Annotated in this window: 47 protein-coding genes and 1 pseudogene (1 of these 48 running past the window's edge); 26 read left to right on the forward strand and 22 right to left on the reverse strand. The window is 68.3% G+C overall.

Features of this window, described 5'->3' with window-relative positions; genetic code table 11:
• Together E2F46_RS02500 and E2F46_RS02505 are read right to left on the reverse strand one after the other, a co-directional pair.
• Window positions 1–266: pseudogene (locus tag E2F46_RS02500) on the reverse strand (chorismate transformation enzyme, FkbO/Hyg5 family); the annotation flags it as partial.
• Window positions 263–1,597, reverse strand: coding sequence for an NAD(P)/FAD-dependent oxidoreductase (locus E2F46_RS02505; RefSeq protein WP_165967348.1), 1,335 nt, complete (start codon window positions 1,595–1,597; stop codon window positions 263–265). The gene E2F46_RS02505 and the pseudogene E2F46_RS02500, both read right to left, overlap by 4 nt.
• A gap of 184 nt (window positions 1,598–1,781) precedes the next feature.
• Here E2F46_RS02505 and E2F46_RS02510 point away from each other — a divergent pair, with 184 nt between their 5' ends.
• From E2F46_RS02510 to fabG, 9 genes are all read left to right on the forward strand, one after another.
• Complete coding sequence (locus E2F46_RS02510) at window positions 1,782–2,051, forward strand: phosphopantetheine-binding protein (RefSeq protein ID WP_133320608.1); 270 nt, start codon at window positions 1,782–1,784, stop codon at window positions 2,049–2,051.
• A 6-nt stretch (window positions 2,052–2,057) separates the two neighbouring features.
• Window positions 2,058–2,741: a COG4648 family protein gene (locus tag E2F46_RS02515; protein ID WP_243720276.1), complete on the forward strand. Its 684-nt coding sequence runs from the start codon at window positions 2,058–2,060 to the stop codon at window positions 2,739–2,741.
• Between the two features lie 90 nt (window positions 2,742–2,831).
• Window positions 2,832–3,599, forward strand: coding sequence for a lysophospholipid acyltransferase family protein (locus E2F46_RS02520; RefSeq protein ID WP_133320942.1), 768 nt, complete (start codon window positions 2,832–2,834; stop codon window positions 3,597–3,599).
• Entirely contained in the window at window positions 3,596–3,913 is a 318-nt protein-coding gene (locus E2F46_RS02525; protein ID WP_133320609.1) for an ApeI family dehydratase, read from the forward strand. Before E2F46_RS02520 ends, E2F46_RS02525 begins: the two co-directional genes overlap by 4 nt.
• Window positions 3,910–4,896, forward strand: a complete 987-nt coding sequence (locus tag E2F46_RS02530; RefSeq protein ID WP_133320610.1) for a lysophospholipid acyltransferase family protein — start codon at window positions 3,910–3,912, stop codon at window positions 4,894–4,896. The genes E2F46_RS02525 and E2F46_RS02530 overlap by 4 nt, the downstream gene beginning before the upstream one ends.
• Complete coding sequence (locus E2F46_RS02535; protein ID WP_133320611.1) at window positions 4,829–5,500, forward strand: LolA-related protein; 672 nt, start codon at window positions 4,829–4,831, stop codon at window positions 5,498–5,500. The genes E2F46_RS02530 and E2F46_RS02535 overlap by 68 nt, the downstream gene beginning before the upstream one ends.
• Before the next feature lie 23 nt (window positions 5,501–5,523).
• Window positions 5,524–7,893, forward strand: coding sequence for an MMPL family transporter (locus E2F46_RS02540; protein ID WP_243720303.1), 2,370 nt, complete (start codon window positions 5,524–5,526; stop codon window positions 7,891–7,893).
• Window positions 7,890–8,318, forward strand: a complete 429-nt coding sequence (locus tag E2F46_RS02545) for a hotdog family protein (protein ID WP_133320612.1) — start codon at window positions 7,890–7,892, stop codon at window positions 8,316–8,318. Before E2F46_RS02540 ends, E2F46_RS02545 begins: the two co-directional genes overlap by 4 nt.
• A gap of 523 nt (window positions 8,319–8,841) precedes the next feature.
• Window positions 8,842–9,573: a 3-oxoacyl-ACP reductase FabG gene (fabG, locus tag E2F46_RS02550; protein WP_133320613.1), complete on the forward strand. Its 732-nt coding sequence runs from the start codon at window positions 8,842–8,844 to the stop codon at window positions 9,571–9,573.
• Between the two features lie 335 nt (window positions 9,574–9,908).
• On the opposite strand, the gene E2F46_RS02555 is transcribed toward fabG, so the two are convergent.
• The 4 genes from E2F46_RS02555 to E2F46_RS02570 are packed head-to-tail and all read right to left on the reverse strand — an operon-like array spanning window position 9,909 to window position 14,347.
• On the reverse strand, window positions 9,909–11,555 hold the full coding sequence (locus E2F46_RS02555; RefSeq protein WP_133320614.1) for an NAD(P)/FAD-dependent oxidoreductase: 1,647 nt from the start codon (window positions 11,553–11,555) through the stop codon (window positions 9,909–9,911).
• The gene (locus tag E2F46_RS02560) at window positions 11,555–12,376 is read right to left on the reverse strand and encodes a glycosyltransferase family 2 protein (protein ID WP_133320615.1); all 822 of its coding nucleotides are present in this window, start codon (window positions 12,374–12,376) and stop codon (window positions 11,555–11,557) included. Before E2F46_RS02560 ends, E2F46_RS02555 begins: the two co-directional genes overlap by 1 nt.
• Window positions 12,369–13,148, reverse strand: coding sequence for a beta-ketoacyl synthase chain length factor (locus E2F46_RS02565; RefSeq protein WP_133320616.1), 780 nt, complete (start codon window positions 13,146–13,148; stop codon window positions 12,369–12,371). The genes E2F46_RS02560 and E2F46_RS02565 overlap by 8 nt, the downstream gene beginning before the upstream one ends.
• The gene (locus E2F46_RS02570) at window positions 13,145–14,347 is read right to left on the reverse strand and encodes a beta-ketoacyl-[acyl-carrier-protein] synthase family protein (protein WP_133320617.1); all 1,203 of its coding nucleotides are present in this window, start codon (window positions 14,345–14,347) and stop codon (window positions 13,145–13,147) included. The genes E2F46_RS02565 and E2F46_RS02570 overlap by 4 nt, the downstream gene beginning before the upstream one ends.
• Window positions 14,348–14,455: 108 nt before the next feature.
• On the opposite strand from E2F46_RS02570, the gene E2F46_RS02575 reads away from it, so the two are divergent.
• The 3 genes from E2F46_RS02575 to E2F46_RS02585 are packed head-to-tail and all read left to right on the forward strand — an operon-like array spanning window position 14,456 to window position 16,165.
• Complete coding sequence (locus tag E2F46_RS02575; RefSeq protein WP_133320618.1) at window positions 14,456–15,154, forward strand: YdcF family protein; 699 nt, start codon at window positions 14,456–14,458, stop codon at window positions 15,152–15,154.
• 49 nt (window positions 15,155–15,203) lie between these two features.
• Window positions 15,204–15,638 (forward strand): DUF1801 domain-containing protein, encoded by a 435-nt coding sequence (locus E2F46_RS02580; RefSeq protein ID WP_133320619.1) that lies wholly within the window; start codon window positions 15,204–15,206, stop codon window positions 15,636–15,638.
• A gap of 56 nt (window positions 15,639–15,694) precedes the next feature.
• A complete protein-coding gene (locus E2F46_RS02585) occupies window positions 15,695–16,165 on the forward strand; it encodes a hypothetical protein (RefSeq protein WP_133320620.1) in 471 nt (156 codons plus the stop codon).
• Window positions 16,166–16,220: 55 nt separating this feature from the next.
• Here E2F46_RS02585 and E2F46_RS02590 read toward each other — a convergent pair whose 3' ends face one another.
• Window positions 16,221–18,458 (reverse strand): S9 family peptidase, encoded by a 2,238-nt coding sequence (locus E2F46_RS02590; protein WP_133320621.1) that lies wholly within the window; start codon window positions 18,456–18,458, stop codon window positions 16,221–16,223.
• Between the two features lie 127 nt (window positions 18,459–18,585).
• On the opposite strand from E2F46_RS02590, the gene E2F46_RS02595 reads away from it, so the two are divergent.
• Entirely contained in the window at window positions 18,586–19,038 is a 453-nt protein-coding gene (locus E2F46_RS02595; protein ID WP_133320622.1) for a hypothetical protein, read from the forward strand.
• A gap of 72 nt (window positions 19,039–19,110) precedes the next feature.
• Here E2F46_RS02595 and E2F46_RS02600 read toward each other — a convergent pair whose 3' ends face one another.
• The gene (locus E2F46_RS02600) at window positions 19,111–19,824 is read right to left on the reverse strand and encodes a glutathione binding-like protein (RefSeq protein WP_133320623.1); all 714 of its coding nucleotides are present in this window, start codon (window positions 19,822–19,824) and stop codon (window positions 19,111–19,113) included.
• A gap of 177 nt (window positions 19,825–20,001) precedes the next feature.
• Window positions 20,002–22,593, reverse strand: a complete 2,592-nt coding sequence (locus E2F46_RS02605) for a glycoside hydrolase family 3 protein (protein ID WP_425599792.1) — start codon at window positions 22,591–22,593, stop codon at window positions 20,002–20,004.
• Between the two features lie 168 nt (window positions 22,594–22,761).
• On the opposite strand from E2F46_RS02605, the gene E2F46_RS02610 reads away from it, so the two are divergent.
• Window positions 22,762–23,775 carry a LacI family DNA-binding transcriptional regulator gene (locus E2F46_RS02610; RefSeq protein WP_425599793.1) on the forward strand — a complete coding sequence of 338 codons (1,014 nt, stop codon included), beginning with the start codon at window positions 22,762–22,764 and terminating at the stop codon, window positions 23,773–23,775.
• A 224-nt stretch (window positions 23,776–23,999) separates the two neighbouring features.
• Window positions 24,000–26,690 carry a TonB-dependent receptor gene (locus tag E2F46_RS02615; protein ID WP_243720278.1) on the forward strand — a complete coding sequence of 897 codons (2,691 nt, stop codon included), beginning with the start codon at window positions 24,000–24,002 and terminating at the stop codon, window positions 26,688–26,690.
• A gap of 22 nt (window positions 26,691–26,712) precedes the next feature.
• Here E2F46_RS02615 and E2F46_RS02620 read toward each other — a convergent pair whose 3' ends face one another.
• Complete coding sequence (locus E2F46_RS02620; protein ID WP_133320626.1) at window positions 26,713–27,957, reverse strand: cation:proton antiporter; 1,245 nt, start codon at window positions 27,955–27,957, stop codon at window positions 26,713–26,715.
• 93 nt (window positions 27,958–28,050) lie between these two features.
• Entirely contained in the window at window positions 28,051–29,517 is a 1,467-nt protein-coding gene (locus E2F46_RS02625; protein WP_133320627.1) for an MFS transporter, read from the reverse strand.
• 947 nt (window positions 29,518–30,464) lie between these two features.
• Between E2F46_RS02625 and E2F46_RS02630 the strand changes: the two genes are divergently transcribed.
• The 6 genes from E2F46_RS02630 to uvrD all read left to right on the forward strand — a co-directional run bounded on the left by E2F46_RS02630 (window position 30,465) and on the right by uvrD (window position 40,217).
• Window positions 30,465–33,659 carry a TonB-dependent receptor gene (locus tag E2F46_RS02630; protein ID WP_243720279.1) on the forward strand — a complete coding sequence of 1,065 codons (3,195 nt, stop codon included), beginning with the start codon at window positions 30,465–30,467 and terminating at the stop codon, window positions 33,657–33,659.
• Window positions 33,660–33,824: 165 nt separating this feature from the next.
• Entirely contained in the window at window positions 33,825–34,574 is a 750-nt protein-coding gene (locus tag E2F46_RS02635) for a SapC family protein (protein ID WP_133320628.1), read from the forward strand.
• The gene (locus tag E2F46_RS02640) at window positions 34,571–35,593 is read left to right on the forward strand and encodes a cupin-like domain-containing protein (protein WP_133320629.1); all 1,023 of its coding nucleotides are present in this window, start codon (window positions 34,571–34,573) and stop codon (window positions 35,591–35,593) included. Before E2F46_RS02635 ends, E2F46_RS02640 begins: the two co-directional genes overlap by 4 nt.
• Before the next feature lie 87 nt (window positions 35,594–35,680).
• The gene (locus tag E2F46_RS02645) at window positions 35,681–37,264 is read left to right on the forward strand and encodes a tryptophan halogenase family protein (RefSeq protein ID WP_133320630.1); all 1,584 of its coding nucleotides are present in this window, start codon (window positions 35,681–35,683) and stop codon (window positions 37,262–37,264) included.
• A 6-nt stretch (window positions 37,265–37,270) separates the two neighbouring features.
• On the forward strand, window positions 37,271–37,972 hold the full coding sequence (locus E2F46_RS02650) for a DUF6445 family protein (RefSeq protein WP_133320631.1): 702 nt from the start codon (window positions 37,271–37,273) through the stop codon (window positions 37,970–37,972).
• A 64-nt stretch (window positions 37,973–38,036) separates the two neighbouring features.
• Window positions 38,037–40,217: a DNA helicase II gene (gene uvrD, locus E2F46_RS02655; RefSeq protein WP_133320632.1), complete on the forward strand. Its 2,181-nt coding sequence runs from the start codon at window positions 38,037–38,039 to the stop codon at window positions 40,215–40,217.
• Window positions 40,218–40,301: 84 nt separating this feature from the next.
• On the opposite strand, the gene E2F46_RS02660 is transcribed toward uvrD, so the two are convergent.
• The 4 genes from E2F46_RS02660 to E2F46_RS02675 are packed head-to-tail and all read right to left on the reverse strand — an operon-like array spanning window position 40,302 to window position 44,811.
• Window positions 40,302–40,688 (reverse strand): hypothetical protein, encoded by a 387-nt coding sequence (locus E2F46_RS02660; protein ID WP_133320633.1) that lies wholly within the window; start codon window positions 40,686–40,688, stop codon window positions 40,302–40,304.
• A gap of 30 nt (window positions 40,689–40,718) precedes the next feature.
• The gene (locus E2F46_RS02665; protein ID WP_133320634.1) at window positions 40,719–42,590 is read right to left on the reverse strand and encodes a S8 family serine peptidase; all 1,872 of its coding nucleotides are present in this window, start codon (window positions 42,588–42,590) and stop codon (window positions 40,719–40,721) included.
• A complete protein-coding gene (locus E2F46_RS17775; RefSeq protein ID WP_165967328.1) occupies window positions 42,587–42,808 on the reverse strand; it encodes a prolyl oligopeptidase family serine peptidase in 222 nt (73 codons plus the stop codon). Before E2F46_RS17775 ends, E2F46_RS02665 begins: the two co-directional genes overlap by 4 nt.
• Complete coding sequence (locus tag E2F46_RS02675; protein ID WP_165967329.1) at window positions 42,805–44,811, reverse strand: prolyl oligopeptidase family serine peptidase; 2,007 nt, start codon at window positions 44,809–44,811, stop codon at window positions 42,805–42,807. Before E2F46_RS02675 ends, E2F46_RS17775 begins: the two co-directional genes overlap by 4 nt.
• A 160-nt stretch (window positions 44,812–44,971) precedes the next feature.
• Between E2F46_RS02675 and E2F46_RS02680 the strand changes: the two genes are divergently transcribed.
• From E2F46_RS02680 to E2F46_RS02690, 3 genes are all read left to right on the forward strand, one after another.
• Window positions 44,972–46,117: a PAS domain-containing protein gene (locus E2F46_RS02680; protein WP_165967330.1), complete on the forward strand. Its 1,146-nt coding sequence runs from the start codon at window positions 44,972–44,974 to the stop codon at window positions 46,115–46,117.
• 83 nt (window positions 46,118–46,200) lie between these two features.
• Window positions 46,201–47,106 (forward strand): phosphogluconate dehydrogenase (NAD(+)-dependent, decarboxylating), encoded by a 906-nt coding sequence (gnd, locus tag E2F46_RS02685; protein ID WP_133320638.1) that lies wholly within the window; start codon window positions 46,201–46,203, stop codon window positions 47,104–47,106.
• 95 nt (window positions 47,107–47,201) lie between these two features.
• Window positions 47,202–47,651, forward strand: coding sequence for a universal stress protein (locus tag E2F46_RS02690; RefSeq protein WP_133320639.1), 450 nt, complete (start codon window positions 47,202–47,204; stop codon window positions 47,649–47,651).
• On the opposite strand, the gene E2F46_RS02695 is transcribed toward E2F46_RS02690, so the two are convergent.
• Window positions 47,652–48,698: an oxidoreductase gene (locus E2F46_RS02695; RefSeq protein WP_133320640.1), complete on the reverse strand. Its 1,047-nt coding sequence runs from the start codon at window positions 48,696–48,698 to the stop codon at window positions 47,652–47,654.
• Window positions 48,699–48,701: 3 nt separating this feature from the next.
• The gene (locus E2F46_RS02700) at window positions 48,702–48,995 is read right to left on the reverse strand and encodes a DUF2782 domain-containing protein (RefSeq protein WP_243720280.1); all 294 of its coding nucleotides are present in this window, start codon (window positions 48,993–48,995) and stop codon (window positions 48,702–48,704) included.
• 126 nt (window positions 48,996–49,121) lie between these two features.
• Here E2F46_RS02700 and polA point away from each other — a divergent pair, with 126 nt between their 5' ends.
• Window positions 49,122–51,881 (forward strand): DNA polymerase I, encoded by a 2,760-nt coding sequence (gene polA / locus E2F46_RS02705; protein ID WP_133320642.1) that lies wholly within the window; start codon window positions 49,122–49,124, stop codon window positions 51,879–51,881.
• 70 nt (window positions 51,882–51,951) lie between these two features.
• Here the strand turns inward: polA and E2F46_RS17780 are convergent, their stop codons facing one another.
• Window positions 51,952–52,086, reverse strand: coding sequence for a hypothetical protein (locus E2F46_RS17780; protein WP_279512676.1), 135 nt, complete (start codon window positions 52,084–52,086; stop codon window positions 51,952–51,954).
• 246 nt (window positions 52,087–52,332) lie between these two features.
• Between E2F46_RS17780 and E2F46_RS02710 the strand changes: the two genes are divergently transcribed.
• Window positions 52,333–52,800 (forward strand): DUF421 domain-containing protein, encoded by a 468-nt coding sequence (locus E2F46_RS02710; RefSeq protein WP_133320946.1) that lies wholly within the window; start codon window positions 52,333–52,335, stop codon window positions 52,798–52,800.
• A 111-nt stretch (window positions 52,801–52,911) separates the two neighbouring features.
• On the opposite strand, the gene E2F46_RS02715 is transcribed toward E2F46_RS02710, so the two are convergent.
• The 4 genes from E2F46_RS02715 to E2F46_RS02730 all read right to left on the reverse strand — a co-directional run.
• Window positions 52,912–53,118, reverse strand: coding sequence for a hypothetical protein (locus E2F46_RS02715; RefSeq protein ID WP_133320643.1), 207 nt, complete (start codon window positions 53,116–53,118; stop codon window positions 52,912–52,914).
• Entirely contained in the window at window positions 53,115–54,059 is a 945-nt protein-coding gene (gene hemF / locus E2F46_RS02720) for an oxygen-dependent coproporphyrinogen oxidase (RefSeq protein ID WP_133320644.1), read from the reverse strand. The genes E2F46_RS02715 and hemF overlap by 4 nt, the downstream gene beginning before the upstream one ends.
• A 62-nt stretch (window positions 54,060–54,121) precedes the next feature.
• Complete coding sequence (locus tag E2F46_RS02725) at window positions 54,122–56,476, reverse strand: S9 family peptidase (RefSeq protein WP_133320645.1); 2,355 nt, start codon at window positions 56,474–56,476, stop codon at window positions 54,122–54,124.
• A 199-nt stretch (window positions 56,477–56,675) separates the two neighbouring features.
• Window positions 56,676–57,671: the final stretch of a YadA-like family protein gene (locus tag E2F46_RS02730; protein WP_133320646.1), read on the reverse strand. The gene runs 1,146 nt beyond the window's last position; only the last 996 of its 2,142 coding nucleotides appear in the window; its start codon lies beyond the right edge, outside the window — the gene reads right to left on this strand; it ends in the stop codon at window positions 56,676–56,678.

Genomic DNA, 57,671 nt, shown 5'->3' on the forward strand with positions numbered 1-57,671 from the left:
TGTCCGTCGCAGGCCCAGGCGATGTCGCCATCGCGGCCGTGCCGCACCGGGGCTTGGGTACGCCAGACCTCGAACGGCGCCGCGCCATGGGGTTGCAGCGGCACACGCAGGTAGCGCGGGTCGTCGTGGCGGGGCGCGTGGTTGCCGAAACCCAGGACCGCCAGCACGTCGGGGGCGGCCAGCAATGCATCGGGGGTGCCTGCCTGCACATAGTCGACGTGCAGGCGGGGCGGCGCCTGCGGCGGCAGTGGCGCGGGCCGGCTCACGGATTGCCCTCGTGCAGGGTGTCGCCGGCGAAGGCCTCGCGGACCTGCCGGCGGCGTCGCAGCCAGCCGCGGAGTGCGGCGGGGGCGATGGCGATGGCATTGATCGCGTAGATCGCGCGGAAGGCATGCAGGCGCCAGCGCACCGCGCGGTTGTCGAACACGTCGCCGGCCAGCATCGAGATCACTGCCTGTTCGATCTGCCAGTCGTTGCGCGGCGCCGAGAAGATGCGCTGCATCACCGGCGTGGTGAAGCGATGGATGAACCACGAAAAATGCTTCAGGCCGCGGCGCAGGCGCTTGTCCATCGCGCGCTGCAGGGCGGCTTCGCGCGCGGGCTGGCGCAGTGCGCCGTCGACCACGTCGGCCGCGTGCTCGGCGCTGTTCATGCCCAGGTACACGCCGGACGAGAACACCGGGTCGATGAAGGCGAAGGCATCGCCCGCCATCACCCAGCCCGGCCCGGCCATGCGCGTGCACTGGTACGAGTAGTTGCCGGTGGCGTGCACCGGGGCGATCCGTTCCGCGTGCTGCATCCGTTCGCGCACCGTGTCGGTGCGCAGCAGGGTCTGCATCAGGAAGGCTTCGTTGTCGCCGCGGCGCTGCTTCAGGTACTCGGGCAGGCAGACCGCGCCCACGCTCATCACGTCGTCGCGCAACGGGATCAGCCAGTACCAGCCATGCTCGAACCGGTCCACGGTGATGTTGCCGGCGTCGTCGCCCTCGCGACGGGTCACGCCGCGGAAGTGGCTGAAGATCGCCGCCGACTGGTGCAGCGCGCTCTTGCGCTTGAGCTTGAGCTTGTTGCCAAGGAAGGTGTCGCGGCCGCTGGCATCGACCAGGTAGCGGGTGCGCAGCGACAGCGCGTTGCCGTCGGCATCGCGGGCATGCACCAGCGAGGGCCGCCCGTCTGCGTCGGACTCGACCTGCTCCACCTTGACCCGCTCGCGCGCATCCACGCCGTTGGCGCGGGCATGCTCGAACAGCAACTGGTCGAACTCGGAACGGCGCACCTGGAAGGCATGGTCGAACTTCGGCGACAGGGCGCGGTCGAAGCGGAACACGTGGGTGGTGCCGTCCTCGGGCGTGCCGGGCATGTGCACCGGGAAGTCGGCGCCTGCCTTGTGCACGCCGATCGCGCGCACCTGCTCCAGCACGCCCAGGCGCTCGAGGATCGGCAGGTTCATCGGCAGCAGCGATTCGCCGATGTGGAAGCGCGGGTGTGCGTCCTTCTCCAGCAGCACCACGCGCCAGCCCTTCCGCGCGAGCAGCGTGGCGGCGGTGGTGCCGGCCGGGCCGCCGCCGATGACCACCACGTCCGCGTCCTGCGACATGACTTCCGGATGCACTGCAGCGGTGGCGTTGGCGGTGGCGGCGGGGTGCATCCGTTCGGTCGGGTGGCGTGGTGGCGCGCATCATAGCGGAAGCACCGCCCGCGGCCGATGCCGACGCGGTGCTTGCGCCGCGGTCGCCGATGCCGGAAGGTGGCGCCCTGCCAACATCCGGGAATCCCCATTCATGTCCGCACAAACCGATGCCGAGCGCGCGCTCGCCGAACTCCTGGTCGACAGCCTGAACCTGGAGGACGTGCAGCCGGGCGACATCGATCCCGAAGCCCCGCTGTTCAACGCCGGCCTGGGCCTGGATTCGATCGACGCGCTGGAACTGGCGCTGGCGATCAGCAAGCAATACGGCTTCCAGCTGCGCTCCGACAACGACGAGAACCGGCGCATCTTCGCGTCGCTGCGCGCGCTGTCGGCGCACGTCGAACAGCATCGCACCACCTGACCCCGCTTGGTCTTCCTGCTGCAACTGCTGCTTGCGCTGGGCTATACCGTCCTGGCGCACCTGGCCAGCGCGTGGCAGCAGCCGGGCTATGCGCTGGCCGCGATGCTGGCGCTGGCGGTGTTGCTGTGGGCCGAACCGCTGCATGCGCGTCGTGGCTGGGCCTGGCTGAGCCTGCCGTTGGCGCTGGCGGCGTGCTGGCTGCTGTACCGGCAGGGCTACGCGATGCTGCCGCTGCTGCTGGTGCCGGTGGCCTTCGTGCTGCTGGTGGCCTGGGTGTTCGGGCGCAGCCTGCGGCCCGGGCGGATACCGCTGATCACCCGGATCATGGTGGCGGTGGAGGGCAAGCCGCTGGACGCGGTGGAGCCGGTGCTGCTGCGCTACACCCGCGGACTGACCGCGGCATGGACGTCGGTGCTGGTAGTGCTGGCGTCGCTGAACCTGCTGCTTGCGCTGATCGCCAGCCCGGGAGGACTGCTGGCGATGCTGGGGGTGGATGCACCCTTCACGGTCACGCCGGAGCAGTGGTCGCTGGCGGCCAACCTGCTCAACTGGGGGTTGGTGGGTGGCTTTTTCCTGGGCGAGTATCTGGTCCGGGCACGCAGGTTCCCGGGGCGCTATCGCAGCTTCGCGGATTTCCTGCGCAAGCTGGCGGGGCTGGGGCCTGTGTTCTGGCGGGACGTGCTGCGCTGAGGCGCGGCGTCAGTGGCTTGTCCGGGCGACGGGCGGGAACGGGACGGGTAGGAAACAGGAACGGTATCCTTAGTCGTTATGGCCGACATCATGCAAAACCCGGGTGTTTCGCACGTTCCGGCGGGCGCGTTGCGCACCGCGTTCAACGCCCTGCGACTGGGACTGGGCATGCTGTGGACGGCGGCCTGCATCTCGCTGGCGCTGCTGGTGCACGTGCTGAGCCTCGGCCGCACGGACTGGGCGCTGCGGATGGCGTCATGGCTGTGGGCACCCGGCCTGCTGCTCGAGGCCGGTGCCACCTGGACCGTGGAAGGCCGCGAGCGCGTCGACTGGTCGCGCAACTACCTGGTGGTCGCCAACCACCAGTCGATCTTCGACATCTGCGCCCTGTTCATCGCGCTGCCGGTGCCGGTGCGCTTCCTGTTGAAGCAGGAGATGAAACGCGTGCCGTTCGTGAACTGGTATGCGCAGGCCACCGGCATGCTGTTCGTCGCGCGCGAGGACCGGCGCGCAGGTCCGGCAATGCGCCGCGATGCCGCCGAGCTGCTGGGCAAGGGCCGCAACCTGCTGCTGTTCCCGGAAGGCACCCGTACCCGAACCGGGGCATTGGGCAGCTTCAAGAGCGGGTCGTTCCAGTCGGCGGTCGACGCCGGCGTGGACGTGCTGCCGGTGGCGGTGATGGGGACCGGTGCGATCTGGCCGGTCGCGGGTTTCCGGCATGTGCGTGGCGGACCGGTACGTGTGCGCATCGGGACGCCGATCCCGGTGCGTGACGCCGCGGGTGCGCCGCTGCCGCGGCAACAGCTGGCGCGGCAGGCCCAGGACAGCGTGCAGGCGATGCTGGACGCGGCGGCATGACCACGGTGCAGGGCGCTTTCAGCATCGGCGCGGACCATCCCTGCCTGCCCGGGCACTTCCCCGGCAATCCGCTGGTGCCGGGCGTGGTGATCCTGGATCGTGTGGTCGCGGTGCTGGAAGCGCACCACGGGACGCTGGGGCGGTTGCGCTTCCCCCAGGTGAAATTCGTGCAGCCGTTGCGTCCCGGCGAAGCCGCGCGGGTGACGCTGGAACCGCTGCCGGGCGACTCGCCACGCTGGCGTTTCCGCGTGGAGCGCGATGCCACCCTGCTGGCCAGCGGCGACGTCGCCGCCGACGCGATGGTCGCCGCATGAGCAGCGAATGGAAGCAGCGCCGCGAAGGCGGCAGCCCCTTGGCGATGCGCCTGCTGCGGGCACTGAGCTGCCGGCTGGGGCGCGGCCCCGCGCGCCTGCTGCTCTATCCCATCGTGCTGTACTTCCTGCTGCGTCGCGGCGCCGAGCGGCAGGACTCGCGCGCCTACCTCAATCGCGTACTCGGACGGCCCGCCACGCTGCGCGACGTGGCGCGCCACATCCACACCTTCGCCTCGACCATCCTCGATCGCGTGTTCCTGCTGCGCGAGGACATCCGCGGCTTCGATGTACGCACCGAAGGACTGGGCACCCTGAACCGTCATCTGGATGCGGGGCGCGGCGTGTTGCTGTTCGGCTCGCACCTGGGCAGTTTCGAGGCCTTGCGCGTACTGTCGCGACAGCGCCCGGAATGCAAGATCCGCGTGCTGCTCGACCGCAGCCACAGCCGCGCGGTGACCGAGATGCTGGATGCGCTGAATCCGGAGATCGCCGCCTCGGTGATCGATGCCGGGCAGGACGGCCCGTCGATCGCGCTCGCCATCGGCGAGGCGCTGTCGCAGGGCGCGATGGTGGCCCTGCTGGTCGACCGCAGCCATGCCGGCAGCGCGGTCGAGTACGTTCCGTTCCTCGGTGAGCCCGCGGCATTCCCCACGGCCCCCTGGCTGCTCGCGGCCGTGCTGAAGGTACCGGTGATGCTGACCTTCGGGCTGTACCGCGGCGGCAATCGCTACGACCTGGTGTTCGAACCGTTCAGCGAAGGCATCGAGCTGCCGCGCGGGAAGCGGCGCGAGGGCGTGGTCGCGCTCATCCGCCGTTACGCGGCGCGGCTGGAACATCATGCGCGCAGCGCTCCCTACAACTGGTTCAATTTCTATGACTTCTGGAAACGCGACGATGCGGTGGCCACGACTGGCCATGGCCTGCCTGCTGCCGATGCTGCTGGCCATGCCGGCATTGACGGCGTCCGCCGCACTGCAGGCTGACGGCACCGTGCGCGCCGGCGCAGCATCCGCCGGCACGGTCGATGCCGACTGGATCCTGCGCCGCCTGCAGCGTCCGCCGCCGGTCAGCACGCCGTTCGTCGAACTGCGCGGCTCGGCGACGCTGAAGCAGCCGCTGCAGCTGTCGGGCACCTACCGTCGCCCCGATGCCAATACGCTGGTGCGCGAGGTAAGCGCGCCCTATGCGGAAACCACCACCATCCGCAATGGCGAGGCGACCATTGCCCGCGAGGGCCGCACGCCGCGCCGGTTCTCGCTGGCGCGCGTACCGGAACTTGCCGCGCTGCAGGGCGGCTTCGGTGCGCTGCTGTCCGGCGACCGCGCGGCGATCCAGTCGCAGTACACGCTGGAAGCCGTCGGCGCGCCCGGCAGCTGGATGCTGGTGATGCGCCCGCGCGATGCGCGTGCGGCGAGCCGGCTGGATTCGATCGTGCTGCGCGGCCGCGATGACGAACTGCACTGCATCGAATCGCGCCCGGTGCAAGGCGATCCGCAGCCGACCCTGCTGGGTCCGGTCGCGGCGCGCACGCCGACGCTGGATTCGCTCGACGCCGCACTGCGGCTGTGCCGCGAACCGTCGCGTTGAATCCGGGCGGTTTCCTCGACACGCTGCAGCAGCGCCCCGGCCTGCGGCTGGCGCTTGCGTTGGCCTGGCTGGTGCTGCTGCTGGCCGCCGGCTGGTGGACCAGCACGCGGCTCGAGTTCAGTGGTGACCTGCGCCGGTTCCTGCCCGACCCGCGCACGCCGGAACAGCGCCTGCTGGTCGATGAGCTCGGCGATGGTCCCGGCTCGCGCTTGCTGCTGGTGGCGCTGTCGGGCGACGTACCGGAAACCTTGGCGGCGCAATCGCAGGTGCTGCATGACGCGCTGGCCGCCGACCCGCGCTACAGCGTGGTCGCCAATGGCGGCGACGCGGGGCTCGATGCGTTCCCGGAACACCTGCTGCCCTATCGCTACCTGCTGACGTCGTCGTTCGACGACGCGCCGCTGGATGCGGACACGCTGCGCGATGCGCTCGATGCGCGCTTGCAGGACCTCGGCTCGCCGGCGGCGGCCCTGGTCGAACCGTTGTTGCCGTCCGATCCCACGCTGGAAACGCTGGCACTGGCCGATGCCTGGGCGCCGAACGCAGCGCCCGAGCGCCTGCACGGCGTGTGGTTCGACCGCGCGGGCGAACAGGCGCTGCTGCTGGTGGAAACCCATGCCGCCGGGTTCGACCCGACGGGGCAGGTGGAGGCGGTGGAGGGCATCGAGGCGCTGTTCGACGCTGCGCGTGGCGACAGTGCCAGCACGCTGGAGATGACCGGACCGGGCGCGTTCTCGGTCGAGATCGGCGGGCGCACGCAGCGCGAGGCGCAACGCATCGGCCTGGCCGACACGATTGGCCTGATCCTGCTGCTGTGGTTCGCCTACCGCAGCTGGAAGCAGCCGCTGCTGGGCGTGCTGCCGCTGGCAAGCGCCGGCATCGCCGGGTTGACAGCGGTCGCACTGCTGTTCCCGGGCGGCGTGCACGGCATCACCATCGCGTTCGGCTTCACCCTGATCGGCGTGGTGCAGGACTACCCGATCCATTTCTTCAGCCACCAGCGCGCCGGACTGTCGCCCTGGCGCAACGTGCGCGCGCTGTGGCCGGCGCTGTCGACGGGCGTGGTCTCGACGTGCATCGCCTACGCCACTTTCCTGTTCTCCGGCGTGGATGGCCTGCGCCAGCTGGCGGTGTTCACCATCGCCGCGCTGGCGGTGGCGGCCTTGGCGACGCGGTTGCTGCTGCCGGCGATCGTCGATCCGTCGCCACCCGATCTGGCGCACTCGCCGCGGTTGCAGCGGCTATGGCATCGCATCGAAGCGCTGCCGCGACCGAAGTGGTCGCTGGCGCTGCTGGCGCTGCTGGCACTGGCCGCGATCGTGTTCAGCCCCGGCCCGTTCTGGCAGAACGACCTGTCGAAGCTGACGCCGGTGCCGGCCGATGCGCTGGCGCGCGACGCGCAGCTGCGCGAGGAACTCGGCGCGCCCGACGTGCGCTACGTGCTGGTCGCGGAAGGTGGTGGCGCCGACGGTGTGCTGCAGGCCACCGCGGCGCTGCGCCCGGCGCTCGATGCGCTGGTGGCGCGGGGCGCGTTGGATGGTTACGACATGGCGGCGCGCTACCTGCCGGCCGCCGAGGTGCAGCGGGCGCGGCAGGCGGCCCTGCCCGAAGCGCCTGCGCTGCAGGCGATGCTGGATGACCTGCTGGCCGACTCACCGTTCCGCGCCGATGCGTTCGCGCCGTTCGTCGAGGACGTGGCCGCGGCGAAATCCGCGCCGCTGCTGCAGCGTTCCGACTTCGACGGCACACCGCTGGCGACGGCGTTGTCCGGACTGCTGCTGGAACGCGATGGGCGCGCGACCGCACTGGTGTCGCTGAGTGGGCTGGACGATCCGGACGACGTCGCGGCATTGGCGGGCGAAGGCGACGGCGTCGCGCTGCGCCTGCTGGATATGAAGGAGGCGTCGGAGTCGCTGGTCGCCGAATACCGTGGCCGCGTGCTCGCCGCGATGGCGGTCGCACTCGTGCTGCTGGTGGCGACGGTGTGGCTGTCGCTGCGTGCCGCGTCGCGCGCGTGGCGGGTGCTGATGCCGACGCTGCTGACGTTGCTGATCATCGTCGCGGTGCTGCGATTGTGCGGGGTCGAGCTGACCCTGTTCCACCTGGTGTCGCTGATCCTCGCCGCGGGCCTGGGGCTCGATTACGCGCTGTTCTTCGAACACGCCGGCGACAGTCGCGACGAGCAGGTGCGCACGCTGCACGCGGTGCTGGTGTGCAGCCTGATGACGCTGCTGGTGTTCAGCCTGCTGGCGCTGTCGTCGATCCCGGTGCTGCGCGCCATCGGCGTGACGGTGACGCTGGGCGTGGCCTGCAACTTCGTGCTGTCGCTGCTGGTGGCGCGGCATCGCGCGGCGATCGTGGCGGCGCGCGCGGACGAGGGGATGGCGACATGACGATCGACCGCGCTGCGATCCTGGCGATGGTGCCGCACCAGGGTGCGATGTGCCTCTGGGAGGAGGTGCTCGACTGGAGCGATACGCAGGTGCGCCTGCGTGGCGCCAGCCATCGTGATCCTGCCAATCCGCTGCGCAGCGATGGTGTGCTGCGCGCGCTGCACCTGTGCGAATACGGTGCACAGGCGATGGCCGTGCATGGCGGCTTGCGTGCACGCGCGTCCGGCGGTGCGGTGCGGCCGGGGATGCTGGTGGCGCTGCGCGGGGTCGTGCTGCACGTGGCGCGGATCGATGATCTGGCAGGCGACCTGGTGTGCGAGGCCGAGGTGCTGGCGGAGGGTGGGGACAGCCAGCAGTATGGGTTCCGGATCAGCTGCGATGGGGTGTTGCTGGCGGAGGGGCGGGCGGCGGTGATGTTGGGCTGATACGTTTCTCGCCAGGTCGTTCGGGTGAGGCGTTGTTTCGCAGGGAGTGCGGCTGATGCGCCAAGCGCTTCCCTATCCGCCGAGATTAATGTTTGCTCATGTCATCCTCGCGAAGGCGGGGGCGGGGGCGGGGGCGGGTTGCTTGCGAGCCCTAGGCTCGCGCCCGGTCAAACGACTGGGCGCAATGCGCGAGTGCTGGGGGTTCGATGATCCATGCAAACTGTCCTTCGGTCATGACGCGACACGCTCGATTGGATTGAACTGTACTCCAGAGCATTTCGCCCGCAGGCGGGCGAGTTCATTTCTTTTTGCGGGCCCAAAAAGAAACGAACCAAAGAAAAAGGGCCTTCCCCGACAGAGCTAACCGAGCATGTTGGACTCGACGGGATTTTTCGACAGGACATCCCTGTCCCGTCGAAAAACGGCGGGCGTCCTGCCCGCCGCCCTCCGGGTCTGGATGATGTCCTTGATTCCGGACAAAAAGCTGGTGCTCGCTGAGCAATCCGGCGCATACAATCCGGTCATGGACAAGGCAATCAAACGCGCTCTCGTGACGGGCGGTAGTGGTGATATTGGCGGGGCGATCTGCCGGCGGCTGGCGGCGCAGGGGCTGCATGTGGTCGTGCATGCCAACGGCAACCGGGCGCGGGCCGAGGCGGTGGTGGGCGACATCGTTGCGGCGGGCGGCAGTGCCGAGGGGGTGGCGTTCGATGTCGCCGATGCCGAGGCGACGGGTTCCGCCATCGCGGCACTGCTCGAAGGCGGGCCGATCCAGGTCATCGTGAACAACGCCGGCATCCACGACGATGCACCGATGGCGGGCATGTCGGCCACGCAGTGGAAACGCGTGGTCGACGTGTCGCTGCATGGATTCTTCCACGTCACCCAGCCGCTGCTGCTGCCGATGGCGCGCAAGCGCTGGGGGCGCATCGTCAGCGTGTCGTCGGTGGTGGCGGTATTGGGCAACCGCGGGCAGGCGAACTACGCCGCGGCCAAGGCCGCGCTGCATGGCGCGACGAAATCGCTGGCGCGGGAGATGGCGTCGCGTGGCATCACCGCCAACGTGGTCGCCCCGGGCGTGATCGCCGGCAGCATGGCGTCGGACGCGTTTCCCGAGGAGATGGTGCGCCAGGTCGTACCCGCGGCGCGCGCCGGCACGCCGGACGAAGTGGCCGCGCTGGTCGCGTTCCTGTGTTCCGATGAGGCCGGTTACATCAACGGCCAGGTGATCGGCATCAATGGCGGGATGGGCTGACCCACCCAGCATCCGGATGCGCTGAACCCCGTGGGGAAGCGGGATGCGCAAGTTCCGCCGGGAGGCTTGCCTGGCTGCACCCAGCCCGGAACATGTGCGTGGATGGGATTCGCGATTGCGCAGGTCCGCTGTCGCCGCGGGTCGCGGCCCGATATCCGCTTGGTTGCGGCGGCACCGGACCTGCGCTGGATCCATCGCGGGCAGCCACGGAAAGAGGGCACCTGCCGCCGGTGTTCCCGCGGTGCAATCCGACACCCTTTCGGGATGCCGTTAGTTGGTGTTCCGCCTCCTCGCGTGGCGGCCGGTGCAGAGCGATTGCCGCGAGGACGCTTCCGTCAGGCCGCGTCCGCGTACCAGACCGCATGCAGGGACGCCGGGGCAGGGGAATCGCCAGACAGGAGCGCACCCAGTCCCTGGTCGTCGATGTCCGGGTGGCGCCTGCGCGCGTGCTGCAGCACTTCCGCCGCCAGCCAGCGCATGCGGTCGACATTGGCGGCGATGCGCGCGGCGAAGCCGTCGTCGTCGAGCGTGTCGTGCAGGGCGCGGTTCATGTCGTGGAACCAGTCGATGCGGAACTGGTCCAGCAGGCGCGCCGCGGGGCCGTCGTGGCCTTCGTTGCGGCGCCCCCACTCCCGCAGCATCGGCTGCATCGCGAGGTTGAGCGCGCGCGCCGCCTCGAACGCGGGACGCAGCCGGCCCAGCATCGCCACGTCGGTCATGCGTCCGGCGAAGAACAGCGGCGACAGCAGCGACCAGTAATACGTGTAGTCCCAGATCACCTTGACCGGCATCACCTGCGCATCGCCGAACAACGCGTACTGGTCCTGGTAGAGCGTCAGCGTGTTTTCGTAGAACGAAAAGAACAGCTGCTGGTAGAGCGACGCGTACGGAGCGAACGCGGCGCCCGCCGCGTCTTTCGCGACCAGGTCGCAGATGTAGGTATTGGCGATGGCGATGAAATCCGTGCCCGGCGAATAGAACGGATCGAGGAACACGCCGGATTCGCCGGTGAGCGCCCAGCGGCGCTCCGAGAACACCTGCTTGCAGCCGTGCGAGAAGTGGCGCAGGAACAGGAAATCCTGCAGCGTGTGCTGGCTGCGGTCGAGGCTGGCGGCGACCTGCGGCTGGTGCCGGCGCAGCCAGTCCATCGCCTTGTCGTGGGTGTTCATCGTTTCCAGCGGATGCATCTTCGCGTCGCAGACGATGCCCAGCGAGTGCGCGCCGGACGACAGCGGGATCAGCCAGAACCAGTAGCCGGGCCCGCACATGTGGTTGGTCGAACGCCAGCGGTCGGGCGGGGTGCAGCGCTGCAGCCACTGCGCGTCCTCGGACCACGCGTTGGGATCGACGATGCCGTCCACGCGCCACCAGGCGGCATTGGCGTCGTGGGCGTTCGGCTGGGCGAGGTCGAGCTTGCGCTTGAGCAGCCCTGCCCGGCCGCTGGCATCCACCAGCCAGCGACAGGCGATTTGTCGCGTCTCGCCTTCGTGTTCGTAGGTGACGCCGTGGTCGCCCTCGCCGTCGTCGAGATCAAGCGTGCGTACCACGGCGCCGTCGTTGAACGCGATGCCGGCGGCGCGGGCGCGTTCGCCGAGGAAGTTCTCGAAGCGGCCGCGGTCGATCTGCCAGGATGGCGTCGGCAGGATCTGGCTCACGCCCAGCTCGGTGCAGCGGTCGACGCGATCGCTGCCTTCCGAGAAGAAGAAGCGGAAGCCGAACTTGCGGATCTGCTCGCTGTCGAGATGCTCGCGCAGCCCCAGCACGTTGGCCAGGTAGTGCGCACCGATCTCGACCGTCGACTCGCCCACTTTGTGGGCGGCTTCGCGCACCGGATGCGTGTGCCGTTCCAGCACCGTGATGGACAGGTCCGGCGATTGCTGCCGCAGTTGCAGCGCGAGCGTCAGGCCCGCCAGCCCGCCGCCGAGGATGGCGACATCGACGCGTCGTGCGCCAGCGGGCGAGTGTTGCGATATCGAAGCCATCAACGTGCCTCCTGCAGGGCGGAGGACGACATGATCGCGCCTGCGCCGGGGTCATGGATGACCGGGGGATGACGCCGCGCCTCGCGATAGGCGCGCAGCACCTGGCCGCGCGCGACCACCTGCGCCACCACGTGGGTGGTAATGCGCTGCAGGTCGCGGAACAGGCGGAAATGGCTCTTGCGGAACTGCTCGCTGCCGCCGCAGGTGGCGTAACGCGTTTCCACCGGGACCGACACCACGCCGAAGCCCAGCCCGCGCGCGGCCGAGATCAGGATCTGCGCCTCGAACACGAAGCCTTCGCCGGGCACGTCCTGCAATGCCAGCACCGGTGCCGGATACAGCCGCTGCCCGCTCTGGCTGTCCACCAGCCGGAAGCCGCAGGCCCAGGCCAGGCCCCAATCGCCGAAGTCGTTGCCGATGCGCCGGTACCAGGGCTGGGTGGAGCGCTTCTTCAGTCGCGCGCCGTTGACGATGTTGCCAGGATGCGCGTTGGCCGCGGCGATCATGCGCGGGATGTCGTCGGCGTGGTGCTGGCCGTCGCCATCCATCGTGACCACGGCGGCCATGCCTTGGCGCAAGGCCTCGGCGAAGCCGTCGCGCAAAGCTTGCCCCTTGCCCATGCGCGCCCCGTGGCGCAGCAGGGTGACCGGCAGCGCGGCGACGATGGCGGCGGTGTCGTCATCGGAGCCGTCGTCCACCACGATCACGCGGTCGCACTGCGCAAGCGCACCTTCGACCACCTCGCGGATGCGCAGCGCTTCGTTCAGCGCCGGGATCACCACCGCCACGTTGCCGCGATACAGGCGCGTCTGCTCAGCCATGCGCGAACTCCACGGCCAGCACGCGGCCGCCGCTGGCGTCCAGCGCCACGCGGGGCGCTGCATTCGCAAGCGCATCGAACAGCGGGAGCATCGGTGCCATGGCGTTGCGCGGCGCATGGCGCGACAGCGCGCCTTCGCCTCCGCTGGCCGTGTCGTCCTGCAGCGTGATCGAAAGGCCGGGGCCATCGCCCTCGCGCACCAGCACCAGGGCTGCGCCGAGCAGGCCTTCGCTCTGCGTCATCGTGCCCAGCAGGCCGACGGCAGTGGTGTCGTAGGCGGCGAGGAGCACGGCCTTTTCGCCGCCTGCGAGCTGCAGCAGCGCTTCCAGCAGGCCCTGCGCGAAGGTCGCGCCATGCGCACTGATCGCCGTGGCCGCGCGCGTGCAGCCGGCACCAATGGTCCAGTAGCCCGCGGCGGCGTTGTGCACGGAGTTGTGGAACTTCGTCGGCGAGATGTCGGTCGGCGATTCCGCGAGCGTGGCGCACATGTAGTCGGTGATGCCGAGGTCGCCATGCGTCGATGCGAATACGGATGGCAGTGACGCGGGATCGACGCCGGCGTCCTGGCACGCGGCCAGCGCAACCTCCAGCGCAACGGCCACCGAGGGCGGCGCACGCCGACGCTCGTTGGGGGCCAGCAACTGCGGCGAAGGCTTCGCCGGCGCATCGACCGGCAGGCCACCGCCGCGGGCGAATGCGCGGGCGGCCGGCCAGTCGGGAAGCCCGTTCGCCCAGAAGCCGATGCCGGCGATGCGCGCCTGCAGGGCACTCATGCCGCCACCGCCTTGCCGAACACCAGCGAGCAGTTGTTGCCGCCGAAGCCGAACGAGTTGTTCATGGCGAACGCGATGTCGCGCGCGGCGTTGTCGAAACGGATCTGCGGGCCGCAGGCCGGATCGGGCGTCTCGCTGCCGAGGGTGCCTGGCAGCACGCCGCGTTCCAGTGCAAGCAGGGCGACCACAGATTCGACGATGCCCGCCGCGCCCAGCGTGTGCCCGGTCCAGCCCTTGGTGGAGCTGGCATGCAGCGTGTCCGGGAACAGCGCGGCGACGGCGCGCGCCTCGACCGCATCGTTCGCGGGCGTGGACGTGCCGTGCAGGTTGAGGTAGCCGACGCTCGCGGCATCGATGCCCGCACGTGCCAGCGCATCGCCCATCGCCAGCATGGCGCCAAGGCCTTCGGGATGTGGTGCCGACATGTGGTGCGCGTCGCTGGATTCGCCGTAGCCGCGCAACTGCAAACCGGTGTCGCCGTCGCGGGCGCGTTCCAGCAGCGCGAAGCCACCGGCCTCGCCCAGCGACAGGCCATCGCGCGTGGCATCGAACGGGCGACAGCGCGCGCGCGAGACCAGGCCCAGGGCATTGAAGCCGAACAGCACGCTGCCGCACAGCGTGTCCACGCCGCCGACCAGCACCGCATCGGCCACGCCCGCCTGCAGCATGCGCGCGCCTTGCGCAAACACCTTCGCACTCGACGAGCACGCCGTGGCCACGGTGATGCACGGCCCGCGCACGCCGGTGGCGTGCTGCACGAAATCGCCCAGCGAATGCGGCGTATGCACGATGGGGCGGGCAAGGTCGTCGGGGAAGCGCGCACTGCCATCGGCATCCGCGACGGCGCGTGCATAGCCTTCCTCGCTGGCGCCGATGCTCGAGGTGGACGTGCCGATGACCGCCGCGACGCGCGTGGCGCCGTGGCGCTCGATCGCGGCCTGCACCGCCGCCGCCATGCCGTCCTGCTGCAGCGCCAGCCACGCGAGCCGGTTGTTGCGGCATTCCCAACCGGCGAGTGCATCGGGCAGGGGGGCGTCTTCCACGCCATCCACGCGTCCGATCCAGGTGGGCAGCGGCGCATCGCCGAAGTCGTTGGCGCGCAACCCGCCCCGACGGGCGTGCAATGCGTCCGCCTGCGCCGCCTGCCCGCGTCCCAGCGCAGTCGTGGCGGTGTACGCGCGGATGGCGACGGCAGGCATCGGCGGGGGATGTGTCGCAGGCACTCGGAACGTCCGTTTCGATGAGCCAGCGAGTATAGCCAGCGGCCGGTGACGGTAGACTGCCGCCCACTCCACGGGACCGCTGCGATGGCCCGCACCCGACTGGCGCACCGGTTCAGCTTGCTGTCCGACCGCGACGTGCTGCATTCGCTTGCGGTCACCGGGCTGGCCTGCATCGCCAGCGTGGGGCTGGTCTATGCCGCCTATCTGCTGCATGTGGTGCGGACCGCAAGGAACGCACCGGTGGTGCCTGCGCACGGACGTCGCGTGCTGCTGTTCGGCAAGCATGCGCCGCAGGGGCGGCTGGACACTGACTTCGAGGCGCGGGTGGCGCGAGCGGCCGCGCTCTGGCGGGCACGTCCGCCCGAGGCCATCCTGCTGCTGGGCGGTGGTGCGGAAGGCACCCTGTCCGAGGCGGCGATCGCGCGCGAGGCCCTGTTTGCCCGCGGCTTGCCCCCGGATGCGCCGCTGGTGATCGAAGACCGGTCGCGCGACACCCTCCAGAACCTGCGCAACGCGCGCACCCTGCTGCAGGCGGGGGATTCCACGGATGCGGCGGGCTGCGTCACCCTGCTCAGCAGCCGGTACCACCTGGCCCGTTGTGCTCTGTTCGCCCGTGGCCTGGGCCTGCGCTGGGAGTTGTGCGCGGCCGAGCCGGCGTTGTCCTGGCGACCCATGACGGCATGGCGCCTGGCGGGCGAGGCGGCCTATGTCTGCTGGGTCGACATCGGCACCCGCTGGGCGCGGCTGATCCGGCACCAACGCATGCTGGCGAAGGTTGGCTGAAGCGCGATAACGTACATCCCGTCGCGGGCCAGCGGGCAAGGGGGATGGGATGGCGTCCAAGGCACCGAAGACCAGGCCGGAAACACGGGATGCCGGGGCCTTCATCGACGGCATCGACAATCCGCAGCGCCGCGAGGACGCGCGCACCCTGCTGGCGATGATGCGCGCGGCGACCGGCTGCGAACCGGTGATGTGGGGTGCGAGCATCGTCGGCTTCGACCGCTATCGCTACCGGTATGAAAGCGGCCGGGAGGGCGACTGGCCGATCGTCGGGTTCTCGCCGCGCAAGCAGGCGCTTGTCCTGTACGTCATGCCGGGTTTCGATGGCTATGACGACTTGCTGGCCAGGCTGGGCAGGTTCACCCACGGCAAGTCCTGCCTGTACGTGAAGCGCTTGTCGGACGTGGATCCGGTGGTCCTGGATGCGCTGGTCCGGGCCTCGGTGGCCGACATGCGCCGGCGGTATCCGCCTGCATCCGGCTGACGCGCCGTTCATGCAGTCGGGCGGATGATGCAGGGGTCGACAGGGAGGATCACGTCATGCATCCCAACCGTTTTTCACGCTTCCTCTGGCTGGCCGGCGCCCTGCTGGTGCTGGCCGGCTGCGCCAGCTCGCATACGCTGACCGGCAATCCGCGGCCGGCGATCGATCCGGCTGAAGTCCGGCTCTACTTCGGACCGCCCGCGGGCGGATACGAGGAAATCGCGCGGCTCAACGTGTCCAGCGGCGCGTTCACCTATGGCGAGCAGAACAAGGCCAACGCCATCGAAGCCCGGCTGCGTCGCGAGGCGGCCCGGCTGGGCGCGAACGGCGTGCTGTTCCAGGGCACGGCCGATGGCTATGGCAACAGCGGCGTCAGCGTCGGCGGTGGCGTGGGCCGGGGCGGCGGCCGGAGTTTTTCCAGCGTTGGCGTGGGCGTGAACATCTCGCCCACGCAGAAGTACGCCAACGGCATCGCCATCCATGTGCCGAACCCGCCGCCATTGCAGGCGCCGCCTCCGCAGGAGTAAGCGGCGTTGTGATCCACGGACACGGCGGCGCGATGCCGCCGTGTCCGCATGTGGCTCAGCGCACCAGGCAGCGCTGGAAGAAGCCCTCGGCCAGCCGGTAGCGGTGCAGCGCATCGCTGCCGCGCAGGCCGTGCTTGGCGCCGGGATAGGTCATCAGCTCGAACGGCGTGCCGCGGCGCTGCAGGTCGGCCATCAGTTCGGTCGAATGCGTGAACAGCACGTTGTCGTCGGCCATGCCGTGCACCAGCAGCAGCGAACCCGGGCGGATGCCTTCGGCATGCGTGAGCACGCGTGCCTCGCGGTAGCCGTCGGGGTTGGCGTCGGGCAGGTCCATGTAGCGTTCGGTGTAGTGCGTGTCGTACAGCGCCCAGTCGGTGACCGGCGCGCCGGCCACGCCGCAGGCGTAGTCTTCGGGCGCTTTGGCCAGCAGCATCAATGCCATGTAGCCGCCGTTCGACCAGCCGTGCACGCCGATGCGTTCGCCATCGACCCAGGGCTGTGCGCGCAGCCACTCCACGCCCTTGCGCTGGTCGTCCACTTCCACCGTGCCCTGCCAGCCGTACAGCGAACCCCCGAAGTCGCGGCCACGGCGCGGCGTGCCGCGGTTGTCCAGCGAGAACACCACGTAGCCGCGTTGCGCGAGGTACTGGTTGAACAGTGCGTCGGCGCGGCCGGGCCAGGCGTCCAGCACCGTCTGCGCCGCCGGGCCGCCGTAAACGAACACGACGACCGGATAGCGCTTGGACGGGTCGAAACCGGCCGGCTTGACCAGGCTGTAGTGCAGGGGCGTGCTGCCGTCGGCCGCGGTCAGCGTGCCGAACTCGGTCGGCAGGTGCGCGGCGCGGTAGGGCGCGTAGGGATGATCGGGCTGGTCGAGGTCGTTGGGCAGCAGCGTCGCCATCTTCGTGCCGTCGGCGCGGAACAGTTCGATCTGCGGCGGCGTGGTGGTGTTGGACCAGTTGTCGACGTACACGCTGGCATTGCCGGCGAAGGTGGCGTTGTGGATGCCGTCGGTCGTGCTGAGCCGCACGATGTCGCCACCGGCCAGCGGCACGGCATACACGTCGCGCTGCGTCGGCGATTCGCGCCCGGCGCTGAAGTACACCAGTCCCTTGTCCTGGTCGACCGCCAGCACTGCATCCACCGGCCATTCGCCGCGGGTGAGCTGGGTCACCTGTGCGCCATCCTCGGAACCGACATACAGGTGCTCGCAGCCGTCGCGTTCCGACGACCACAGGAAGCGGCCATCGCGCAGGAAGCGCAGGCTGTTGTGCAGCGGCACCCAGGTGCTCGACGTTTCGGAGGCCAGCGTGCGCTGCGCGCCGGTGGCGAGGGTAGTCTCGACCAGTTCCAGCAGGCGCTGGTTGCGCGACTGGCGCTGGAAGGTCAGGCGTTGCGGGTCGCGCCAGTCGACGCGGGCGAGGTAGATGTCGGGGTTGTCGCCGAGGTCGATCCACGACGTGGGCGCGCCGGCCCGCGGCGCGATCACGCCCAGCTGGATCAGCACGTTGGCATCGCCCGCGGCGGGGTAGCGCTGCTCCACCATCTCGGTGCGGTCTGCGTACATCTCGTAGCGGCGCGCCAGCGGCACCGGCGATTCGTCGATGCGCGCGTAGGCGATGGCGGAATCGTCCGGTGCCCACCAGTAGCCGGTGTGGCGGTCCATTTCCTCGTCGGCGACGAACTCGGCCACGCCATTGCCGATCGTGTCGCTGCCGTCGTGCGTCAGCTGGATCTCATCGCCGCTGGCCAGGTCGATGACCCACAGGTTGCGGGCACGCACGAAGCTGACGTAGCCGCCCTTCGGCGAGAGTTTCGGGTCGGTGGCGAAGCCGCCGCCGTCGGTCAGTTTGCGCACGGCGCCGTTGCCGGTCTGCGACAGGTCGTACAGGTACAGTTCGCCGCCCAGCGGGAACAGCAGCCGCTGCGAATCGGGCGCCCACTGGTAATCGACGATGCCGGACAGCCCGGCGATGCGCTGGCGTTCTCGCCGCGCCTTCTCCTCGTCGCTCAAGGTTTCCTCGCCGGGCAGTACCACGCGCGAATCCACCAGCATCCGCGTCTGGCCGCTGTCGACGTGGTACTCCCACAGGTCCAGCTGGTTGCGATTGGCGTCCTTGCCGCGCAGGAAAGTGACGCGCGAGCCGTCCGGCGCGACCTGCGGCCGCATCAGCGTCGGTCCGCTGAGCGGCGCGTCGCCGGTGATGGCTTCAAGCGTCAGCCGGCCATCGCTGGCATGGGCCGGAACGGCAAAGGCGGCGGTCAGGGCGGCGGCGCAGAGCAGTCGGTGCATTGGGTTGATCGCGACGGGACGGGATTGGCGACAAGTCTAGCCGCCCCGGCGTCACCGGATGGCCTGCGCAGGATGTCGTCGCTACGCGAGCGTGTGCGGCCGCAGACGGGCTTGGCATACTGCGCTGATGCTTCATGGACACGGACATTCCATCGCTGCGGCGGTCATTTCATTGGTCTTGCCGTTCGCTTCAGCGGCGAGCGAGCCGCCGCGCTACCCACCCGGTTCCGACGTGCCGGCGACGGGCAGTGCGTTCATCCTGCCGCACGCACCGCAGGCGCGGATGATCGATGGCACCACGACCTGTGAGCTCATCGCCGGCCTGCGGGCGCGCAACGGCGACGTGCTGGCCGGGGGCGTGCACCTGTTCCGATGGGGGCAGGACGAGCCGTTCATGCACGTGGCGACGCGCGAGGATGGACTGCTGGTCGCGCACTTCGAGGCACGGCCCAACGAAACCGTCATCGGTGCGGCCTACCACTGGCACCCACGCAGCAGGCGCCCGATGTGGATGCCGAGGCAGCGCACGACGTGCAGGGCAGGCCGGGTACAGGCGGGCGCGCTGGAGCCCGCGACGTAGTCGGCGTTTTAGGCAACACTCCGCCGTGGCCACCTGTAATGCAGGCACACGCGCTTCGCTTCCAACCGACCCTCAGCGCTGCGCGCCTTGTCCGAACAGCAATCTGCGCTCTTCGTCCGTCAGTGGCTTGCCCGCGGCCGGTGCCACCTCTTTCGCCAGCGCATACGCACGACGCGTGGCCGGTCGCTTGGCGATGGAGGCCTGCCAGCGCCGTACTTCAGGGAATTCGTCCAGCCCCAGGCGCGCCTTGTCGTACGGATCGATCCACGGATACGCGGCCATGTCGGCGATGGTGTAGTCGTCGCCGGTGATGAACGCACGTCCGGCGAGGCGCTTGTCGAGCACGCCGAGCAGGCGACGGGCTTCGTTGGCGTAGCGGTCGATGGCGTAGGGAATCTTCTCCGGCGCATACACGCTGAAATGTCCGTGCTGCCCGGTCATCGGCCCCAGGCCGCCCATCTGCCACATCAGCCATTCGTTGACTTCGGCCTTGCGCCGCACGCTGTCGCCGAAGAAGCGGCCGCCCTTGTTGGCCAGGTAGACGAGGATGGCGCCCGACTCGAACACGCTCAGCGGCGGGCCGCCGTCGGCCGGGGCGTGGTCGACGATCGCCGGCATCTTGTTGTTCGGCGATATCGCGAGGTAGTCGGGCCTGAACTGGTCGCCCTTGCCGATATCGACCGGTTTGATCGTGTACGCGAGCGGGGCGCCGGACTCCACGAGTTCCTCGAGCAGCAGCGTGACCTTGTGGCCATTGGGCGTGGGCCAGTAATACAGGTCGATCATCGCGGTCGTCCACGGCGGGGGAGCTGCAGTCTAGGACGAGAGCGGTGAGGGTAGCGGCCACGTAGGCGGGCCGCTGTGTTGCAGATGGCGAGGCGCTTCGAGCGCGCGCGGGTACTCCTTCCAAGAATCCGGGACGCACGGCGGCAACGCGCCGTGGCGTCCCGGTGGAGGAAGCGGTCAGTCGGTGGCGCAGTCCACGCGATGGTCGAAGCTGGTGCCGGCGGCCACCCGTGCCAAGGCAATGCGTGCACCGCCGCCGGCATGGAGCGCGAACGGCATGTCGAGCCGGGTCATGTCGGCGCCGGCTGCGCGCAGGCATTTCAACGGCATGCCCAGGCGCGTCCACTCGCCGACGGGGAGCGCCGCGAGCGCGGCATCGGCGTTGACCTCGCCGCGGCAGCCTTCGCCGCATCCCGCTGCGATTCGCAGCCGGCCATCTGTCGGCGGCGCATCGACGCGCAGCGTCATCACCACCAGCACGTCGCCGTTGGTTTCCCGGTCGAGGTCGAGCGGGGTGTTGGCACGCACTTCGACGCCGGCGAAATCTTCCCATGCGAACAGGCGTGCGCCTTCCTGCACTTCGTGGTTGATCGCGGTCATCGCCAGCGAACCATCGGTGGTGGTGGCGTGCGGATGCACGATGTCCATCGCCTCGCCATCGGCACCGACCAGGCGCAACGCATGGCCGGTCGTGGCCACGCCGTGGTCGAACCACGCCCCGGTGCCGCCCGCACCGGCCTCGATCCCCGGGTCTTCGGACAGCAGCGCGAGGTTGCCGTCGTCTCCATACGTCAGCCCGAAACCGAACGCGAACAGCGGGTCGTAACCCTCCTGCCCGACGTTGAGCGCGTACTGGTCCGCGCGCCGCGGCCACGAGAAGCTGAGCTTGCCGGTGAAATCATGCTGCACGGCGCCATCGCCAGCGCGCAGCAGCACATCGGCGATGCCGCCGCCTTCGGAGCCCGGCAGCCAGACGGCGACGAAGGCGTCGGACGCATTGAGCTCACGATTCATCCACAGCGGACGGCCGCTGATGAACACCGACACCACGGGGATGCCGTCGGCCTTGAGCTTCCGGATCAATTCGAGGTCGGCGGTGTTGCCGCCCTTGTACATCAGCGTCGGCTGGTCGCCCTGGAACTCGGCATACGGCTCCTCGCCGAAGACCACGATCGCCACGTCCGGCTTCTGCGCGTAGCTGCCGTCGATGGAAAGCTGCGCGCTGCCGCCGGCGGCCTCGACCTGCGCCTTGAGGCCGTCCCAGATCGAATCGGCATTCGGGAAATCGGCGCGCGTGGTGCCGTCGCCCTGCCAGGTCAGGGTCCAGCCGCCGGACTGTTTGCCCACGTTGTCGGCGCCATCGCCGGCGATCAGGAAGCGCTGGTTCGGCGCCAGTGGCAGGATGCCGCCCTGGTTCTTGAGCAGCACCAGCGATTCGCGCACGGCCTGGCGAGCCACTGCGCGATGCTCCGGCGCGCCCAGCAGGTCGAAGCGACCGCCCAGGCCGCGTTCGGAGGGCTTGGGCTTCTCGAACAGGTTCATGCGGAATTTGGCGCGAAGGATGCGGCGCACGGCATCGTCCAGCCGCTCCATCGGGATGGTGCCGTCCTTGACCTGCGCCAGAGTGGTCTCGTAGAGGCCGCGCCAGCTGTCGGGCGCCATCGCCATGTCGAGGCCGGCATTGAACGTCTGCGGGCAATCGGTATTGGTGCACCCGCGCACCTGTCCATGGCCGTTCCAGTCGCCGACGATGAAGCCGCCGAAGTTCATGCGCTCCTTCAGCACGTCGTTCAACAGCGGCTTGTGGCCGTGCAGCTTCTCGCCGTGGAAGCTGTTGAACGATGCCATCACCGACTGCGCGCCCGCGGCGATCGCGGTGACATAGCCGGCGTTGTGCACGTCGCGCAGTTCGGCTTCGCTGGTGCGGGTATCGCCCTGGTCCTTGCCGTCGGTGGTGCCGCCGTCGCCGAGGAAATGCTTGACGGTGCTCATCACCCGGTGGTCGCCAAGGAAATCGCTGGAGCCGGGCTTGCCCTGCAGGCCCTCCACGAAAACCCCGGCGAAGCTGGCGACCAGTTCCGGGTCCTCGGAATAGCCTTCGTAACTGCGGCCCCAGCGCACGTCGCGAGGCACGGCCACGGTGGGTGCGAAGGTCCACTCCATGCCGGTGGCGCGCGTCTCGATGGCGGTGATGCGCGCGATCTCGCGGATCAGTTCCACGTTGCGGGTCGCACCCAGGCCAATGTTGTGAGGGAACAGCGTGGCGCCAATGATGTTGCTCTGGCCGTGCATCGCGTCGATGCCCCAGATGATCGGGATCGCCTTGCCGCCGCCGCTGGTATCCATAGACGCTTCCCAGAACGCATCGGCCAGGTCCAGCCAGGCCTGCGGCGGCGCGTTGTACTTCCCACCCGGGTCGGATCCGCCACCGGCGAGGATCGAACCCAGCCGGTACTTGCGCACGTCCTCGGGGGTGATGCTGTCGATGTCGCCCTGGATGATCTGGCCCACCTTCTCTTCGACCGTCATCGTCGCCAGCAGCGCTTCGACCCGACGCTCCAGTTCCGGATCCTCGGGGAATGGCCACGCCGGCTGCGGCCAGTTCTCCGGCACGATCGCGGTACCCGCGGCGGCGCTGTCGGCTGGATTGGCGGCATCGGCCTGCGGTGCGGCCCGGCACGCGGCCAATGCCACCAGCGCCATGGTGAGGCAGGCCAGGCGCAACAGGTTGCGAACGGGGGTATGCATCATCGTCATCGTCGGTTCCATGGGGAGCGGCCCAGTACAGCGGCGTTGGTTGACAGCGTTGTCAGGACGTGCAGCATAGCCCGGTCCGCCGGGGGATGCTTGTTGCATGGCGTCATGCAGCGGTCGGGGACATTGCACGTCCGTGCCCTGCCATCTGGCAGAATCCGGCGCCGGACAGGGAGGGCAGAGGTGAGCAAGCGAGTCAGAATCGAGGACGTGGCCGCGGCTGCGAACGTCTCCATGAAAACCGTCTCGCGGGTGCTGAACCACGAGCCCAACGTATCGGCGGCCACGCGCACCCGCGTCGAGGCGGCGGTGGAGAAGCTGCAGTACAAGCCGAATCCGTCGGCGCGCGTGCTGGCCGGCCGCCGTTCGTACCTGATCGCCATGCTCTACGACAATCCGTCCAGCAACTACCTGATGGAAGTGGAGTTGGGCATCCTGGACGCCTGCCAGTCCCAGCACTACAACATGATGCTGGCGCCGCTGGTTTACGACGCCAAGGACATCGTGGAGAAAGTCGAGGCCCTGGTGGTGCAGTCGCGCCTGGATGGGGTGGTGCTGACGCCACCGATCACCGACGACCCGGCCCTGCTCGAGCGTCTCGACGAGCTGGACGTGCCGTTTGCCAGCGTCTCGCCGATGGAAGCCTTCCGTCGGATCGGCGTGGTGGTGGACGAAGAGAAGGCGGTGGCCGAGATGATCGTGCACCTCGCCGGCCTTGGCCATACGCGCATCGCGCACATCAAGGGCCACCCCGCGCACGGCGCCAGCGGCTGGCGATTGTCCGGTTATCGCGAAGGCCTGGAGCGCGCGGGACTGGTGTTCGACGATGCACTGGTGGTCGATGGCGAGTTCTCCTACGACTCCGGCTTCGCCGCCACCAATGCCTTGCTCGCCCTCGCCTCGCCGCCCACCGCGATCTTCGCGGCGAACGATGACATGGCCGCAGGCGCGATCTGTGCCATCTGCGAGCGCGGACTGTCGGTGCCCCGGGACATCTCGGTGTGCGGCTTCGACGACACGCCGATCGCACGGCACATCTATCCCACCCTCACCACGGTGCGCCAGCCTACCCGTGAAATGGGGCGCATCGCCGGACAGGAGTTGCTGAAGGCGATCCGCGACCGCGGTGCCGGCGGCATCGTCGAGGTGCCCTACGCGCTGCAGCTGCGGCGTTCGACGGGGCCCGCCCCCGCGTAGCGCCACTGCTGTCGCATCGATCCGTCCGCGGAATTCGGAGCGCTGGGTCGGCTGCACGCCAACGGCCTGTCGGGGCGTCGCCGTCATTGGTTCGGGCGGTGCGATCCAACTTTTTTGCTGCATTGCAGAATGCAACCTCAACCAGATGGGGTATGGTGACAGCGCTGTCAACCGTGGCAGCGGCCGTGCGTGCACGTGCCTGCGCAACCCTGGGGAGGGACAACATGAAACGCACCTTGTTCGGATCGTGCTTCGTCATCGGCGCGATGACGCTGTTGCTGGCCAGCGCCGGGACGGCCGCGTCGGAGCGCGAATCCATCGCACACGCGGCCGCGGCCGTCGCCATGCAGTCTTCGCAAGATGCCCCGCCGCCTGCCGATGGTCCTCCGACCCGCGCGGTGGACCTGGATACGGTCATCGTCACCGTCGAACGGCGCGAGCAGGACCTGCAGCGCTATGCGGGCACCGCGCAGGCGTTCACGTCGGAAGACCTGCGCGCGCTGGGCATCAACAACGAACTGCGCAACATCCAGGTGGCGGTGCCCGGGATGAGCATCGCGAACCAGGAAGGCAACGTCGAGATCTTCATCCGTGGCGTGGGTTCGGCGAACAATACGGAGCTCGGCGATCCCGGCGCCGCGCCGCACCTCAACGGCAATTACATTCCCCGCCCGCGCGGCCTCGGCACGATGTTCTACGACCTGGAGCGCGTGGAGATCAACAAGGGGCCGCAAGGCACCCTGCGCGGACGCAATGCGGTGGCCGGCACCATGAACATCGTGACCAGGCGTCCGCAACTCGGCGAGGATTCGATGTCAGGCTACGTGCAGGGTGAAGTCGGCAATCGCGATCACCGCGGCGGCGAAGTCGCACTGAACATGCCACTCGCGGTCAACGCGGCGCTTCGTTTCGCCGGCTACCACGTCGAGAAGGGCTCGTCCTTCACCAACGTCGGTGATCCCCGGCTGACGCCGGCGGGCATCCAGAATGAAACCGCCGGTCGCCTGTCGTTCCTCTACGAGCCGGACGACAAACTGTCGGTCTTCGCGATGGTCGACATGGGGCACGAGTCCGGCACGGGGTATCCGGGCGCCAACATCTACAGCGCCGTGCGCGCGGGGTACGGTCCCGACGACGTGGATATGCGCGAAGTGGTGTACCGCGGCCGCCAGGGCGCGATGGACAACCGCATCTGGGGCTTCCAGGGCAACGTGGCCTACGACTTCGGCGCGATCGCGCTCGAATACAACGGCAGTTTCCGCGATGTCGATTTCTGGCAGCGCAATGCCACCAGCGACAGCATCAACTGGCCGGGACGCGACCTGTCTGCCGTCGACTACGATGTGTTCAGCAGCCAGTTCTGGCAGACCAGGTCGCAAGCACAGACGCACGAGTTGCGGTTCGTATCCACCGACGGCAATCGCTTCAACTGGACCGCGGGCGGGTTCTACTTCCACGAGAAGCAGCAGGTCGGTTACTTCTCGCTCGCCGACAAGGGTTACTGCTGTTATTCCGGCACCGAGTTCACCATGCCCGACGTGGATGGCAAATCGTGGGCGGTGTTCGGTGACGGCACCTTCGATGTTACCGACACCTTCCGGCTGAAGGGTGGCGTGCGCTACACGGACGAATCCAAGTCCCGTTACGGCATCGGCGGCAACTGGGCGCTGACGCTCGGCGGCGCCGATTTTGCCTGTTGCTTCGCAACGCGGCTGGGAACCGAGGGGTTCGTTCCGACATTGCTGAACCGCCCCAACTTCGACGTCAGCGGCCTGAGTTCCTCTGCGGATTTCGCGCGCTTCCTGCTGCAGGGCATCCTGACGCCGGGTGCGCGCGATACCCTGATCCAGCAGATCGGCGGCATCGCGGACGGCAGTGCGCCAAACGGGAACTGCTTCGTGCGTCCGGATATCGACAACGGGTTCATGCAGTGCCCACCGGACGGCGGGTTTACCTACGCCAACCTCACTATCCCCTCCCAACAGCAGGGTAGCAGTGCGTTCAACTACACCGACTGGCGTTTCGGATTCGAATGGGACCGTACCGACCGCAGCCTGGTCTACGGCACGCTGTCGACCGCGCACAAGGCAGGCGGATTCAACGATTCGTTCGATCCCGACGTGATCCCGGAGACGTATCGCCCCGAGAAGATCCTGGCGCTGGAACTGGGCACCAAGAACCGGTTCGACATGTTCGGCCGGCCGGCAACCTTCAATGTCGCCGCGTTCTACTACAACTACACCGACCAGGTGTTCCAGGACCTTACCGCGATCTCGTTCGATCCGGTGACCGAAGAGGCATCCGGCTTTGCGCTCGCCAATCGCAACGTCGGCAAATCGCGCATCTTCGGTGTCGAAGCCGACAGCACGCTTCGCTTCGAACACGGGTTCTCGCTCAACCTGAACGCCCTCTACCTCGACACGGAGATCAGGCAGGGTGTGGTGGCGGACGCGCGCAGCCAGAACTACGACGCAGGCGGCATCACGTCCGAGATCGACCTCTCCGGGAACGAGCTGCCGCTGGCATCGAAGCTGACCTTCAACGCCCGCCTGCAGCAGTTGTTCGATGTGTCCTTCGGGACGTTCGATTGGCAGATCCTGGCCGCCTACCGTTCCGCGTACTACCTGACGCAGTTCAACAACCGCGAAGTCACGTTCCTGGCCGATACCGCAGGGACCGTGGATCGGGTGGAAGATGCCTTCACCGCCGGCTTCCCGGACCGGCAGCGCGCCGTCACCCAAATCAACGTGGGTGCGGGATTCACTTCACCCGACGGAGCCTGGAGGACGGAGATCTGGGGCGCCAACCTGCTCGACAAGGACGTCTCGCAGAAGGCGCTGGTGGGTTCGGGCCTCAACATCCGCTTCCTCAACGACGCGAGGAGCTACGGCGTGCGGGTGCGCTACAACTTCTGATGACCCGGCTTGCGGGCCGGGACTAGCGTCCCGGCCCGTTGTCCGCAACCCGGCCCAGGTCGACGGCCGTGTCGGGGAAGCGCGAGGCGCGCAGTTTCGGCGCCACCATCGGGATCGTCAGCATGGTGCTGGCCACGGCCATCAGCAGCAGGGCGGTGAAGGTCTCGTTGGTGATGATGGCCTTGTCCAGCAGGATGTTGGCGAAGATGATCATGATCAACGCCTTGGTCTGCAGCAGCCAGCCGATGATGGAGGCTTCGCCGGGTTTCCAGCGCAGGATGCGCCCGGCGATGCGAACGCCGGCGAGCTTGCCGGCCACCGAAGCGACCAGCAGCGCAGCCGCCGCCAGGAACACCGCGCTGCCGCCCACGTCCCACGACGTGCGCAGGCCGGTGCTGAGGAAGAACACCGGCATCACCACCAGCAGCACGTGGTGGCGCAGCAGGTCCATGAGTTCCTGTTCGAACCACTCCGCGTCCATCACCACGCCGGCCAGGAATGCGCCCACCATGTAGTGCAGGCCCGCCCAGTCCGCGCCGAACGCGCACACCGCCAGCCAGATCAGCATCACGTACCAGCGGTCGCGCATCGGGATGGCGCGCATCAGCTTGCGGAAGAACACGCAGGCCACGCCGAATGCCAGCAGGAACGCCGCCTGCCGGCCGATGCGCTCCCAGTCCATCAGCACCAGCGCCAGCACGCCCCAGATGGCGATGTCGTCCAGGCTGGCGTAACGCAGGATGCGCTGGCCCATCTGGCTGCGCAGCAGCTCGAGTTTCTCCATGAACAGGATCAGGATCGGCAGCGCGGTCACCGCGCACGCCATGCCCACGCCGACCACGAATTGCCAGCGGTGGCCTTCGGGACCGATCCAGCCGTCGAATCCGAGCATGCCCGCCGCGACGATCGCGCCGAACGCCAGCGGCACGCCCAGTGCGAGTCCCGCAGTGACGCCGGTCTCGCGGCGGTTCAGCCAGGCCTTGCGCAGGTCCAGTTCGATGCCCGCGATCATCACGAACAGCATCACCGCCCACCACGCCACGCCGTTGAGCGCAGTGATGACGTCGGGCGTGAATACCGTGGCGTGGAACTCCGGCACCGCCTTGCCCAGCACGCCCGGCCCCAGCAGGATGCCGGCGATGATCTGCACCACCACCAGTGGCGCCCAGTAGTCGGTGCGGAATACGCGCCAGACCAGGTAGGGTACGGCGAAGATGATCGCCATCGCGAGCAGGAACAGTTCGGTGGTGGTGATGGCGTGGTTCATGGGCGATGCGATGGCGTCAGCGGGGAAGTCCACGTGCCGTCAAGCGCGCCCCTGCGCTGGGCGGGGGCGGCGGACGATGCGGGGTGGCGAGGCTCAGTGTCCTGCTTTCGCCGCCAGCTTGTCGAGGTCGATGCCCTGCGTGCGCAGGATGCTGGACGCGCGCACCGCGTAGAACGCCAGGTAGGCGAAGCAGGCGACGCCGACGATGAAGCTCAGGTGGATGCTGTACGCGTCCACGATCCAGGCCTGCAGCACGGGAATGAACGCGCCGCCCATGATCATCATGATCAACAGGCTGCTGCCCTGGCCCGTGTTGCGGCCCAGGCCACTGATCGCCAAGGTGAAGATGCACGGCCACATGATGCTGCAGAACAGGCCGACGCTGATGAAGGCGATCACGCTGGTCATGCCGGTGCTGGCCATGCCGATCACCAGCGCGGCGATGCCGCACAGCGCGAAGTACAGCAGCATCCGCGCCGGGTTGCCGCGGCTGGCGAAGGTGGCGGCGATCATGGTCACGATCACCCCGCCGTAGACCAGGAACTGCGAGACCTGGTACTGCGCGATGGCGTTGACCGCCAGGAACACGCCGAACGCCAGGTAGGGCAGCAGCAGGGTCAGCATCCAGCGCACGGTGGGCGGCGCGTTGAACGCACCCGCGGCGCCGGCCCAGCGCCCGATCATCAAGCTGGCCCAGTACAGCGACACGAACGGCGCGATCATCGCCGTCTGCAGCCCCAGGCCGCCCTGTTCGACCGGAAGCTTCAGGTACGCAGGCAGGTTGGCGATGGTCGACACCTCCACGCCCACGTAGACGAAGATCGCGATCATGCCCAATACCAGCTGCGGATACTTGAGCGCGGAGGAGCGATGCACGAGTTTGGTGGCGTCCTCGGCTTCCTCCTCGGCGATGCTGTCGAGGTCGATCCTGTTGGGCACCGAAGAGAACTTGAGGAAGATCGCCACCAGCACGAACGCCGCGCCGAGCACCAGGTAGGGAGTCTTCACCGCTTCGATGTTGGCCTCGGTGCCGCCGGCGGACACGCTGCCGAAGATCGCGATGCTGACCAGCAACGGGCCGATGGTGGTGCCGAAATTGTTGATGCCGCCGGCCATGGTCAGGCGCTGCGCACCGGTGGCCGGATCGCCCATCACGATCGCCAGCGGGTTGGCGGCGATCTGTTGCAGCGAGAAGCCGAGGCCGACGATGAACAGGCCCGAGAGCATCAGCCCGAACGAGCCGGCGTTCGCCGCCGGATAGAACAGCAGGGTGCCCAGCGCGGAGATGACCAGGCCCAGCGCGATACCGTTCTTGTAGCCGATGCGGTTGAGCAGGTCCGCGCCGATGGCCTTCGAGGTCAGGAAGTAGATCACCGAGCCGACGGTGTAGGCGGCGTAGAACGCCGAGGCCACGTACATGCTCTGGGTCTGGGTCAGGTTGAACGCATTCTTGAAGACCGGGATCAGGATCTCGTTGCTGGCGGCCACGAAGCCCCAGAAGAAGAACACCGTGATCAGGACGAGGAATTGCGACCAGCGGGTCTGGTGTTGGGTCGTCATGGGGCCTGCCAATTGCATGTGGATGCGGGGGGATTCGCGGCGCTGCATCATCGGCGGGAAGGTGTCCGGCGGTACGCATGCGATCGCAGGAATGCTTTTACTGTCCGGCTGACAACGTTGTCAAACATTGCCGTGTATGCGTTTCCAACGTGGCGTGGGAGGGCAGGAGTGCGGAATGCTTCCGCTGCATTGCAGCATGCCTGCGCGTGCGTCCTGCCGATGCGTGCGTCACCCGGGCCATCGATCGGACGCGCCCGTTGCAAGGCATCGCGGACACCTCGGCCGGCGTAGCGGGTCGGGTGGACGCGAAGGACGACGCCCGCAGTCGGCGGAAAGGCGTGTTCGGCACCACAATGCGGCGATGACAACGATGGAGCGAAGAGCGTGTCGCAGTGCGGCGATCCTTGGATCGTTCGCCGCGAATTCTGTTACCGCTACCACCCCGGCGCCGGCAACTGCCGAGAAACGCGGAGCCGCGTCGAGTTCGCTGGGCCGGCCGCGTCTCGCAGCGCGGCGCTGATTTCGGCTCCAATGGAAGCGTTTGCACCACCGACTGCGGCCAGGAATTGGTCAGCGACTCTGCTGCAGTGCACGGTGACAGCGCTGTAATGGCGTGCTATCTCGGCATTGCAATTATGTTAGCGCTAACAGAAAACGACGCTTGCGAGGCTGTCGTCCGGGTGCCCCGGCAGAATCGGGGATGAGGTGGTCGGGTCTTCCCATGGCGCTGCAGGCAGGGGATGTGGAACGCGGTTCGGCTTTAGAGGGCGTCCTGGGGGAAGGGCGCGATATCCATCAATCGATTCCGGAACAAGGGTGGGGAGGGTGACCGAAATGGCAAGTTGCAGGAATGGGTGCCGCACGTGCACGCGCACATCGGGACGCGCCGCATTGCGCGTCGGCGAGACAGGGCGCGAAAGTGCGCCGGTGATGATGGGGGTGCCGGCATGAGCCGCAAGTCCAGGTCGATGCGATTCATTCGTTCGAAGGCGATGTTCACCTTCGTCGGCGGCGTGCTGGTGATCAATCCTGCCTTCGCGCAGGACACCCCGCCGCCGCAGGCTCCGACCGCGCAGCAGGCGCAGGCGGCGCAACAGGCACGGGAACTGGACACGGTGGTCGTGACCGGCATCCGCAACAGCCTCGAAACCTCGATGAACACCAAGCGCGACACGCCTGGCGTGGTCGATGCGATCAGTGCCGAGGATATCGGCAAGTTCCCCGATACCAACCTCGCCGAGTCGTTGCAGCGCATTACCGGCATCTCGATCGAGCGTCGCAATGGCGAAGGTGCGCAGGTCACCGCGCGCGGCTTCGGCCCGGGCTTCAACATGGTGACGTTGAACGGACGCCAGATCCCGGGGGCGGACGGCTTTTCCAATGGTGACTCGGTGACCGGCGGCGTCGGGTCCGGCACGCGCGGGTTCAATTTCGCGCAGCTCGCGTCCGAGTCGATCAGTGGCATCACCGTGTTCAAGACCGGGCGCGCGGATGCGCCCAGCGGCGGCATCGGTGCCACGCTCGACATCCTCACGGCGCGTCCGTTCGACTACAGCGGCACGGTCGCCAATGCAGGCGTCAAGCTCGGCACCGATCGCTCGCAGCCGTTCGATAGCGACATCACGCCGGAGGTCTCGGGCATCTTCAGCCACACCAATGCCGACAAGACCTGGGGCGTCAGCCTCAGCGCCAGTTACCAGAACCGCAGGGGCGGCGATGTCCAGGCGACCGAGAACCAGTGGAGCATCCGTCGCTGGACCGGCACCGACAATGCCTTCCGTTCCGACATCAACATCGTCAATGCGCCAGCGTTGGGTGCGCTCTACACGATTCCAAACGACCTGCGCTATGCATTCTCGGATGTCGAGCGCGAGCGCATCAACAGCCAGGCGGTGCTGCAGTTCGCGCCGACCGATGCGTTGACATTGACCCTCGACTACACCTACTCGAGCAACGAGATCACCGAAGACCGCGGCGAACAGACGCAATGGCTCAACCAGGGCGGCGGCTTCACCGATATCGAGTTCGACACCAGCGGCGCGGTCGCCGTGCCGGTGTACCTGCGCGAAGTCACCGGGGGCAAGGACTTCGGGTACGAGCAGCAGCGCAACATGCAGAAGTTCCGCCTCGATTCGATCGGCTTCAACGCCGACTGGGCGGTGACCGATCGCTTCACGCTGGCCTTCGATGCGCATAATTCCCGCAGCCGCAGCTTGCCGAACGACCCGATCACCGGCGGTAGCGCCACGTTCTTCAGCATGGCCGGGACCAGTGCGACCGAGGCACCCCGCAACTGCACCGGCGCGTACTGCGGCGGCAACTGGGCGCAGGAGTTCCGGTTCAACAACGGCCTGCCGATTGCAAGCCGCACGTGGTTCCCGTCCCAGCCGGATGCATTGGCCGGGACCAATGGCGTGCTCAATCCCGATTTCCCGCCCGGACAGCTTGGCTCGCAGGTGCTTCGGATCTGGCACACCAAGCAGGAGACCGAGGTGACGCAGGGCCGCATCGATGGCCAGCTGGACTTCGAGAGCGGGCGCTTCCAGTTCGGCGTCGATTCGTCGAAGGTCACGATGCGGCGGCAGAACTCGGACGACACCTACGGCACGCTGGGCGACTGGGGCGTGGCCAACGTCGGCAACGAGCCGGGCATGCTGGCATTGCTGAATCCGATCAGCATCTCGGGACTGTTCAGTGACTTCGACACCACCGGCATCCCCGGCGGCGCCTGGCGCGGCAACGCCAGCGAGCTCGCGCAGTGGGCGGCGGGCGAGTACGGCGTGCGGTCCAGGTACAATCCGGCGCTGGCTGCCGACAACCGCATCGAAGAGAAGAGCAACGCCGCCTACGTGCAGTGGGTGATGGACGGCGACCTCGGCGGCATGCGCACCAACACGGTCTTTGGCCTGCGCTACGAGCGGACCGACCTCACCTCCACCTCCCAGATCGTGGTGCCGGAGGCGATCCAGTGGCGGGACGACAACGACTTCGCGATCGTGCAGTCGTCGGCAGTCCAGCCGTTCAGCGAAACCAACCGGTACAGCTACCTGCTGCCGAACATCGATTTCAGCATCGACCTGACCGACGCGTTGAAGGGGCGTGCCTCGTACAGCCAGACCATCGCGCGACCGGGCTACGGCAACCTCTACGCAGGCGCCACCATCGCCGGCAACGGGCCGACGGGTTCCATCCTCGTCGCCGACAGCATGCGTGCCACGGGCGAAGCGCAGAATCCCGAACTGATGCCGTTGGAGTCCGACAACTTCGACCTCGCGCTGGAGTGGTATTTCGCGCCGTCCAGCTTCGTGTCGGTGACGTATTGGAACAAGCGGGTCGATAACTTTCCCGGCACCACGGTCGAGCGTGACAATCTCTATGGCCTGCGGGACCCCACGTCGGGCCCGGATGCGCAGGCAGCATTGACGTTCCTGCAGAGTGCGCAATGCCAGGCGCAGGTGGTCGCGGCCGGCAACGACCCCAACATCTGTTCGGCGAACAATATCGGCCTGTTCACCGCGTTGGCGATGCTCCGCAACCCGGAAACCGGAGGGCTGGCGGCCTACAACGGCAGCGATGCGCAATGGCAGGCGATCGCCACCGCGTACGACCTGGTCGGCGAGGCGGACGACCCGCTGTACATGTTCAACGTCAACCGTCCGGTCAACCAGCGGCAGGCGAAGATCCATGGCTGGGAGATTGGCGGCCAGTACTTCTTCGGCGACAGTGGGTTCGGCATCGCCGCCAACTACACCATCGTCAACGGCAACATCGGCATCGATGACGCGGCGGATCCGGCGGCGGGCGACCAGTTCGCGCTGACGGGCCTCAGCGACACCGCCAACCTGGTGCTGATGTACGAGAAGTTCGGCTGGACCGCACGCCTGGCGTGGAACTGGCGCGACGAGTACCTGATCCAGGCGAACCAGAACGGCGCCGCGAACCGCAATCCGTACTACGTGGAGGCCTACCACCAGCTGGACCTGAGCGTGGCATACGCGTTCAACGATCGCTGGTCGGTCGGCTTCGAGGCCATCAACCTCACCGGCGAAGACGTCCGCTGGCGCTCCCGCACCGAGACGATGATGGTCAAGTTGCTCGACCAGAGTCCACGTTACATGGTGGGGATGCGTTACCGCTTCTGATCCCGCTGTTCCTCCCCAGGCGGGAGTGTGGCAAGGGCCGGGGCCGTCCGACGTGGCGGCCCCGGTTTCCTTTATCAGGACATTGGCGCCTTGCGGCGCAGCGTTGATTGCGGAATATTCGGACCTTCGGACGGCTGCGTCGATCCGTTCCCCGGCAGGATCCTGATGTCACGATACGAATTGCTCAACAACGTCGCGCACAAGGACCTGAGGGTCATCACCCGCTTCGGCCCCGAATTCGGCGACGCCAGCGGCACCGTGCCGGCGTACGCGACCGAATACGCCGAACTGCAGCGCGAGTACCCGATCTTCCTGCACCGTGACCGTGACAGCGGTGAATACCGTTCCGTGGCCCTGCTTGGGTTCGAGCCGGAAGAGAACCTGTTCCTGCGCGGTAGCCGCTGGAGTGCCGCCTACCTGCCCGGCCATATCGCGAAGGGGCCGTTCCTGATCGGCTTCCAGGAGCAACAGGTCGATGGCGAGCTGCGCCGCGAGCCGGTGGTCCATGTGGATCTCGACCATCCGAGGGTGAGCTTTGACGAAGGCGAGGCGGTGTTCCTGCCAGGCGGTGGCCAAAGCCCATATCTCGAGCGCGTGGCGACGGTGCTGCGGGGCATCCACGATGGCGTGGAGGGTGGCAAGGCGATGTATGCCGCCTTCGATGCCGCCGGGTTGATCCAGCCGCTCCGCCTCGACGTGAAGTTCGATGATTCGACCGGCGCGAACCTCACCGGGTTCTTCGGCATCGATCGCGATCGATTGGCTTCGCTCGACGCCGAAACCCTGCATGCGCTGCATCGGTCCGGCTTCCTGGAAGGCGCCTACCTGTTGCTGGCCTCGCTGCACAACATGCGACACCTGATGGCGGAAAAGCAGCGTCGCTTGCGCGGACGCGACGGCGCTCAGGTGCCATGACCACGCTTGGCTCGCCCATCCGCGAGCGCGACGGTTGCCGCCCCGACGCGCTGCCACTGGATGAACTGCTGGCCGGCGGAGAGCCGGTGGTGTTGCGCGGACTCGTCCGCGACTGGCCGCTGGTGCAGGCCGGCCTGGTTTCGCACGAAGCGGCGGTCGACTACCTGCTCGGGTTCTACACCGGCAAGCCCGTGCAGTATTCGCACGGCGGTCCCGAGGTCGGCGGCCGTCCCGCCTACAAGCCCGGATACACCGAGCTGAACACCCAGCCGCGGCGCGCACGACTCGACGACTACCTGCGCGAGGTGCTGTCGCATCGCGACGATCCGCGACCGCCGACGTTCTACATGGCCTCGGCACTGGTCGACGGCTGCCTGCCGGGATTGCGCGCCGGCAACGACCTCGCGTTCGCCGCGCAAGGCGTGGAGGCGCCGCCGGCGGTCTGGATCGGCAACCGCACCATCGCCTCCTGCCACTACGATGCGCCGAACAACATCGCATGCGTCGCCGTGGGTCGTCGCAGGTTCACGCTGTTTCCCCCGGACCAGATCGCAAACCTCTATCCGGGACCACTTGAGCCCAGCCCCGGCGGGCAGGCGATCACCCTGGTCGATTTCGCCGATCCCGACTTCGAGCGGTTCCCGCGTTTCCGCGAGGCACAGGCCGTTGCGCGCCATGCCGAACTCGACGCGGGCGACGCGCTGTTCATCCCCAGCCTGTGGTGGCACCAGGTGGAAGGCCTCGATGCCTTCAACGTGCTGGTCAACTACTGGTGGGGCAGCATGCCGGCCCATATCCCCACGCCGATGCACGCGCTGTACCACGCGCTGTGGGCGATCCGCGACCGGCCCGAGCGGGAGAAGCAGGCCTGGCGCGAGATATTCGACTACTACGTCTTCGGCCCGGCCAACCGCGCGGGGGCGCATTTGCCGGAAGCCGCGCGAAAGGTGCTGGGACCGATCGACGACACGCTGGCGCGGCAGCTGCGGGCGATGTTGACCAGCAAGCTGAATCGATGATGGGTTGCGACCGGCGCGGGCCCGGCAGGCCGCATGTCCCCGCCGGTCAAGTGACGTCGCAAGGCAACGACAACGATGGGGGTTGGAATGGCTGAGGGCAGGATCCAGAAGGTCGTGATCGCAGGCGGCGGTACCGCCGGCTGGGTCGCGGCGTGCGCGCTGGCGCACCAGTTCCGCGACCTGATCCAGATCACCCTGGTCGAGTCGGAGCAGATCGGCACGGTCGGCGTGGGCGAATCGACGATCCCCACCATCCGCACCTTCCATCGGCTGCTGCAGATCGACGAGCGTGAGTTCCTGCGCGCGGTCGCCGGTACGTTCAAGCTGTCGATCTCGTTCGAGAACTGGAAGCGCGAGGGCGACCGCTACATCCATCCCTTCGGCCTGACGGGGTTGGGCACGTGGTCGTGCGAGTTCCATCATTTCTGGCTGGAGAGCCTGCGTCGCGGGATGCACTCGGAGCTGGGCGACTTCTGCCTGGAGACGCTGGCGTCGCGCGAGGACAAGTTTGCATTGACCGAAGCGCAGACCGGCGGTGGCGCGCAGTGGTCGACGCGCTGGACCGGGCAGTCGCTGGTGCCGGAGAACCCCGAGGTCAGCTACGCCTACCACTTCGATGCCGCGCTGTATGCCGCGTTCATGCGCCGCAAGTCGGAAGGCTTCGGCCTGCGGCGCGTGGAGGGCAAGATCCGCGAGGTGCGGCAGCATCCGGAGACCGGGTTCGTCACCGCACTGGTGATGGAAGACGGGCGCGAAGTGGAGGGCGACCTGTTCATCGATTGCACCGGCTTCCGCGGCCTGCTGATCGAGCAGACGCTCAAGACCGGTTACGAAGACTGGAACCAGTGGCTGCCGTGCGACCGCGCGGTGGCGCTGCAGACCGAGTCCGTCGGCCCGCCGGTGCCGTACACGCGCGCGATCGCGCACCAGGCCGGCTGGCGCTGGCACATCCCGCTCCAGCACCGCGTCGGCTGCGGGCTGATCTTCACCAACCGATTCATGTCCGACGACGAGGCCGCCGCCAAGCTGGCGCGCGACGCCGGCGCGCCGGCCATCCGCGACCCCTGGCTGGTGCCGTTCCGTACCGGCCGCCGGCTCAAGGCCTGGAACAAGAACGTGGTGTCGCTGGGACTCGCCAGCGGCTTCATCGAGCCGCTGGAATCGACCAGCATCCACCTTGCGTTGAGCTCGGTCGCGCGGCTGCTGCACCTGTTCCCTGCCGATGGCATCCAGCCGGCGATGGTGGAGCGCTACAACGACGTCAGTCGTGCGGAGATGGAGCACGTGCGCGACTTCATCATCCTCCACTACCACCTCAACCAGCGCAGCGAACCGCTGTGGCGCGAATGCCGCGAGATGTCGCTGCCGCACAGTCTGGCCGAGCGCATCGCGCAGTTCCGCGAGCGTGCGCACGCCTGGCAGGGCGATGACGAACTGTTCCGCCTCGATTCCTGGACCCACTGCATGCTCGGCCAGGGCGTGGTGCCGTCGCAGCACCATCCGGTGACGCGGGCGATCAAGGACCAGGACCTGCGCCAGCTGTTCGAGGTGATCCGCCGTCCACTCACGCGCACGGTGGCCGCCATGCCGTCGCAGCAGGCATTCATCGACCGCTACTGCAAGGCCGACCCGGGCGTGTGGGACCTGCGCAACCGCTCGACGGTGGGCTGAGCGCAGGTGCTGCTGGAACCGCATCCGCAGTTGTGCGTGCAGCGCCTGTCCGTCGGCGAAGAAGGTGCGCCCGTGGTGGTCATCGACCAGCTGGTGCGCGAGCCGGAGCGCCTGCTGCGCAAGGCGGGTCGCCTGCGGTTCACGCCGCAGGGCGCGATGTTCCCGGGGGTGCGTGCGCGCGCGCCGCTGTCGTATGAAGTGTTCGTCGAGGGCGTGCTGCGCCCGCTGCTGGACGAGGTGTTCGGGCTGCCGCGCGACGCGCGGCTGGCCTTCCCGATGTGCCACTACTCGCTGGTCACGCAGGCGCCGGAGCGCTTGGCCTTCCTGCAGCGCATCCCGCACATCGACTCCACCACCGCGCTGGGCCTGGCGACCGTCCACTACCTGTTCCGCGCCGCATGGGGCGGCACCGCGTTCTATCGCCACCGCGGCACCGGCTACGAGACCGTGGACGAAGCCCGCCGCGACGGCTACTACGCCGCACTTGAGCACGAAGCTAAGGGCGAGCACGCGCCGGCAACTGGCTACATCGACGGCGACACCGAGCTGTTCGAACGCATCGCCAGCATCGATGGCGTGTTCAACCGCATGATCGTCTACCGCCGCAATGCCCTGCATTCGGGCAACATCGACAGCCGCCGCGTCCCGCCGGCCGACCTGCAGGCCGGGCGCCTGTCGATCAACAGTTTCATCGATGTGAAACCCTGATCCCGTCGCCCCCGCCGCTGCGCCCGGGTGCAGCCCCTGCGACGCCCGCGGGTAGAATGGGCGCATGGATGTTTCCCACCTGCTCGACGGGCTGAATGCAGCCCAGCGCGAGGCCGTGTCCGCGCCCGATGGCCACTATCTCGTCCTCGCCGGTGCCGGCAGCGGCAAGACCCGCGTGCTCACCCATCGCATCGCCTGGCTGAACGAGGTGGTCGGGGTGCCGGTGCACGGCATCTTCGCGGTCACCTTCACCAACAAGGCCGCGGCCGAGATGCGCCATCGCGTCGATGCGCAGCTGCGCCACGGTTCGCGCGGCCTGTGGATCGGCACCTTCCACGGCCTGGCGCATCGCCTGCTGCGCCTGCACTGGCAGGACGCGAGGCTGCCGGAAGGTTTCCAGATCCTCGACAGCGACGACCAGCTGCGCCTGGTCAAGCGGGTGGTGCAACAACTGGAGTTCGACGAGGCGAGGTTCCCGCCCAAGCAGGTCATGTGGTGGATCAACGCGCAGAAGGACGAAGGGCGTCGCCCGCAGCACATCCAGGCCAGCGGCGACGAGTGGTCGGAGGTGATGCTCAAGAGCTACGTGCTGTACCAGGAGCGCTGCGACCGTGCCGGGCTGGTGGACTTCGCCGAAATCCTGCTGCGCGCGCACGAGCTGCTGCGCGACACGCCGGCGCTGCTGGCGCACTACCGCCAGCGCTTCGGCCACCTGCTGGTGGACGAGTTCCAGGATACCAACAGCATCCAGTACGCCTTCGTGCGCGTGCTGGCCGGTGACAGTGGCAAGGTGTTCGTGGTCGGCGACGACGACCAGGCCATCTATGGCTGGCGCGGCGCCAAGGTGGAGAACGTGCAGAAGTTCCTGCGCGACTTCCCCGGCGCGCAGACCATCCGGCTGGAACAGAACTACCGGTCCTCCGCCAACATCCTGGGCGCGGCCAACGCGGTCATCGCGCACAACCCGGACCGCCTCGGCAAGCAGCTGTGGACCGACAGCGGCGAGGGTGAGCCGGTCGACCTGTACGCCGCGTACAACGAGATCGACGAAGCGCGCTTCGTGATCGAGCGCATCGCGCAGTGGGTGCGCGATGGCGGCAGCCATGGCGACTGCGCCATCCTCTACCGCAGCAACGCGCAGTCGCGCGCGTTCGAGGAACACCTGCTGGCCGAGCAGGTGCCGTACCGCGTGTACGGCGGCATGCGCTTCTTCGAGCGTGCGGAAGTGAAGGACACCCTGGCCTACCTGCGGCTGGTGGCCAACCGCGCCGACGACGCGGCGTTCGAGCGCGCCGTCAACACGCCGACGCGCGGCATCGGCGACCGCACGCTGGACGAGGTGCGGCGCATGGCGCGCACTGCCGGCGTGTCGCTGTGGGAGGCCTCGCTGCGCGTGCAGCAGGGCGGTGCGCTGCAGGCACGGGCGCGCAATGCGCTGGCCGGTTTCCATGCGCTGCTCGACGGCATTGCGTCGGAAGTGGCGGAGCTGCCGCTCAAGGACAAGATCGACCACGTGCTGCTGCGCTCGGGCCTGCGCGTGCATTACACCAACGAATCCAAGGGCGCGGCCGACTCGCGCGTCGACAACCTCGACGAGCTGGTGTCGGTGGCCTCGCGCTTCGTCAAGGGCGACGATGACGATGCCGCGCAGCTGTCCGAACTGGTGGCCTTCCTCGCCTACGCCGCGTTGGAAGCCGGCGAGGGCCAGGCACAGGTGGGCGAGGACGGCGTGCAGCTGATGACCCTGCACAGCGCCAAGGGCCTGGAGTTTCCGCTGGTGTTCCTGGCCGGCATGGAGGAGGGGCTGTTCCCCAACGCGCGCTCCATCGAGGAAAGTGGGCGGCTGGAGGAAGAGCGACGCCTGGCCTACGTGGGCATCACCCGCGCGCGGCAGAAGCTGGTGCTGTGCTACGCCGAGTCGCGCCGCCTGCACGGGCAGGACATGTACGGCGTGCCCTCGCGCTTCCTGCGCGAGATCCCGGCCGACCTGCTGCACGAAGTGCGGCCGCGGGTGCAGGTCTCGCGTCCCGCGTTCGCGCCGCAGCCGCGCCGCGACTGGGGCCACGCGTCGCTGGACCAGTCACCGGGGCTGAAGCTCGGCCAGAACGTAGTGCACGCCAAGTTCGGCGCCGGCGTGGTCACCGACCTGGAAGGCGGCGGCGCGCATGCGCGGGTGCAGGTGAACTTCGACGAAGCCGGCAGCAAGTGGCTGGTGATGGCCTACGCGAACCTGCAGCCGGCGTAGCGCGCGCGATACGCTGAACATGGGGGTGCGGACCGCGCCCTTCGGTTCGGCACGGTCAAACCCCGTAGCGCTCCTCCAGGTCACTCAATCATCGCCGACGACCCGCAGCATGGGACGTTGCCGGCCGAGCGCATCGGCGTGGATGCGGACGATCGGGCCCGGATCCGGGTCGCCGATGGTGTTGCGGCTCATCACGAAGATGCCGTGTTCGTCGCAGAACCGCATCATCCACACGATGTCTTCCACGCCGGAGGGCAACAGCATGGCCGCGATCAGGTGCCGCGCGGGCTGGTCCATGTCGTCGACGGCGCGGATCTGTGCGGCCACGTCCACTACCAGCTTGCCCTTCAGCAGTGGCAAGGGTGCGCGCCCGGCGCTGGGCGCGGATTCCACGATCCAGCCGCGGACGATCACGTCGAACCCGGTGATCGGGATCGCGGGTGAGGGCAGCAGGTGGGGGAGGTCCTTCATCGCGGCAGCGTCCATGCGCGTTCCTGGGCGTCACTCACGTCGTTGCGCAAGCAGTTCAAGCGAGCGGCGGGGATTGATCAGGTTGCGCCGCCCGTCGTCGCTGCGTTCGGCGCCGTCGAGGATCAGTTGCACCACCTCGGCGACGCTCAACGTTGGAACGAGCGCGAAGAGTTTCGCGGCGAGGTTTGTGACCTGGGGTGCGGCGAGCGACGTGCCATGCCAGTGCATCCGTCGTCCGCCCGGTACCGGGCCGTCCACCTCGTAGCCGTTCGCGTGCACGCGAACCAGCCGGCCGTGGCTGGTGAAGCCGGTCTCGTCGCCAGCCTGGTCCACGGCGCCGGCGGTCAGCACGTTGGGCAGGTCGATCCCGGCGGGGATGGCCTGGATGAAATCGACGTCCTCGTCGCTGTTGCCGGCAGCGGGCACGAACAGGATGTCCGGCGCGCTGCGGATCGCTTCGGTCAACGCCTCCGAGACAATGACAAACAGGGCGATGGCTTCGGCCCTGCGCTGCTCCGGCGTGCCGCCGAGGCCATGCGCTTCCAGGCTGCGTTCGATATCGAGTGGCGACCAGATCCAGCTGAGGTTAACCACGCGTACGCCTTGCGATTTCAGGTAGTCCACGATTTCACGATACATGCGCGCATTGGCTTCGACCCGCTCGCGGGTGAATGGCGGCGGCGGGAATTCGCTGGGGAAGGTGTCGCGTGCCACCAGTAGGCGCGCGGCGGGATTGCCCTGAAGCGCGACACCGGCAACGTGCGTGCCATGCACGTAGTTGAAGTACAGCATCGTGCCTTCCATGAACGGTCCGATGTCGTCTGGCGAAAGGCCGGCGACATGCGCACGGAAGGCATCGGCTTCGGGACTGTCGATCTGGTACTGGCTGTCCAGCGAGCCTTTCAGGTGCTGGTAAAGCATGTCCTCGCTCTCCCGCTGTTCAGGCGACAATGGCAGCAGCAGGCCGGATTCGCGGTTGCTGTGGATGTCGAAGGCGATGCCGTGCATTTCGTCCAGACGACCTTCGGCCCGCGCCGCGGCATCGACATGTAGCTGTCCGGGGAACAGGCTGGTGTCGACCCCGGAATCCCAGATGCCAACGATCACCGGCGACAGGTCTTCGCGCCCGTACAGCGAGATGTCGCGGTCCAGCCAGATGTTGGGTTTGCGCACATGGTTGGCGGCGATGTATGCGTCCAGTGCAGCGAGCTGCGCGGCGGCATGGGGCACCATGAAGTCCAGCGCGACCTTGAAGTTGGCGAGTTGCGCGAAGAGTTCACGGCTGAGCGCGCCCGATGCCTGCTGCACTGGGTCGATCCGACTGGCGACGATACCGGCGATGATGTTGGCGTTAAGCACGTCTATGCCATTGCGCATCTCGCGGATGTCGTTGCGCACGACGCCCCATGGCATGGGTTCGAGTGCTTCGGCCATGTGCTTGCGGATCGCCTCGTCGCGCAGGGACGCGTCGCTGCCGCGCTCGATGGCATCGGCGTAGGCGGCATGGCGAAGGCCGGTGATCCACTGCTCGGACGGCTTGGTCTGCAGCGCGCGCAGGCGCGCGTTGTAGTCGCGTGCTGCGCTGGCGTCGCCACGCAGCAGGGCGAGGTCGCGCAGGGTGGCGTAGAGGGTGCCTTGCGCGGCTGCGTCCTGGATGTCGTGCGTCGCCAGGGTCTGCTCGATGTCGGCACTCACGCGCCGGGCGAGCTCATGGAACGCCTCTTCGTCGCTGAGCAGTTCCGAAGGCTTCCGGTCAAGCGGGAAGCTGCTTGACGGAAGTTCGGCCTGGGTGCGGACCACCACGCGTGGCGCGGCATCGGCGTCTCCGGGCGGGGCGGCCAAGCCTTTCGACCCCATCATCCCGGCCACAGCAAGGACGAGCATCAGGCACATGCGGATCATGGCGCGGCTCCCGCGGTTCCGTTGCCGGTGTCGACGCGCGTCACCTCCAGCACGAATGCCGCGATGTCCGCCGCCCAGTCCTTGTTCGCATCGGCGGTCGAGCCGATGCCGTGGCCGCTGGCGTAGTCGAGGCGGTAGATCACCGGCTTCGCCGATGCCGCCTGCATGCGGGCGACGAACTTGTTCGACTCCCAGACGTCCACGCGGGGATCGTTCACGCCGTGGATGACCAGCCAGGGGGGTATGCACGGCCGTCCTCGATGCGCTGGTAGACGGACATGCCGCGTGCGGCGGCCGCGCCCTCGGGTGTGCGGATATCACCGAACTCGGCATAGTGGTTCGGGCCATTCTGGCTGGCCGACAGCATGCGAAGCACGTCGGTTACGCCGACGTCGTTGACCGCCCCGGCGAACAGGTCGGGACGTTCGTGCACGGCGTTGCCGATCAGGATGCCGCCGGCGCTCACCCCCATGCCCACGAGCTGCGCGGGGACGGTGATGCCCTGCGCCACCAGGGCCTCGGCGCAGGCGATGAAATCCTTCCAGGTGTTGGGCTTCCGTGCCAGATGGCCCGCCTTGCGCCACGCATCGCCATGCTCGCCACCGCCGCGCACGTGGCAGGTGGCATGGGCGATGCCTTGGGCGATCGCCGCGAACCGCAGCGGGTTGAACAGGGGATCCTCGGAGATCCCGTATGCGCCATAGCCGTACAGCAGCACACGCTGCTCACCGGGTGGCTTGAGATTGCCGAAATGCACCAGTGACAAAGGTACCTGCGTGCCGTCGTGGCTGGTTGCCACAAGGTCACGGCTTTGCAGGGGCGACAGATCCAAGCCTTGCGCCGTCGGCTTCAGGTGGGTCGGGACCACGCTGCCATCGGCCTGCACCAGGAAGTCCTGCGACGGCGCGGTCCAGGACTCGAGCAGCACGAACCTGCCGGCCAGCACCGGGTCCATGGGCGAAATGTAGGGATTGCCGCTGCGCGGGAACCGGATCGTGGTCTCGCCCCTGCCGTCGAAGCCGATGCGCTTGAGGTCGATGTACACGCCATCGCGCTCGCGGAAGTACAGGCCATCGGTGGACACCGCCAGGCTTTCGATGGGCCTGTCGCCGGCTGGCCGCAGCACTTGACGCGCGCCTGTCGCCAGGTCGTATTCGACGATCTCTCCGTTGGGCGAGCGGGTGGAAATGGCGTGCAGCTTGCCGTCGAGCGGTTGTCCGCCCCACTGGTTGAGGTCGCCGGTCCCGAAGATGCGCCGCCATCCCGCGTCCGGATCGCCCAGCTGCGACGCTGGCAGTACCCAGGCCGAGTAGTGGTTTTCGGTGCCCGACGCCATGGCCACGGCGAAAGGCTCGCCGGCGCGACGCATCACCGCGACCACATGCTCCGGGGGCAGGCCTTCGGGAGGGTGACGGCTGCGCGTGCCGAACACGTGCAGGTCCTGTTCGATGGGATTGCCCACGCGATGCAGGAAGACCTGCGAGTCCTTCCAGGCCTCGGTCGGCGGCGCGTCCGGCGCGGCCGGGTTGAACCGGCCCAGCAGCATGCGGTCCTCGTCCAGCCAGGTGATCCAGCCCAGCCAACTACGGGGCAGGGGGCCGTCCAACTGTTCGCCGTTGTCGACGTCCAGCACGTAGAAATCCGACATTTCCGAGCCATTGGCGCCGGCCGCCACCGCCACCCGCCTGCCGCTGGGCGAGGGGACATACCAGCTGATCGCATGGGTCTGCCCTGGCGTGTCGAGCCGGGAGGGATCGAACACCAGGCGCGGCGTACCGCGCAGGCCGTCACGGACGTACAGCTTCTGCGTGGGTTCGCCTGCCTCGCGCCGCCGATAGAACATCCTAGTCGCGGTCGCGGGCCGGATATCGCTGCTGCTGAAGGCGAGCATCGCGTCCGCATCGTCCAGCGCGGCGCGGATGCGCGCCCGCCCGGGCATCCCGTCCAGCACGCGCCGTGCATGGTCGGCCTGGGCCTTCATCCACGCCTGCGTGTCCGGGTCGTCCAGCTGTTCGAGGTTCCGGTAAGGGTCCACCACCTCGAAGCCGGGGTAGGTGTCGGTGGCGGGCACCGATTTCGCCTTCGGTGGCGTCTCCGCAGCGACCGGCGTGCTGCACACGGCCAGCAGGCTGGCGTTGATCAGGGTAAAGACGAGGGCAGCCATGCGCTGCGTGGCGGCTTGACTGGCCGTGGAACGAATGGCATCGGGGGATGCGCGCATCAGGTGCTCCTTGCGATGTAGGGCGGGGGGTTCACAGGCCTTGCTTGCACGGATGCGCAACGGTGGCGACGGGCACGGCGGCCGGTGGCCTGCTGGCACTGCCGTGGACGTTGTAGGAGACTGCGGATGGAGTCCGCTACTCCCAGACAGGAGTGTCGAGATGCTCGATGCCGGTGCGGTCACGCAGGCCATTGGCCGTATTTACGAAACGATGCTCGACGACCGCGCCGAGAGCGCCTGGCTCGACGCGGTCCGCGATTGCGTGGGGGCCGAGCATGCCGTGCTGTCTGACACCACCGGGCCCACGCTGGCGATGCACATCAGCCGGGTGGACGATGGCATGTTGCCGCTCGCGCAGCGGCTGTCCGCCACCACCATGTACGATCCCGCGCTGGCCAGCATGCCGGTGCGGGCCGCGCGCCGCATGTCGGATTTCTCCCCGATCCGGGAGCTGATGCGGACCGATCTGTACGAAGATCTGTTGCGGCCGCTGCATGGCGGCCATGCGCTCGCGTTCACGTGGCGGACCGGGGCGGGCCGTGCGGCGATCGCCATCTGTCGCGATGCCACGCGCAATCACGACTATGGCGATGATGAAGTCGCTGCCATGCAACCGCTGCTGCAGCATCTGCACAATGCCTTCCAGTTGCGCATGACCTTCCTTGCGCAGCAGGCGGTGATGCACCGGGCCCATGCCGCGCTCGATGCGATCCAGGATGGCGTTGCCATCGTCGGTGTCGACGGGCGCGTTCGCTACGTGAATCCCGCCGCGCGCGCGATGCTGCTCGATGGCGGTGCGCTACAGCTCGATCGCGGCGCGCTCCGTGCAGCGCGTTCCGAGGACGAACACAGGCTGTTCGCGTTGGTGCGCAGCACGGTGGCGTTGCGTGCAGGCATGTCATCGGCGTTCGCGCAGCACGCGGATGACTCCGCGACCGGCGGTGGCATCCCGATCGCGCTGCGGCGCGATCCGCCCCGACGTCCATTGCTGGCCACGGTGGCACCGGCCGTTTCCACGATGGGCCTGCACGGAGTCCCGGCATTCGCCGATGCCGCAATGCTGGTGCTGCGCGATCCGGACCAGAAGCGCGCACCGGCGATCGGCGTACTGCTGGAGATGTTCCGCCTCACCCGGCGCGAGGCCCAGCTCGCACTGGCGCTGCAGGCCGGCGAGGCGCTGTCGGTGGCCGCGGCACGCCTCGGGATCACCGAAGGCACCGCGCGGCAGTACCTGAAGAGCGTGTTCGCCAAGACCGGCGTCGAGCGCCAGTCCGAGCTGGCGGTGCTGCTGCGCAACCTCGCCTGAAACACTGCGTGCCGGGCATCGCCCGTGGTCGTGATGCATCATGCGGCCCACGCCCTGCGGGGCATCGCCACGAGGACAGCACGATGCAACTGGGCATGATCGGTCTGGGGCGCATGGGCGCGAACATGGCGCTGCGGCTGTCGCGTGGCGGCCACGACGTGGTGGGTTTCGATCCCGTGCCCGCGGCACGCACCGGCGCGGAGGGCGAGGGGCTGGCGACGGTCGCCTCGCTGGAAGCGCTGGCCGAACGTGTCGACGCGCCGCGCGTGCTGTGGATGATGGTGCCGGCCGGCGCAATCGTCGACGCCACGATCGCGTCGCTGCAGCCGCTGCTGTCGCCGGGCGACGTACTGGTCGATGGCGGCAATTCGTTCTACCAGGACAGCCAGCGACGTGCGGCCGCGCTGGACGACGCGGGCATCGCCTATCTCGACGTGGGCACCAGCGGCGGTGTGTGGGGACTGGCCGAAGGCTACAGCCTGATGATCGGTGGCCACGAGGACGCGGCGCGCCGGCTGTCGCCAGTGTTCGCCACGTTGGCGCCTGCAGCGGACAGGGGCTGGGCACGCGTCGGCCCCAGCGGTGCCGGCCATTACGCGAAGATGATCCACAACGGCATCGAGTACGGAATGATGCAGGCCTACGCCGAGGGGTTCGCGATCCTCGAGCGCCGCCAGGACCTCATCGCCGACCTGCCGCAACTGGCCGAACTCTGGCGCCACGGCAGCGTGGTGCGCTCGTGGCTGCTCGATCTCACCGCGGGCGCGCTCGCCGGCAATCCGCAGCTCGACGGCATCGCGCCGTATGTGCCTGATTCCGGCGAGGGGCGCTGGACGGTGGCCGAGGCGATTGCGCTCGACGTGGCCGCACCGGTGATCACGCAATCGCTGATCGAGCGCCTGCGTTCACGGGACGACAATGCCTTCGCCGACAAACTGTTGTCGGCGATGCGCAACGCCTTCGGCGGCCATGCGGTCAAGCGCGACTGACCGCCGCGATGCGACGCAGGGGTTGCGCAGGATCAATGCGCAGGCGCCCCGCATCCGTTGAGATGGGCGTCGTTCCCACTGCGTGGAGGTGCGCCGTGTACAAGCACATCCTGATTGCGACCGATGGTTCCGAACTCGCCGGCAAGGGCGTGGACGCAGGCCTTGCCCTGGCCCAGGCGCTGGCTGCGAAGGTCATCCTGGTCACCGCATCCGAACCGTGGCCGGTGGCGATGCCCGGCGATCCCGTCGCGATGGCGACCTCGGCGGAATTGCAGGACCGGCATCGCAAGGCGATGCGCGCGGAAGCCGATGTCCTGCTGGGCAATGTGCGGGCGCGCGCTTCGTCGGCCGGCGTCATGCTGGACGCTGTCTTCGTGCCGGAGCGCGCACCCGCCGACGCCATCCTCGAGGTGGCTGCCGAACGCGGCGCCGACCTGATCGTGATGGCGTCCCACGGCCGCACGGGTTTGCGCAAGCTGCTGCTCGGTAGCCAGGCGCAGGCGGTGCTGGGGCGCAGCACGCTGCCGGTGCTGGTGGTGCGCTGATCAGTCCAGTGGCATTGCGCGCCCTTCGCGCGCACTGGTGGCGCCAAGCTCGAGGATCCGCATCACGGCCAGTGCTTCCGTGGCCGTGACCGGCGGCGGTGCGTGTCCCAGTAGCGCATCGCGCATCCGGGCATAGAACGCGCGGTAGTCGCCGGCGATGGTCTCGACCCGGCTGGCGTGCGCGACACCGTCATCGACGTGCGTCAGCGTGCCCGGCGCGGGGTCGACGCCCCAGCCGGGAGCGCCCGGCACGATGCCCTGCCTGAGCATCGCTTCCTGCGTGTCCAGGCCGTGCTTGACGAAGCTTCCGCGGGTGCCGTGCGCGACGAAGCGCGGTCCGGGCGCGGCGACCAGCGCACCCGCGTGCAGCACCACGCGCAGCCGCGGATAGCGCAGCACGACATGGAACCAGTCATCGACCACGGCGCCATCGCGCTGCATCGCGATATCCGCCTGCACGGCCTCCGGCGTGCCGAACAGCTGCAGTGACTGGTCGACCAGGTGCGGGCCCAGGTCGAACCACAGGCCGGCGCCTGCACCGGCACGTTCGCGCCAGCGATCGGGCACCTGCGGACGGAAACGGTCGAAATGCGAATGCAGTTCCACCACCTCGCCCAGCGTGCCGTCTTCGACCAGCTTGCGCAGGGTCAGGAAGTCGCCGTCCCAGCGCCGGTTGTGGAACACGCTGGCGATGCGGCCATTGCGTGTGGCGGCATCCACGACCTGTCGTGCTTCCGCCAGCGTGGTGGTGAACGGCTTGTCGACCACGACGTGGCGGCCGGCCTGCAGCGCGGCGAGTGCCAGGCGCGCATGCACGGCATTGGGCGCGGCGATGACGACCAGGTCGATGGCATCGTCATCGAACGCGGACCGTGGATCGGCCGCCACGCGCACCTCGGGGATATCCGCGTGGACCTTGGTGGCATCGCCCGACACCACCGTATGCAGGTGCAGGCCGTGGGTGTGGGCGATCAGCGGTGCGTGGAAGACCTTGCCGACATAGCCATAGCCGACCAGCGCGACGTTCAGCGGTGCAGTCGCGCGCAAGCGTTACCAGCCGAACAGCTTGAAGTAGGTCTGTGGCGGGTTGTCGCCTTCGCGGCTGGAGACGACGCGACCGTCGCGGACGTACAGGTGGTAGCCCGGGCCGCGTGACGGCTGCACGTGGACCACCTGGACCTGTCCGGCCACGCGGTATTCGGTGATCACGTCGCCGTTGGCTTCGGTGCGGACGTTCTCCACCGCGCCTTCGGGAATCTCGAAGGGCAGGGCGGTGTCGGGACCGGTGGCGCAGGCCGCAAGGGCGAGCAGCGAGGGCAGCAGCAGGAGGTGCAGGTGGCGCATGGGGGCTCCCCGGCAGGCATGGACCTGCATTATGCGCCGCGGGCCGTGGCGGCGGGGTGAGATGGCGCGGGCGTGTGCGCCCGCGTGGACGCCTGCCGGCCGCGTCCTGCAGCGTAGAATCGGGGCATGCCAAGACTCGTCCTGATCGATGGTTCCTCGTACCTGTTCCGCGCGTTCCACGCGCTGCCGCCGCTGACCAATGCGGAGGGCGAGCCGACCGGCGCGTTGTTCGGCGTGGTCAACATGCTGCGCGCGACCATCAAGGAGCAGCCCGACTACCTCGCCTTCGTGGTCGACGCCAGTGGCCCGACCTTCCGCGATGAACTGTATCCGCAGTACAAGGCCAACCGCCCCCCGATGCCGGACGAGTTGCGCGCACAGGTCGAGCCGATGATGCAGCTGGTCGAGGCATTGGGCCTGCCGATCCTGCGCGTGGCCGGCGTCGAGGCCGACGACGTGATCGGCACGCTGGCGCTGCAGGGCGCTGCCGACGGCATCGACGTGACCATCTCCACCGGCGACAAGGATTTCGCGCAGCTGGTGCGTCCGCGCGTCGAGCTGGTGAACACCATGACCGGCAGCCGCATGGACAGCGACCAGGCGGTGATCGACAAGTTCGGCGTGCGCCCCGGCCAGATCGTCGACATGCTGGCGCTGATGGGCGACAGCGTGGACAACATCCCCGGCGTGCCCAAGTGCGGGCCGAAGACCGCGGCGAAGTGGCTGGCCGAGTACGACACGCTCGACGGCGTGATCGCCAATGCCGACGCCATCAAGGGCAAGATCGGCGAGAGCCTGCGCGAGGCGTTGCCGCAGCTGCCGTTGAGCCGGCAACTGGCCACCATCAAGACCGACGTGGCGCTGGACGTGGCCGCGCAAGGGCTGGCGCTGCGCGAACGCGACGTGGAGGCATTGCGCAGGCTGTACGCGCGCTATGGCTTCAACCAGGCGCTGAAGGAACTCGACGGTGGCGCTAGCGCCGATGCGCCGGAGAAGGCGCCGGGCAAGGCACGTGGCAACGCCCGCTACACGGCACCTGCCGGTGGCGACGAGGCGCGTCCCGCCGCCGAGTTGTCCGCGCCGGGCGAATACGAAGCGATCCTCACCCAAGGGCGCTTGGACGCATGGCTGGCGATGCTGCAGGCCGCCGATGCATTCGCCTTCGATACCGAGACCGACGCGCTCGATCCGATGCGCGCCAACCTCGTCGGCATCAGTGTCGCGGTCGAGCCCGGCCAAGCCGCCTACATCCCGCTGGCGCACGATTATCCCGGCGCACCCGCACAACTGTCGCGCGATGCCGTGCTGGCGGCGCTCAAGCCGACCCTCGAGGATGCCGGAAAGCGCAAGGTCGGCCAGCACGGCAAGTACGACCTGCACGTGCTGCGGCGCCACGGCATCAAGGTGCGCGGCTATGCCGACGACACCATGCTCGAAAGCTTCGTGCTCAATTCCAGCCAGCGCCACGACATGGATTCGCTGTCGCAGCGCCTGCTGGGTTACGAGACGATCAAGTACGCCGATGTCGCCGGCAAGGGTGCGAAACAGATCCTGTTCTCCCAGGTGGCCATCGACGACGCCACCCGTTATGCCGCCGAGGATGCCGACATCACCCTGCGGCTGCACCGCGCGCAGGCGCCGAAGCTGGCGGCCGTGCCGGCGCTCGAACGCGTATACCGCGGGATCGAGATGCCGCTGGTACCGGTGCTCGAGCGCATCGAGGCCAATGGCGTGAAGATCGATGCCGAAGAACTGCGCCGCCAGACCGCCGACCTGTCGCGTCGCATGCTGGCCGCACAGCAGAAGGCGACCGAACTGGCCGGGCGCACCTTCAACCTCGATTCGCCCAAGCAGCTGCAGGCGCTGCTGTTCGACGAGCTGAAGCTGCCGGCGCAGGTGAAGACGCCCAAGGGCCAGCCCAGCACCAACGAAGAGGCGCTGGACGCCATCGCCGACCAGCACGAACTGCCGCGCGTGATCCTGGAGTACCGCGGCCTGGCCAAGTTGCGCAGCACCTACACCGAGAAGCTGCCGGAGATGATCAATCCGGACACCGGGCGCGTGCACACCAGCTACCACCAGGCCGGTGCCGCGACCGGCCGCCTGGCGTCGAGCGATCCCAACCTGCAGAACATCCCGATCCGCACCGAGGACGGCCGCCGCATCCGCAAGGCCTTCGTCGCACCGCAAGGGCGCAAGCTGGTGGCCTGCGACTATTCGCAGATCGAACTGCGGATCATGGCGCACCTTTCGGAGGATTCGGGTCTGCTGGATGCCTTCGCTTCCGGCGCCGACGTGCACCGCGCCACCGCCGCCGAAGTCTTCGGCCGCGAGCTGGACGAGGTGACCGCGAACGAGCGCCGCGCCGCCAAGGCGATCAACTTCGGCCTGATGTACGGCATGAGTGCGTTCGGGCTGGCGCGCAACCTCGGCATCGGCCGCGGCGAGGCGCAGGACTACATCGCCACCTACTTCTCGCGTTACCCCGGCGTGCGCGACTACATGGAGCGCACCCGCCAGCAGGCGCGCGACCAGGGCTTTGTTGAAACCGTGTTCGGCCGCCGGCTGTACCTCGAATACATCCAGCGCGGCACCCAGGGCCAGCGCGCCGGCGCCGAGCGCGCCGCGATCAACGCGCCCATGCAGGGCACCGCCGCCGACATCATCAAGCGGGCGATGGTCGACATCGACCAGTGGCTGGCCGGGCAGGGCGGTCGTGCGTTGATGATCCTGCAGGTCCACGACGAACTGGTGTTCGAGGTCGAGGACGGATTCGTCGACACCCTGCTGGCCGAAGTGCCTGCGCGAATGGCGGCAGCCGCGGAACTGCGCGTTCCACTGGTGGTCGATTCAGGGACAGGGACGGATTGGGACCAGGCGCATTGAGGCGGCGCGGTCTCCGGCGGAGGTCGGAATGGGCGCGCCGGCCGGTGAAATCGATTGTCCGGACGCGCGATCAATGAGTTACATCGCGGGTTGCTGAACGCATGTGACCTTCGGCATATTCAGCCAGGCAGGCGCGGGTTTTCAGCACGGCGCTGAGCGGGTAAACGTTGCCTGAATTCTTACGGAAACCCAGCGGGATCTTCACGAACTATCAATGCCCCGGATGGTCATATGACTCGCGACAGATGCAAGGTCTGTCGCCGATCTCTCCCATCCCCTGGAGTGATCCCCGGAACGAGGCTTCTCCCCGAGCCCTCGTTCCCCGAGCCCCGCCGGCCCCCCCTGCCTGCGGGGCTTTTTTTCGCCTGTACGCCTGCGGCCCCTGCCGCGGGGCGTAACGTGTGCGCAGTCCAAACGAGGAGCGCGTGCCGTGTCCGATCCGTTCGAAGGCATGTTCGAGCTGGCGATGCCGTGGTGGGTCTTCGTGCTGCGGGCCTGCGTGGTGTATTTCGTGTTGCTGGGCATGATCCGGCTGTCGGGCAAGCGCTCGATGGGCCAGTTCACGCCGTTCGACATCCTGCTGGTCGTGCTGCTGGGCAACGCCGTGCAGAACGCGCTGCTGGGCGAGGACACCTCGGTCGGCGGCGGCATGCTGCTGGCGGCGACCCTGATTGCGCTGAACTGGACCGTCGGACTCACCACGGCGCGGCTCCCGCGCATGGAGCGCTTGATCGAAGGCGCGCCGGTGCTGCTGGCCCGCGACGGCGCCGTCTATCGCGAGGTGCTGCGCCGCGAACTGATCAGCAAGGAAGACTTCGAGAAGGCGATGCGACAGGAAGGCTGCCTTGAGATCGAGGACATCCGCCTCGCCGTGCTCGAGAACAACGGGCACATCACGGTGGTGAAGCGGAGTGGATAGCGGCGCCTCGTTGCCGGACCGCTTGCCGGGAGGGCGTGCCGAGCATCTGGGCCGCCGCGGCTTGCGCGTCGCGAGTGGTCGCATCAACGCCTGGACCCGGAATGGCGAGGGTCAGGGGAGTGGCCCGATGCGGGAGAGCACCGATGGCTTTCCGCGGAACGCACTTAGCACCGCATCGATCCCGAGGAAGCCAACCCCCGCCGCTGCAACCAAAGGCCCGGCCGTGCGTTCCGACACCGCGAGGATCGCGATGGCCAGCGCGACGAACAGCAGGCCGAACGCGCCGGTGACGATGCGGTGGACCTTCGGGCGTGTCATGCGCGCTGGCCACCCGCCTCGTCCAACCAGTCCCGCGGCCGCAGGTACTCCATCAGCCGCGCTTCGTCGCTGCCGGCTTCCGGCGTGAAGCCGTATTCCCAGCGCACCAGCGGCGGCAGGCTCATCAGGATCGATTCGGCGCGGCCGCCGCTTTGCAGGCCGAACAGCGTGCCGCGGTCGTAGACCAGGTTGAACTCGACGTAGCGGCCGCGACGGTAGAGCTGGAACTGCCGCTCGCGCTCGCCGTGCGGCGTGGCCTTGCGACGCTCGACGATCGGCAGGTACGCGTCGAGGAAGCCGTCGCCCACGGCGCGCAGGTAGGCGAAGTCGGTAGCGAAGTCGTCGTGCAGGTCGTCGAAGAACAGACCGCCGACACCGCGGGTTTCATTGCGGTGCTTGAGGAAGAAGTAGTCGTCGCACCAGCGCTTGTGCGCGTCGTAGCGCGCCTGCCCGCCGAATGGTTCGCACAGGTCGCGTGCGGTGCGATGCCAGTGCCGCACGTCTTCGTCGAAGGGATAGAACGGGGTCAGGTCGAAGCCGCCGCCGAACCACCACGCCACCGTCTCGCCATCGCGCTCGGCGCGGAAGTGGCGCACGTTGGCATGCGTGGTGGGCAGGTAGGGATTGCGCGGGTGGAACACCAGAGACACGCCGACCGCGCGCCAGGACGCGCCCGCCAGTTCCGGACGGGCCGCCGTTGCGGAGGGGGGCAGGGCGCTGCCGGACACATCGGAGAAGCCGATGCCCGCCTGCTCGAATACCCCGCCATCGCGCAACACGCGCGTGCGGCCACCGCCGCGCAGGTGCGTGGACGCATCGGACGGATCGCGCTGCCAGGCATCCTCGGTGAAGCGCGCGCTGCCATCGGCGCTTTCGATGGCAGTGCAGATCCGGTCCTGCAGGCCGGTGAGGTAGTCGCGGACGGTGTCGAAATCGGTCATGCGGACATTGTAGGCCCGGCGACGCGGGGCGCCTTGATCGCGATCAAGCTGCCCCGGTGGTGTCAGGGCTTCAACGTCCGCTCGAACAGCTCGTGGATGCGACGGTACTGGTCGTACCACGCTTCCGGGTGCTGGTAGGCGTGGCGCTCCATCGGGTAGCTGGCCAATTCCCAGTTGTGCTTGCGCAGTTCGATCAGCCGCTGCGCCAGCATCACCGAGTCCTTGTAGAACACGTTGTCGTCGATCATGCCGTGGGCGATCAGCAGGTGGTCCTGCAGGCCGTCGGCGTATTCGATCGGCGACGACTTGCGGTAGGCCTCGGGGTCGATGTCGGGCGTGTTGAGGATGTTCGACGTGTAGGCGTGGTTGTACTGCGTCCAGTCGGTCACCGGGCGCAGCGCGGCGCCGGCCTTGAACTTGCCGGGCTCGCGGAACAGCGCCATGAAGGTCATGAAGCCGCCGTAGCTGCCGCCGTAGATGCCCACGCGCTCGCGGTCGCCCTGGCGCTGCTCGACCAGCCAGTCGATGCCGTCGAGGTAATCCTCCAGCTCCGGATGGCCCATCTGCCGGTAGATGGCGGTGCGCCAGTCGCGGCCCAGGCCGGCGGACGCGCGGAAGTCGAGGTCGAGCACGATGTAGCCCTGCTGCACCAGCAGGTTGTGGAACATCTGCTCGCGGAAGTACTGCGGCCAGCGCTCGTGCACGTTCTGCAGGTAGCCGGCGCCGTGCACGAACAGCACGATCGGATACTGCCTGCCGGGTTCGAGCGTGGACGGGCCGTAGTACTTGCCCGGCACGGTGCCGGCACCATGCTTCGACGGCACCTGCACGTATTCGGGTTGCAGCCATTCGTGGGCACGGTATTCGGCGGTGCGGGTATCAGTGAGCGTGCGCATGCCGCTGCCGTCGCTTCCGATCACTGCCAGCTGCGGCGGCACGTAGCTGGACGAATGCCTCAGCAGTAGCTGGCGCCCATCCGGCGACAGCGCGAAGCCGTCGACGCCGTCGAGGTCCGTGATCTCGCGCACGTCACCGCCCGCCGCCGGCACTTCGCAGACTTCGTAATCGCCCGCCCAGGCGCGGTTGCAGGTGAACAGGAACCGCGCCCCATCCGGCGACAGCATCGGCTGCGACACTTCCCAGCGCCCGGAGGTCAGTGCGCGCGGGCTGCCGCGTTCGCCGGCCAGGTACAGGTGGGCGTGGCCCGACTGCTCCGACAGGAACCACAGCGTGCGGTTGTCGGGCATCCAGTCGAACTCGTTGAAGTTCCAGTTGATCCACGCCGGGTCGGTCAGGCGGTGGCGCACGCGCAGCGCGGCCTGCGACGGGTCCAGCGTCACCAGCCAGCGGTCCTTGTTGTCCAGCGAATGCAGCATCAGCGCGGCGGCGTGGCCGTCGCTACTCCAGCGCATCGCATCCTCCAGCCGCACCGCGCGCACGCCCTTCAGCGCGTCCTTGCCGGCGGCGCGGCGCAGGCTGGCCAGCGGATCGTCGCTGATGCCGGGCAGGGCATCGAGCCTGATCTCGCGCGGCTTGCCGTCGCCGCGCATGTCCACCACCCAGAACGCCTGCGCGCGCGGCAGGTTGCGGCCCACCCGGGTGCGCACGTCCTCGAATTCCTCGTAGCCCGATGCGGTGATGTACATCGGCATCTTGCCGGCCTGGCCGCGGTCTTCCGATTTCCGCTCGGTCGCCACCAGCAGCCAGCGGCCGTCCGGCGACAGCGCGCTTGCGGCGATGTCCACATCCTTGCCCACGTAGACCGGCGACGGCGCGCGCGAAGGATCGCCGTGGCGCCATTGCAGGTCCTGCTGGCGCGCGGCATCGCGGCGGTCGCGCTCGCGGCGCAGGGTCTCGAACAGTTCGAACTGGTAATCGCGCAATGCATCGGCCGGGGGCGCCTTGGCCGGGTCGTCCTCGGCCTTCACCGACGCGGCCTGCGCCACGCCGCCCTGTGCCGTCCAGCGGTACCAGTCGTGGCCCGAGCGCCAGACCAGCGCGCCATCGCTGCCCCACTGCAGCGCGGCCTTGCTGTCGCTGCCGCGGGTCAGCTGGGTGAGCGTGCCGTTGCGCAGGTCGCGCACGTACACGTCGCCATTGCGGATGAAGGCCATGCGCGTGGCCTGCGCGTCGAACAGCGGCTGCGCGGCGTCGAGGTCGGCACGCGCGGCACCGTCCAGGCGCCGGGGCGTGGCCTCGCCCTGCAGCGGCAGCGCGTAGGTGTCGCGGATGGTGCTGTCATCGCGCTTGAGCGTGTAGTACGCGGTATTGCCATCCCACGACCACCATGCCTGTTCCACCGGGGCGCCGATCCAGTCCGGGTCGGCCATGATCCGCTCCATCGTCAGCGGTTGCGAAGGCTGGGCGGACAGCAAGCCGGGGGCGAGAAGCAGCAGGAACGAAAGGGATCGGATCATGGTGGCCGTGCGTGGAAAAGGACCGGGGCAGGGTACCAGCCCCGTCCGCGACGGGGCTGGGCCGCAGGTCATGGCCTGGTGGTCCGCTGGCCCTCGTGGTCGGCACGGACGAAAAGCGGGAGCGGTTGCCCGCTCCCGTCGCACATCCCTGTGCGCGGCGTCCCCGGCCGCAGGAGGCGCTGGCGTCAGCGACCCGGCATCACCAGCTGAAGCCGGCGCCGCCCATCATGCTCTTCTCGTTGCCGCTGAACGCGCCGCCCAGGGACACGCTGGCGCGATTGCCGATGGCGCGCTGGTAGCCGACGGCGAGGGCCTGTTCGCCGCCCTGCACGCCCACGCCCACGCCGATGCGGTTCTGGCCGGACAGGCCGGCGGTGTTCATCGCCATGCCGGCGAACGCACCCGACATCGCGCCCTGCCGGTCGATGCGCCGGTCCTGCTGGTGGAAGCGGTCGTCGATGCCGCGCTGGATGGAATCGAGCTGCGCATCCCACGCAGCGAAGCGGCTGTCGGTGTAGTCGTTGGCCGACTGCAGCGTCTGCACCGCCACGGTGTCGGTGTAGGTGTTGGCCGAGGCCAGCGTGGCGGCATCACCCGCCTGCACCTGCCGGACGTTCGCAGCGTCGGTCGCCGCCACGCCGTCGGCGACGTTGCCGATCGTGGTGCCGTTCTCGCCAGCCAGCGTCAGCACGTCGCGGCCATCGTTGTCGTAGACCACGCTGCGCGGACCGCCACCGGCGGGTCCTTCGGGCCCCTGCGGCCCGCCCGGCCCGGCGGGCCCCTGCAGCGAGCCCAGCCAGTCGGCTTCGGTGCCGGCGAAGCCGTTCCGTACCGCGACCTCGTAGGCACTGAGGCCGCGCTCGCCCTGGACGCCGCCGGCATCGACGATGCGCTGGTTGATGTCGGTCAGCGCCGCATCCACCGCACCGAAGGCGGTACCCACATTGTTGTAGTTGTTCGACTGAATCACGTACACGGGTGCCGTAAACACGCCACCGGCATAGGCCGCGCCGCCGCCGAGCCATGCGGCGATGCCGGCGCCGAGTTCGTCGTCCGCCGCGCGCATCTGGCGCAGGTTCACCGCGTCGGTGGCCTCGGTGCCGTCGGCGAGGTTGGCAATCTGGTTCATCCGAGCGGGGGAGCCTACCGAGATGCTGTATTCGCGATCGGCTACCGCGTTGTAGCCGATCGCGAC

Source organism: Luteimonas aestuarii, from assembly GCF_004357985.1.
Lineage (GTDB): Bacteria > Pseudomonadota > Gammaproteobacteria > Xanthomonadales > Xanthomonadaceae > Luteimonas > Luteimonas aestuarii.

What these genes read in the sequence shown, in the direction of transcription:
- E2F46_RS02710 (WP_133320946.1), top strand. Translation starts at nt 52,333, where the DNA reads ATGTTCGAGCTGGCGATGCCGTGGTGGGTCTTCGTGCTGCGGGCCTGC.
- E2F46_RS02665 (WP_133320634.1), bottom strand. Translation starts at nt 42,590, where the DNA reads ATGATCCGCATGTGCCTGATGCTCGTCCTTGCTGTGGCCGGGATGATG.
- E2F46_RS02505 (WP_165967348.1), bottom strand. Translation starts at nt 1,597, where the DNA reads ATGTCGCAGGACGCGGACGTGGTGGTCATCGGCGGCGGCCCGGCCGGC.
- E2F46_RS02565 (WP_133320616.1), bottom strand. Translation starts at nt 13,148, where the DNA reads ATGAGTGCCCTGCAGGCGCGCATCGCCGGCATCGGCTTCTGGGCGAAC.
- E2F46_RS02605 (WP_425599792.1), bottom strand. Translation starts at nt 22,593, where the DNA reads ATGGAACCGACGATGACGATGATGCATACCCCCGTTCGCAACCTGTTG.
- E2F46_RS02590 (WP_133320621.1), bottom strand. Translation starts at nt 18,458, where the DNA reads ATGCACCGACTGCTCTGCGCCGCCGCCCTGACCGCCGCCTTTGCCGTT.
- E2F46_RS02525 (WP_133320609.1), top strand. Translation starts at nt 3,596, where the DNA reads ATGACCACGGTGCAGGGCGCTTTCAGCATCGGCGCGGACCATCCCTGC.
- E2F46_RS02570 (WP_133320617.1), bottom strand. Translation starts at nt 14,347, where the DNA reads ATGCCTGCCGTCGCCATCCGCGCGTACACCGCCACGACTGCGCTGGGA.
- E2F46_RS02725 (WP_133320645.1), bottom strand. Translation starts at nt 56,476, where the DNA reads ATGATCCGATCCCTTTCGTTCCTGCTGCTTCTCGCCCCCGGCTTGCTG.
- E2F46_RS02620 (WP_133320626.1), bottom strand. Translation starts at nt 27,957, where the DNA reads ATGAACCACGCCATCACCACCACCGAACTGTTCCTGCTCGCGATGGCG.
- hemF (WP_133320644.1), bottom strand. Translation starts at nt 54,059, where the DNA reads ATGACCGATTTCGACACCGTCCGCGACTACCTCACCGGCCTGCAGGAC.
- E2F46_RS02715 (WP_133320643.1), bottom strand. Translation starts at nt 53,118, where the DNA reads ATGACACGCCCGAAGGTCCACCGCATCGTCACCGGCGCGTTCGGCCTG.
- E2F46_RS02645 (WP_133320630.1), top strand. Translation starts at nt 35,681, where the DNA reads ATGGCTGAGGGCAGGATCCAGAAGGTCGTGATCGCAGGCGGCGGTACC.
- E2F46_RS02640 (WP_133320629.1), top strand. Translation starts at nt 34,571, where the DNA reads ATGACCACGCTTGGCTCGCCCATCCGCGAGCGCGACGGTTGCCGCCCC.
- E2F46_RS02520 (WP_133320942.1), top strand. Translation starts at nt 2,832, where the DNA reads ATGCAAAACCCGGGTGTTTCGCACGTTCCGGCGGGCGCGTTGCGCACC.
- gnd (WP_133320638.1), top strand. Translation starts at nt 46,201, where the DNA reads ATGCAACTGGGCATGATCGGTCTGGGGCGCATGGGCGCGAACATGGCG.
- fabG (WP_133320613.1), top strand. Translation starts at nt 8,842, where the DNA reads ATGGACAAGGCAATCAAACGCGCTCTCGTGACGGGCGGTAGTGGTGAT.
- E2F46_RS02560 (WP_133320615.1), bottom strand. Translation starts at nt 12,376, where the DNA reads ATGGCTGAGCAGACGCGCCTGTATCGCGGCAACGTGGCGGTGGTGATC.
- E2F46_RS02675 (WP_165967329.1), bottom strand. Translation starts at nt 44,811, where the DNA reads ATGCGCGCATCCCCCGATGCCATTCGTTCCACGGCCAGTCAAGCCGCC.
- E2F46_RS02630 (WP_243720279.1), top strand. Translation starts at nt 30,465, where the DNA reads ATGAGCCGCAAGTCCAGGTCGATGCGATTCATTCGTTCGAAGGCGATG.
- E2F46_RS02545 (WP_133320612.1), top strand. Translation starts at nt 7,890, where the DNA reads ATGACGATCGACCGCGCTGCGATCCTGGCGATGGTGCCGCACCAGGGT.
- E2F46_RS02595 (WP_133320622.1), top strand. Translation starts at nt 18,586, where the DNA reads ATGCTTCATGGACACGGACATTCCATCGCTGCGGCGGTCATTTCATTG.
- E2F46_RS02615 (WP_243720278.1), top strand. Translation starts at nt 24,000, where the DNA reads ATGAAACGCACCTTGTTCGGATCGTGCTTCGTCATCGGCGCGATGACG.
- E2F46_RS02535 (WP_133320611.1), top strand. Translation starts at nt 4,829, where the DNA reads ATGGCCTGCCTGCTGCCGATGCTGCTGGCCATGCCGGCATTGACGGCG.
- E2F46_RS02680 (WP_165967330.1), top strand. Translation starts at nt 44,972, where the DNA reads ATGCTCGATGCCGGTGCGGTCACGCAGGCCATTGGCCGTATTTACGAA.
- E2F46_RS02585 (WP_133320620.1), top strand. Translation starts at nt 15,695, where the DNA reads ATGCATCCCAACCGTTTTTCACGCTTCCTCTGGCTGGCCGGCGCCCTG.
- E2F46_RS02635 (WP_133320628.1), top strand. Translation starts at nt 33,825, where the DNA reads ATGTCACGATACGAATTGCTCAACAACGTCGCGCACAAGGACCTGAGG.
- E2F46_RS02600 (WP_133320623.1), bottom strand. Translation starts at nt 19,824, where the DNA reads ATGATCGACCTGTATTACTGGCCCACGCCCAATGGCCACAAGGTCACG.
- E2F46_RS02660 (WP_133320633.1), bottom strand. Translation starts at nt 40,688, where the DNA reads ATGAAGGACCTCCCCCACCTGCTGCCCTCACCCGCGATCCCGATCACC.
- E2F46_RS02625 (WP_133320627.1), bottom strand. Translation starts at nt 29,517, where the DNA reads ATGACGACCCAACACCAGACCCGCTGGTCGCAATTCCTCGTCCTGATC.
- uvrD (WP_133320632.1), top strand. Translation starts at nt 38,037, where the DNA reads ATGGATGTTTCCCACCTGCTCGACGGGCTGAATGCAGCCCAGCGCGAG.
- E2F46_RS02555 (WP_133320614.1), bottom strand. Translation starts at nt 11,555, where the DNA reads ATGGCTTCGATATCGCAACACTCGCCCGCTGGCGCACGACGCGTCGAT.
- E2F46_RS02580 (WP_133320619.1), top strand. Translation starts at nt 15,204, where the DNA reads ATGGCGTCCAAGGCACCGAAGACCAGGCCGGAAACACGGGATGCCGGG.
- E2F46_RS02700 (WP_243720280.1), bottom strand. Translation starts at nt 48,995, where the DNA reads ATGCGCCACCTGCACCTCCTGCTGCTGCCCTCGCTGCTCGCCCTTGCG.
- E2F46_RS02530 (WP_133320610.1), top strand. Translation starts at nt 3,910, where the DNA reads ATGAGCAGCGAATGGAAGCAGCGCCGCGAAGGCGGCAGCCCCTTGGCG.
- E2F46_RS02510 (WP_133320608.1), top strand. Translation starts at nt 1,782, where the DNA reads ATGTCCGCACAAACCGATGCCGAGCGCGCGCTCGCCGAACTCCTGGTC.
- polA (WP_133320642.1), top strand. Translation starts at nt 49,122, where the DNA reads ATGCCAAGACTCGTCCTGATCGATGGTTCCTCGTACCTGTTCCGCGCG.
- E2F46_RS02575 (WP_133320618.1), top strand. Translation starts at nt 14,456, where the DNA reads ATGGCCCGCACCCGACTGGCGCACCGGTTCAGCTTGCTGTCCGACCGC.